Origin of the sequence: Pseudoalteromonas sp. C8 (assembly GCF_011378685.1) — a bacterium.
Classification (GTDB): domain Bacteria; phylum Pseudomonadota; class Gammaproteobacteria; order Enterobacterales; family Alteromonadaceae; genus Pseudoalteromonas; species Pseudoalteromonas arctica.
Window position 1 is genome coordinate 173015 of record NZ_WTKT01000005.1, and the last position, 57671, is coordinate 230685.

A 57671-nucleotide genomic window follows, 5' to 3' on the forward strand; every position below is an offset into this window, starting at 1 on the left:
GGATCGAATAAAGGCTGTTTTACATTTTCAAGCCAGCCACTTCGCTTAATTAATGCAGCAGCTAAGTGCTCTTTAATTGGCGCTTTACCTTGGCCTTGGCGGTAACCACGTTCTGACAAACGAGGACCTGAATAGTCAATATACATCGATACGCCGTAACGATTTAATCGTGCAACTACGCGCACGTTAGCATCTTGCTTATCAACGTTAGGACGTTGCTCGTATAAATCATTAAAATAGTCAACAATCGCATCTTTGATTACAAGACCCGAAAATTGCGTGTTTTTTAATGAGTCATTGGTACCGTTGAAGTCGACAGCGAATGTTTGCGTAGGTCCAAACCATTCTTGCCAAGGTTGCGAGCGCGCAAAATTATACAGGCTATTTTTGTCATCTACGCCTTCTTTTTCTTCAATAAGCATAAGCACACGCGTTGCAAAACGAGTTGATAAACAAACCTTTTGCGCAAGTAATGAGTCAGCCTCAAAACGAACAGAACCAACAGTTTGCTTAGACACGGTTGCGCCAAGTTCTGTTAGTTCATCAACCAATAAATTTTCGATTCCGATAGAAGTAAGTGCGATAAATTGCAAAGTAATAACCCTTAATAGCTAATTGCGCAGGATTATAACATAGGTTGGGCGACAAACACGCCATAAAGACACGCTTAAGACTTAAATTTGGTTAGGCGGTTTGACTTTGATATTGCTGATTTAGGATGGGGTGGACTCGATTATTCAAAATACGGATTACTTCAAATTGCGCTAAAGATAAGTTTTCGTCTAATTTAAAGGTTTCACTTAAATTCAAACAAATAGATGCATCAGGACAATGCTCTACAATTAAAAAATCACCTGACTGCGCTTTAGATGTTAATTTTACTATTGCCTCTACGCTTGGCTCTGTCCCGGTATATTCTTCAAAAAACCAACTTTTTGCTAAAACGGGTTTTAAGTGATACTTAACAGCAGTAGCATTTAATGATATTTGACAAATTTGAGCCGCAGACCACAATTCAAATCCATCCAGATAATTATAAACTTGTTCGTAAAATGCAGCATCTTCGAGACTAAAACGTGGATTTTTAAAAACAGAATCGGTGAGCTGTCTTAATTTATAAGGCGTGCATAATTGCATGTCGTCATTTAAATCAAGTAACAAACGATTTTTATCAGGACAAGTAATCCACTGCCATTGCTTTGATGCTTGTAACATTTACTCCTCCTTGGGTATGTTGAATAATTATTGCTCAGAGTATAACCGCTTTTGACCACTTTTAAAATGTTTGCTTAGAACATTTAGCTAACGATCAAAAGCTTAGATAACTGATCCTTATAAGCCGTTAACGATCGACTTTACCAATTGTGGACCTTTGTAGATGAACCCAGTATAAACCTGAACTAAATTTGCGCCTGCATCTAACTTTTCTTTTGCAGATGTAGCATCATCAATACCGCCGACTCCGATGATTGGTAGCTGACCTTGTGTTAAGCGTTTTAGTTCACTTACTACCTCTGTAGAGCGCATTCTAACAGGGTGACCTGATAAACCGCCCGCCTCTTGTGCATATTGCTGCCCCATGACTGCGGCTCGTTCAAGCGTTGTGTTTGTGGCAATTACACCATCAATTTTATTATTTAAAAGTGACTCACTTACTTGCTCTATTTGTATTTGATCGAGATCCGGTGCAATTTTTACAAGCATAGGAACTTGCTTATTATGCTTTGCAATTAAATCTAACTGTTCATTTTTAAGACTTTGCAATAAATCATCAAGTGCAGCACCATATTGTAAATCACGAAGCCCTGGGGTATTTGGTGATGAAATATTTACCGTAATATATGAGGCATGCTCAAATACTTTACGCATACAATGAATGTAGTCATCTTTACCTTGCTCGTTAGGTGTATCTTTATTTTTACCAATATTGATACCGAGTATGCCACTGTACTTTGCTGCTTTTACATTTTCGACTAAATTATCAACACCTTTATTATTAAAACCCATACGGTTAATAATTGCGTTTGACTCTGGAAGTCTAAAAATACGTGGCTTGTCATTACCAACTTGAGGACGCGGTGTAACCGTTCCAACTTCAATAAAACCAAATCCCATTTGACTAAATGCATCTATACATTCTGCATTTTTATCCAGGCCAGCGGCAAGCCCTACTGGATTTTTAAATTCAAGACCTAAAAAGTTTACGGGTTTATCTGAAACACTTTGTGACCAAGCTATATTTAGAGGCGTATTAGCAAAACGACGAAGATTATTAAGTGCAAACTCATGCGCCCACTCCGCATCACGGGTAAACATAAAACGGCGAGCTAAATCATAAAACATCAATATAATCCTCTTTTTAAATTTCAGACAAAAAAATACCTCAGACAAGGCTGAGGTATTGTATAACAATTTTAACAATCAGTTATTTATTTACTAAACAAATAACTGATTAAAGCTAAATTATTTTCCTGATGTATCACAGTTGTGACTTAATAACATAAGTTCACGAAGTGCAACTGAGAACTTAGCAAAGTCATGGCTTTGTGATGTTTTAAACTCAGCCAACATTTGTTTCCAACGCTGAAGTAATAAATCTTGGCTATCCATCCACTCATCTATTTGACTATCAACATCGCTCTCGTCACCTTCAAAGCTATTTAGCACCACTTCAGATAACGTACGTTGCTGCCAATCAAGCTCTTCACGGTAAGATGAACGAGCAAGTGCTTGCCAATGATTTGCTACTGGTTGCTTAGTTATTTGCTCTAAGAACCAATGCAGACCCATTCTCGCGCCTAGTTTAAAGTAAGTATTCGATACCATCGAAATACTCTTACCTGAATTATTAGCAACTTCAGCTAAATCCATCACAGAGAATAAGCTTGATAACGAAACAATACGCTTAGCTATATCTGCAGGAACGCCGGCATCAATTAACTTATTAGCTTCAATTACAATACGGTCATTTTCTTTTTCAATCATGTACGTATTTAAATTATCGCTTAAATCTTTAAATGTTGGCGCAAAGAATTCAATTCCTTGTTCAATCGTTTGTGACTTATTACGATGACGTAAGAACCAACGCGTAGTACGACGAACAGTACGACGAAGTTGGTAAAGCATTTCAGTTTGTACCGCTGCTGGTATTTTATTATCCAGTGCGCTGATAGACGACCATGTATCGCGCATTTCAAATATTTCGCTAGCAATTGAGTAACACATTGCAATTTCAGCTTCGTTGGCACCGGTTTCTTCATGCATACGTACCATGAAGTTTAAACCCATATCGTTAACAATGCTGTTAGCAAGTTTGGTTGCAATAATTTCTTTACGAAGTGGATGGTTGTTCATCGCATCGTTAAACTTCTCACGTAGAGGACGTGGGAATGACTTCACAAGCAATTGACGATAGTAAGGGTTTTCAGTAATTTCATCACTTACTAAAGACTCTTTTAATACCATTTTTGCGTAAGACACTAGCACTGAAAGCTCAGGGCGAGTTAAGTCTTTACCTGCGGCTGCACGTTCTGCCAATTCTTCATCACTTGGAATAAACTCAATAGCACGGTTTAACTTACCATCTTTTTCAAGTGCATGAATAAAGCGAATCTTTTCTTTAAGCGTTGAAGTACCTTTAGACTGCGTAATTGAAATAGTATGTGTTTGACGGTAACAGTCTTTTAATACTAATTCAGATACTTCATCTGTCATTGAGTAAAGTAGCTCATCACGTTGTTTACGTGTTAAGTCACCTTCAGCAACCAAGCCATTAAGTAAAATCTTAATGTTAACTTCGTTATCTGAACAGGCAACGCCTCCTACGTTATCAATGAAGTCAGTATTAACACGACCACCCTTAGCTGCAAATTCAACACGACCTAATTGAGTTGCACCTAAGTTACCGCCCTCACCAATTATTTTAGCGCCTAAATCTCTACCATTGATACGTAGTGCATCGTTTGCACGATCCCCTACATCTGCATCAGTTTCTTTAGAGTTTTTTATGTATGTACCAATGCCGCCATTCCACAGTAAATCGAACTCCATCATCAATGAAGCTTTCATTAACTCATTTGGGGTCATACTTGCTTTTTTAGTGCCCAACATTTTTTTCATTTCTGGGCTAAGCGTAATTGATTTAGCAGCGCGAGAGAAAACACCACCACCGGCAGAAATTAACTCTTTATTGTAGTCTTCCCACGATGAACGCGGCATATTAAATAAACGTTCGCGCTCTGGGTAAGAAGTAGCAGCATCTGGGTTCGGATCAACAAAAATGTGCATATGGTTAAAGGCAACTTGTAACCGAATATGCTTAGATAACAACATACCATTACCAAATACATCACCAGCCATATCGCCTATAGCTACCACTGTAAAGTCAGTCGTTTGACAATCGATATCCATTTCACGGAAATGTCGTTTAACTGACTCCCATGCGCCTTTAGCTGTAATACCCATTTTCTTATGATCGTAACCAACCGAGCCACCTGATGCGAATGCATCGCCTAGCCAGAAATTGTATTCATTAGCTATGCCGTTTGCGATATCAGAGAAAGTAGCGGTACCTTTATCGGCTGCAACTACTAAGTAAGCATCATCTTCATCGTGGCGAACAACATCACGAGCTGGCACTACTTCACCGCGCTCTATGTTATCTGTAATATCTAGAAGACCACGGATAAAGATTTTGTAACACTCTTGGCCTTCTTTTATAAACGCTTCGCGCTCACTAGGTAATTGTTTACATACAAAACCACCTTTAGAACCAACAGGTACAATTACTGTATTTTTAACTTGTTGCGCTTTAACTAAGCCAAGTACTTCAGTACGGAAGTCTTCACGACGGTCAGACCAACGCAGACCACCACGCGCTACTTTACCGTAACGTAAATGCACACCTTCAACGCGCGGAGAATAAACAAAAATCTCAAACGCAGGAAGTGGAAGTGGTACATCAGGAATTAAGCTAGGCTGTATTTTAAACGAGACATACGACTTAAACTGACCTGCATCATCTTTTTGGAAATAGTTAGTACGTAGCGTCGCAACAATCATATCTACGTATAAACGTATAATACGGTCATCATCAAGGTTTGCTACATTTTCAAGTTCTAAGTAAATTTGCGTACTTAACTTTTCAAGTGTTTTAGCACTTGCTGGGCTCTTAACTGAGAACTTTTTAGCAAATAAATTAACAATTTGCGCTGCAATGTTTGGATAATTTGCAAATGTACTTTCTATGTAACTTTGTGAGAACGTTACACCAATTTGACGCATGTACTTAGCGTAAGCACGTAAAATAGAGGCTTCGCGGCCAGTTAGGCCACCCATTAACACTAAACGGTTAAAACCATCATTTTCAAGGCGGTTGCCCCAAACATTTGTTAACGCAGCGCGAAAACGTGCTGAAATTTTATCAAAATCTGCCATCCCTTTGCTGTCAATAAGCATCGAGAAGTCCATGATCCAGTTAATACGACCATCGCTAGTTTTAACTGAATATGGTGTTTCACCAACAACGCGCAGACCAAAGTTTTCAAGCATTGGCATAACATCAGATAAGTGAATTGGCTCATCTTTATGGAATAAGCTTAATCGTACAATATTACTGTTTGCTTCTTCTTGAGGACGGTAAAACAGCATTTCTAGCTTGTTTTCATCGCTAAGTAGTTCTAACTTTTCAATATCAACAACCGCAGCACTTGGAAGCACTTCGTCTTTGTATGAGCGTGCAAACGCATTACAGTATTTACGATTTAAATCGTTACCACGTGCTTCACCCGCAGACTCTAAAAGTGCAGATTGAAGTTTATCTTCCCACGTACGTGCAGCTTCTACTAAATTGTTTTCGATGTCTTTCACGTTATATTCGATCTTGTTGTCGGTCACACGAACGGTGTAATGAGTACGCGCCAGTGTTGACTCAGAGAAATAAGTAGTAAATTCGACTTTATCGTCAGAATTAAATGCATTAGCTAATATATCTTGCGTTTCACGACGAAGAGCCGTGTTATAGCGTTCGCGAGGAACATAAACCATGCAAGATAAAAAGCGACCATACGCATCTTTACGTACAAACAAGCGACACATATCGCGCTCTTGTACTTGTAAAACACCCATAGCAACTTCAAGTAGCTCACTTTCGCGCGCTTGAACTAGCTCATCACGTGGGTAGGTTTCTAAAATATTTAAAACAGCTTTGTAAGCGTGTGTACCTTTAGCAAAATCACACATTTCCATAATGCGGTTAATTTTACTTTTTAAAACAGGCACATCAGTAGCACTATTATTGTAAAAGCTTGATGAGAACAAACCAATAAAGCGGTCTTCACCAATTACATTGCCTTCATCGTCAAAACGCTTAATACCTACGTAATCAATGTAGGCTGGACGGTGAACGCGAGAAACAGAGTTTGTTTTTGTCAAGATCAGTAGGTTGCTGCTGCGTGCTTCTTGGCGAGCAACTTCTGGTAATTCTGATAATAATCGTGTGTGTTCTTCAGTAGAGTTTTTCATCAAGCCAAGGCTTGATTCCATTTTACCTTTTAATTGGTAATCACCTTGAACTGGGCTTAGCTCATATTCACGGTAACCCATTAGGGTAAAGTTATCTTTCGCTAACCAATCTAAAAACTCAGTTGTTTCTGAAACTTCTTCTGTCGTTTTATTATGATGACGTTTAGGTAACTCTTTGGTTACTGCAATCAATTTTTTACGAATTGGCTGCCAATCATCAACAGCAACTGATACATCAACAAGAACCGACTCTAACTCTTTCTTGAAAGACTCAATCACAGAAGAATCTGTTTGACGGTCAATTTCAATAAAAAATACTGTTTTAGTAGATGAGGATTCTTGCTCTGCTTTTAAATTTGATAATCCAGAAATTTTAGCGTTTTCATCGCGCTTAATTTTTAATGGGCAGTGAAGTAATAAGTGAGAGGCGATATTTTCACGAGTCATGGCCATACGAACAGAATCAACTAAAAACGGCATGTCTTTAGTAATAATCTCTACGATTGTATGTGATGACTGCCAGCCATCTTTTGCCACTTCAGGGTTGAAAACGCGGATAACAGCGTCGTCGGTAGTATTTTTTTCTAGCGAGTTCCAAAGGCTTAATGCTGCGCCATATAGGTCACTATCGTTGCGGTTTGCCAAATCCTCTTTAGACATATTGCTGTACAAGGCTTTGGCGAATTTCTCAACGAGTAACACATTATCAGCGCGAACTTTTTTCTGGATCAGCTTACAGACATTATCTAGGATAACCGAGGCTTGGCCTTCATTTCGTGTCATTGTATGTTCCTTAATCTATTACTGCTCAGGAGCAGGAATTTGTACAGCTATTCATTAGCGTGGAGTCAATTAAATTCTAACCCTTTTACAGCTAATAAACAGCCTTTTCGATGAAAACATTTTAAGCATTTCAGCTATTTGGTCATCTATTCACAAATTGTAGATATAAATGGCCTTTACAGGCCATTTAGGAGCAAAATTATTCACATTATTTTTTCTGGTCAGTCCAGAGAAGGCTACCAATAGCGGGTAATAACAACACTGCACCTAACATATTTACTAAAAACATGAAGGTTAACAGTATACCCATATCAACTTGGAATTTAAGATCTGAGAATATCCACGTACTCACACCAATCGCAAGTGTAATACCGGTAAATAGAACCGCACTTCCACGTTCAACAAGCGCATTTCGATAAGCAACACTTAATGGTACATTTTGCTTAAGCTGCCCCATCATCGACGACAGTATATAAATACCGTAATCGACCCCAATACCTACTCCTAGAGCAATAACTGGCAAAGTAGAAACGGTTAAGCCTATTTCTAATTGCACCATAAGTGCTTGTGCAAGTGTTGATACGATATAAAGCGGCAATACCACAGCAATCGTTGCTTTTACGCTTCTAAAGCTCATTAAACATAAGATGATAACGGCACCATAAACATAAAGCATCATTGGTATTTGCGCTTCTGCAACTGACTCATTAGTCGCTGCCATTACGCCAACAGGTCCTGACGCTAGTTTAAATGCTAATTTATCAGTGCCCTCTTCTTGTGCAAATTGCTTAACACTTTTAATCACAGTATCGATAGTTTGTGCTTTATGATCATCTAAAAATATAATCACTGGCATAACTGAACAATCACCGTTAAGTAAACCTGTACTAGTTTCAACTCGAGACGTTGACTGAACTAAACTTGCTGAATTTCGTGGCAAGCTTTGCCATTTCAAATTGCCTTCGTTGTAGCCTGCGTTAACCGATTGAGCTACAGAGCTCAAACTTACAGCAGACTGCACACCTGCTACATTCTCTACTTTGTATTGAAAACGGCTTATACGCTCCATCACATCATGCTCAGTACATGCTGCAGGATATGCTTCTACAATTACCTTTAAGATATCAGACGAGATAGTATATTTATCAGATATTAAGAATGTATCCTGATTATAACGGGCATCTTGATGCAGTGATGGCGCGCCTGCATGTAAGTCACCTATACGCATTTTATCTGCTTGCCAGTAACCTAAAGCAAATAGAACAAGTGTAAAACCAATAATCATTTTAGCTACTTTAGGATCAGTCGCTTTAACAAGTAAGTCGCGGATTTTATCGAGCATGTTTGGTTTTGCTGCATCACCAGATTGAATATGTACACTGTTTTCAAAGTTCATGTACGAAGCCCAAACTGGCAATAAGATTAAATTAGTAAATATAATTACTGCTACACCTAAACTCGCTGTAATGGCAAGTTCACGGATAATACCAATATCGATGGTAAGTAATGTTAAGAAGCCTACGGTGTCTGAAAGCAGTGCAATACCGCCTGGCACTAATAAAGCCCTAAAACTTGACTGACAACAAATACGTGTTGTTTTACCTTCACCTACTTTTTTACCAATCGCATTTATCATCTGCACGCCATGGCTTACACCAATAGCAAATACTAAAAACGGTACCAAAATAGACATAGGGTCTAGGCCAAAACCTAAACTTGAAAGCAGGCCTAATTGCCAAATAACAGCAATAATGGAACATGCGATAGGCAAAATAGTCAGCTTTAAACTGCCACAAAATAGCCAGACCATAATAAAGGTAAAAGCGATAGCAATGGCAAAAAATACAACCACCCCTTTAGCGCCTTCAGCTATATCACCAGCCATTTTTGCAAAGCCAATAATATGAATACTTACTTTGTCCGTACTTAAAGGCTCTCTTAAATCACTTTCTAGCTTTTGTGCAAAAGCTAATGTGTCTAATTTTTGTTGTGTTTGAGGATCAGTTTCTAAAAGTTGAGCAGTTACCATTGCACACGAGTAATCGCTGGCAATCATACGTCCTACAACTTTTGCTTTTTCGATATTTTCTTTTACAACACCTAAGCCACGTTTGTCAGCTTTAAAGTTGGCAGGAATAATTGGACCGCCTGCAAAGCCATCCTCGACTACTTCAACAAAACGAGCACTGGGTGAAAATATAGAGTTAACTAATGGACGATTTACACCTGGAATAAAATAAAGCTGATCGTGGACCGCTTTTAACTGAGTAAAGAACTCTGGATTAAATATATCACCGCTGTCATCACACACTGAAATCAAAATACTGTTTGCACCACCAAACTGTTTTTCATGCTTAGTGTATACTTTCATATAGTCGTGGTTTAACGGAATATTTTTATTAAACGATGCATCTAATTGAATTTGAGTCGCTTTGAATACAAGTAAACAGGTTATAAGTGCAAAACTTATAAGCATAATTAAGCGATGTCTAAAAATCGCCTTTTCAATAAAATCGAGTAGTTTATGCATTAAGGGGTTAACTCCTTCACTTTAATGCCATCTTCTGTAGCCATGATCAGTCTGTTATCTAAAATTACACCATCAAGAATCGCTTTACCGTCAGCAAGCTGCTCATGGGTGAGTAACCCATCTTGAAGATGAAAAATAACGCCACTGTTGGCAAGCATAAGCCATTGTTTATTATTATAATTAATGATGTTGTTGATCGTCGCTGTTTTAACATTTTCGAAATGCTGCCACTGCTGTTCACCATTTTGCTTTGCAAAAACATTACCTCGAAGCCCTGCCACAATTTCTTGTGTGCTATCTGATGCAACTGCAAAGAATGAACCAGGATAAATTTCTTCTATCCTTTGCCAAGTTTGACCATCATCAATGCTTCTGGCCATCAAGCCCATCTCACCAACCAGCATTAAACCATTATCTGTTTTTTCGATTCGATTAAAGTGCGGTAAAATTGAAGCAGTTTCGGCTTCGTATCCTTCGGGGTCATTTTCTTTTAAATCGTTCAAGTAATCACGATCATCACTAAATAATAGCGAATCTAAAAAGCGTTTTTGCCAATGTTTACCACCATCGGTGGTTTGATAAAACATGCCATATGCGCCCACTGCAAAACCTTTTAAATCATCTTCAAATAGAATATCTAAACATGGTTTGTCTAATTTTGGTTGTGCTTGTTGTAGTTGCCAATTAACACCACCGTCAGTAGTATTTATTATTGTTGCATCGTGGCCACACGCCCATCCATTATTTTCATTACTAAAATCAACGGCAGTTAATAGCACTTGAGTTGGGACTAGCTCAGCTTGTTGCCATTTATCACCCGAGATACTTTTAATAACAGTACCGTGTTTACCTACTGCAATTAGACCATTGCCTGTGTTGGTTATGTCGGTGAGTAAGGTTTTAGCTGCATTTGTTGCACTGATTGCATTGTTAGGGGCTTCTTGTGCAACACTCGCACCGCTTATTATCAGGCTGGCATATACCAAATACTTCATAAATTTTAATCGCCTTGTACGAGAGAGTTGTTTGTCTTTTTACTGGGGAAAGCGTTGCGCGCTGTAAGACAAACGCGATGAGAAAGGAAAAGGCACTTAACAAATTGTTAAGTGCCTAGCTTAATACTATCTACCTGCGCGACGTAAAGCGCTTGAAGTAAATTCGTTATCGTTAAATGACTGTGAAAAATCGTACATTTTTTCTTGATTATCTAAACCAATTGCTAAATAACGACGAGAATTCAAATCATGATAAACCTCAAGCGTACTCCACTGTGTAGGTACTTCGTAGTAGTTAAGGCCATAAGCCATTGCTACACGGTAAAGTTGGTCGCGGTTATCATAAATATCAGTAACCTGTACTTGCCAGCTATCTTCATCGATGTAAAACACACGTTTTTTATAGATATGACGTGTATCATCTTTTAAGTTAGCTTCAACAACCCAAACACGGTGTTTTTCGTAACGTGTATGTTCTGGGTTAATATGGCCAGGCATTAAAATATCATCGTACTCTAGCTTATCACTATGAAGTTTATAGCTGTTGTAAGGTATATATAACTCTTGCTTGCCTTTTAGTGTCCAGTTGTAACGATTTGGCGAGCCATTAAACATATCAAAATCATCGGTAGTACGCAGGCTATCTGCAGCTGTGCCTGGTGCATCATATGCAACATTAGGTGCACGACGAACACGACGTTGTCCCGAGTTATAAGTCCATGCTTGGCGCGGCGTTAATATTTGATCCATTGTTTCATGAACTAATAATGCAGTACCCGCTAAACGAGCCGGTTCTGTAACGCTTTGTTTAAACTTAAACAAAATATTTGAGTCTTGCAGCTCTGCTGGTGTTGCACTAGGGTCTGAGTATTTAACTAATAACTGCTCATCAAAGCCAACATAGTTATAAGAACCAGATGCAGTCGGTGCAGCTTGACCACCAAAACGCTCAATAGACTGGCCACGGTAACGTAATAAATGATTCCAAATTGCCTCTAAACCCGTTTTAGGAATAGGGAAAGGAATACCAATCGCCGTATTTTTAATACCGTTACCGCCTTCAATTAATTCAGCAGTCGGTGCAAACTTTTTAGTCGCATCATACACAAACTGAGGGTAAGACGCAGAACGGCGAGTTTCATACACAGGCATTTTAAATGTGTCTGGGTATGCTTCAAATAAAGCAATTTGACCCGGACTTAAATTGGCTTTGTACTTTTCAATATTACTTTTATCAATAGTGAAAAGCACTTTATCAGCTGTAAATGGGTCAAGGTGATGCATACCAGCTTCATAACCTGCAGGGGCTGTTGTAATGCCATTATTCCATGCTGGAATAGAGCCATCAGCATTAGCTGCTTTTTCTGCGCCCATTGGCGTTAAGTTTTGACCTAATTGAGCAACTTCATCAGCGTTTAATTTAGCTAAAGCTGCGCTGCTTGCAAACAAGCTACAAAAAGCTGTAGCGATGAGGGTAGGTTTTTTAATCATAATAATGTTACCCCTAAATAGAATATTTTAAGTTAAAAGAAACGTAATCGCGATCTGAGAAAGTATTAATATCGCCGCCGCCCCAAAACGAGTTATAGCTCACATCAAGTGACCACGCATTTTGGTAGTTAAAGTTCATGGTTGCACCTAAAGATTTACGATCTTCGATAAATAAGAACATAGGATCTGGTGTATTACCATTTACGTCATGAGAAAATACAAAACGTGGAGAGAAGTTAATACCTTTGTAAAGGTTAAAATAATCACCTTTAGCAATTAGGCGGTAACCCCAAGAAGATGCTGTGGCGAATGATTTTTCTTCAGCGCCATTTGATAAACCAAGTTGCAATGTTGAATAATCAGTAGTACCTGGGCCTGTAATTGTGCCACTACGGCCAGTACCGGATACATTTAAACGTATTTCGTCATATTCTGGCATGTTATGAATTTTTACTGCACCCACTTCACCAACTACAGCCCAACTATCAGCACCTAATGAAGGTCCAAATAAGTGAGTAGCCGTGAATTGAATTTGTGATGTATCACGTTCAATATAGCCTTGAGCAACTTCACCCGCACCAACAGAACTAATATCATCGCCAAAACTCATTTGCGAAATACCTGCAAAATCAGGACGAAGACCTGCAAGAGCTAACTGCTCAGGCATAGCTGTATAAAGTAACTCTACGTCATCAATTTGCAGTGGTTCATCTTGACGAAACGCAAACTCACCCGCAAAGGCTGTTTCACCAATAGTTGTGTTAAAACTTAAACCATATAGTTTAATATCTTCTGGGTAGTCGTTTTCAGCTTTAGAAAAAGCGGTTAAATCAGCAACATTATCTGACGTAATTTCTGTTGTCATGATCATCGCTAAATCTTGAGCAATTGCTGCCTGCGAAAAGTTTGATACACGACCAGATATAAGCGGACGACGACTGTGGTAGTTCACGTGGTATAACGCAATTTCAGTATCATTAAATTCAGGTAAAAATATACCTAAACGTAAACCGTACTGGCCGCCATCTTCAGGTTCTGTTTTACCATTATCCCCTTTGCCTTTTAATGCAACCTTAGTTGGGTAAGCAAGATACATTTGGGCTAATAAAGCGCTTCCTTCAGCACTTGAAGGATCAATACCTTGAGCAGCTGCTGCTAATGCAAAATCAGATGTTAGGTTATTTAAACTATCCGTTAAAAAAGCAACATCAATATCAGGATTAGACGTAAAGCCTAATTGAACATTCTGCTGATAACCATTTTCTGCTGCAAAGTCATTAGTAGAAAAGTATGTACCTGCTGCTGGTAAACGTGTTTCTTGCCATTGATATTGGTAGAAACCTTCAAGCGTAATATTCTCAGTAATTCCGAGCGATGCCCAAAGCATACCGATTGGTATAAATGCTTCTTTTAGCTCAGCGCCAGGTGCTTTTAATCGATCTATATCAACTGGGTTTACGTTAATACCATGAGATATAAGCGTACTTTCACCCCAGTTAACTACTTGCTGGCCTAAACGGACAGATAAAGGGTTATTACCATCATTTAAATCAAAATCGGCCCATACAAACGCGTCTAATAAACGTATGTCGGCACAACTTTGTGCTTTGGTGTCTTTATCGTCACATGGATCAACACCCTGCCCTGATGTAGGATTTGAATATGCATGATTGCCATCCATCAACGCAAAGTCATAAAAATACATGAAGCGAGTGAACAAACCGTAGTTATCTTTATTTATTGAAAGGTCGTGTGTGCCCTTCAATAGTTTTGAGAAGGAGTCACCACTATCAAAATTTAAATTACCCGCATCACCATTGTTTGAGTAAGAGCCCGGTTGTGCCCATACATCTTGTGATGAGTAAATAGTATTACTTAGCGCTGGGTTGTATCCTGTCCAATCAAATGCTGGGTTATTACTTTTGCCAATTAGGTTAAAGTCTCTGTCTTCTACACGAACACTTTGCCCATATGAAAAGGTTGAATCGAAGGTAATATCAAAACCTCCAGCTTCAAATGTTACAGCTTGAGTACTTGCTGCAGATAAACCTAAACTAGCGGCTGCTAAACCTATAGCGATTCTATTTTTAACAAAAAGCGATCTTCTTATCATTTTGGTTCCCCCCTGTCGCGGGTCATTTTGTGTGATCAAGTTATTGTTTTTAGTGTAATCATAACGATAGAAGCGAATCAGTAAAATTACAAATACTCGCTCTAATCTGTCATATACTTCTTATTCTGGTTAACGCTTACGTATTGGTAAGACGTCGTACCAGATAATTTATACACGTAATTTAACAATAGGACAAATTGAAATTAACAAAAATACAATATTTTTATGTATATATAACATAAAAACCGAGCGTCAGGCCACTCGCTCTAGGCGGATGAACTTGTTTTCGGGGGTTAATAAGAGTCTAAAACGGCCACGTACACCCAAGCTCGAAATGAAGGGCCTCAAATGCGTAGCAGCAAAACGAATTGTTTTACCGCCATCCTCTACAACTTGTAAAGAGCTAAAACGGCCATGGTAGTAATCCATGCACTCGTTATAGCTCAATCTTAAGGTAAAATAATACTCAATCATTTATGCGAGCGCTTTTTCAACCTTTTCATACAAGTCAGCACTTAGGCCATCTAAATTGGCTAAGCGCTGTAATTGCAGTTTCATTGCTTGTGAGCGTACATCATCGTAACGCTTCCACGACATAAACGGTGTTAGCATACGCGATGCATTTTGTGGATTAATTGCATTAAGTTTTATTAATAAATCACCTAATAACGCATAGCCTTGAGCATCTGCTCGATGAAATTGTGCTGTATTAAAGTGGCTAAAACTTCCTACAAGTGCACGTACACGGTTAGGATTTGAAAAATCAAAACACGGGTGTTCGTAAAGTGCCTTAATATCATCTATAGCAGTACTGCCTGATTGCATAGCTTGCAGTGCAAACCACTTATCCATGACTAAAACATCATGACGCCACTGACTATCAAAATGACTCAAAAGCTCATCTCTAACAGGGTGTGAAGCTTTTACCACAGCGCTTAGGGCACCAAGTACATTAGTCATATTAGTCGAGCTTGCAGCTTCTTTAATAAAGGTTACAGCTTCTGGACTTTGTGTTTTAGCAAGGTAGTGCAGACATATTTGCTTTAAAGCACGATTCGCAACAGCGCTTGCACTTATACTGCCATCATCTTCAAGAGATTCGTAACAACTAAGCAGCTCATCAGCAAGTTCATCAGCAATTTGTTGCTCAAACTTTTCTGTTATTTCAATAATGTCATCTACAGGTATTACATCAAATTCAGCAGCTAACGTGTCAAAACTCGGCAATTTAAACAGCTCTGCAATTAAAGCTAAATCGCCCTCTTTGGTGTTTATAAGTACACGTAGCGCATTTATAATTTCGCTGCTTAATACGCTATTCGTTGCATCGGTGATTTGAGATTTAATCGCCTTAATGAATAGCTGCTGTTGTGCATCCCAACGTGAAAAATTACTGCGCGCAAAACGCATAATATGCAATAGTTCGGGCTCTGTTGTTTGCTGGTTTAAAATACAAGGTGCAGAAAAGTCTTCGAGTAAAACCGCAACAGGCTTTTCTAAAATATTATCAAAGCTAAATGTTTGAGTCGCATTAGTTACATCGAGTACATGATCTAGCTTTTTACCTTTATATTGCAGAGCAATACTTTGTCCATTGGCATCAAGTAGTTCAATAGCAAAAGGTATATGAAGCTTTTTATTCTCTGGCTGATTAGCTGGCGCTGTTTGCTCGATTGTCAAAGTGTATGTATTTGAGCTGCTATCAAATTTTTGAATTGCATTTAAACGCGGTGTACCTGATTGGCTATACCATTGTTTAAATTGCTCTAAATCAACACCTGATGCATCGCTCATCGCACTTACAAAGTCATCACATGTAACTGCTTGCCCATCGTGGCGCTCAAAGTAAAGCGTCATCCCTTTTTGAAAGTTAGTTTCACCCAGTAATGTGTGCATCATACGGATAACTTCAGCACCTTTATCGTATACAGTTACTGTATAAAAGTTATTCATTTCAATAACTTTCTCAGGGCGAATTGGGTGAGCCATAGGGCCTGCATCTTCGCTAAACTGATGCGTCCGCATAACTTTGACCGCATCAATTCGGTTAAGTGCACGAGAGCCTAAATCACTACTGAACTCTTGGTCTCTAAATACAGTCAACCCTTCTTTTAGCGATAACTGAAACCAATCTCTACAAGTAACTCGGTTACCTGTCCAGTTATGAAAGTACTCATGCCCTACAATGGATTCAATCGTATGGTAGTCTTTATCTGTGGCTGTTTCTTGATTAGCTAATACGCATTTACTATTAAAAACGTTTAGCCCTTTATTTTCCATCGCGCCCATGTTGAAAAAATCGACGGCTACAATCATATAAATATCAAGGTCATACTCTAAATTAAAGCGTTCTTCATCCCACTGCATTGCCTTTTTGAGTGAGGCAATAGCATGGGGGGTTTTAGATAAATTACCTTTATCAACAAACAATGCTAATTCTACATCTCTGCCGCTTTTAGTCGTGTACGTATCTTTTAAAACATCAAAATCGCCCGCTACAAGTGCAAATAAATAGCTCGGCTTTTTAAATGGGTCTTGCCATTTAACAAAATGACGACCATCTTGTGTTTCACCACTGTCTACTTGATTACCATTAGAAAGAAGTTGTAGATACTTTTTATCGGCAATAATAGTTACATCAAACGTGGCAAGTACATCAGGGCGATCCATGTAATAGGTGATCTTTCTAAAACCCTGCGCTTCACACTGTGTACAATACGCACCGCCAGATAAATACAAACCCTCTAAAGAAGTATTCGTCTCAGGCGATATCTCGGTCACAATACTTAATTGGCAACTATCCGGTAGGTTATTAATTATTAGCTGCTCGCCAATAATTTCATAATCAGTTATATCAACCGTATCAATAGATAAAGACAGTAAGCGTAAATCAATACCATCAAGCACTAAAGGTGCTTTTTTATCACCAACACGCGTAAGCGTTAGCAAAGAGCTTACTTTGGTTGATAATGGCTGTAAGTCAAAGGTTAGCTCTGTGTGGTCAATTAAAAAATCAGGAGCTTTATAGTCTTTAAGATATTGTGCTTGAGGTTTACTTGATTCAGTCATAGATACTCCAAAACAGCTCCTTTTAAGTTAAAAGGAGCTGTTTAAAATTAGGCGGATTGTTTTGGCTTAATACGTAAAATTTTAATGCCCAAGTAGGCATAAACCACCGCTAAAACAGGGTTAATTAAGTTAAAGAAAGCGTAGAGTGCATAATCAAAAGGATTTATTAGTAAAACGCTTTGCATATATGCGCCACACGTGTTCCATGGAATTAGTGGGCTGGTAATTGTACCGCCATCTTCCAATGTACGAGATAAGTTAACAGGCTTCAAACCACGTTTTTCATATTCATCTTTAAACATACGACCAGGTACAACAATTGCAATATATTGATCGGCCGCTATCACGTTAGTACCAATACACGTTGCTATTGTTGCCGCAATTAACGATCCCGTACTTTTAGCTATTTTAAGTATGCTTTTAACAAAAATATCCAAAAGGCCTGTTTTTTCCATAATGGCACCAAACATCAGTGCAGTCATAATAAGCCATGTGGTTGTAAGCATTCCGGACATACCGCCACCACTGAGTAGGGAGTCCATTTTGTCATCGCCTGTACTTATGCTAAAACCATCAAAAAACGTCGTCCAAACAAGCTTAAAATAGCCAACTAGCTGCCCTTGAGAAACATCAATTTGGCTAGCAATTAAATCAGATTGAAACAACATGGCCCAAACAGCGCCCACAACAGCACCGATAGAGATAGCAGGAAAGGCTGGCATTTTTTTAATCGCTAAAACTAAAAGTACAATTAGCGGGATTAGCATTTCAAAACCAATATTAAAGTTTTGCTGTAAAATAGCCGTTATTTCATCAATGCGCCCCGCTTCGCTTGAAGCAGTTGCGTTAAAGCCCATGAATATAAATATAATCAGTGCAATTACAAAACTTGGTACTGTCGTCCACAGCATATGTTGAATATGCTCAAATAAATCAGCGCCTACAACTGCTGGCGCTAGATTGGTTGTTTCTGACAGTGGGCTTAACTTATCACCAAAGTACGCGCCAGATATAACAGCGCCTGCTGTAACTGTTTGTTCAAGTCCAAGACCCGTTGCAACGCCTAATAAAGCAACACCTATCGTAGCGGCAGTAGTCCAAGAACTACCTATACTCATAGCTACAATGCCACAAATTAAACAACTCGCTGCATAAAACCAACTTGGGTTTATAACTTGCAAGCCATAATAAATTAAAGTTGGTACAGTTCCAGAAAGTAGCCAAGTGCCAATTAACGCACCTACCATAAGTAAAATTAGGATAGCGCCAAGTGAAAGCGTTATACCTTCAATCATGGCTTGTTCTAATTTTTTCCATGTATAACCGTTTTTAAGCCCAATTAAAGCCGCTGCAAAAGTAGCAAATAAAAGTGCAATTTGGTTAGGGCCTGATGAAGAGTTATCACCAAATAAGTAAACTGCAGCACCAAGTAAACAAATTAATACAGAGATAGGAATTAATGCATCAAAAAACGAGGCGGGCTTGATTGGTTTGTCATCCAATAGCTTCAAAGTAGAGACTCCTAGACACACTTACTGTGTGTTTAATTATTATTTTTAGCACGTAAAGCGCATTAATTGAGCATGATTGTTCTAGCTCAACTTTATGTAATCAAATATTATAACAATTTAGTAAATTTTAGGTAGTAAAAAAGGCGCTAATGCGCCTTTTTTATAGAGGTAAAACCAGTTGTTACTTCTTAGCTATACGACCATAATTAATATAATCTTGAGTAATTAATGCAGCTTCTTCCAAAAATGGGTCAAGCTCTTCAATTACTTCAGGTAAATCGTCTAAGTTTTCTACCGGATCTTTACCTAAACGCTTAAGACGTTCGTTAGTACGTACAAGTGCACGTGCTTCACCTTCATCTTTTTCTTTAATACGGTCTGCTTCAACTAAAGAGATAGTTTTACGGTCTTTCTCTTCGTTGTATAAGGTAATGTCATTAAATACATAACCAAATTCGGGTTCTGATTTAATTCGTACTTCGTGTTGTTTCTCAAGGTACGTAATAATAGGTGTTAAATTACCTGATTTTTTGTATTTCGCTTTAACAATGCTGTCCCAAGGAAGTGCATTATCTTGCTTACTTTCGCCCCACTCTGCAGGATCGATTGCTGATGGAAACGAAATATCAGGGATCACACCTTTATGTTGCGTACTACCACCGTTAATACGATAAAACTTAGCAATCGTATATTGTACGCTACCCAGCGCATTATCATATAAATCGTAAGCGCGGCCTAAGCCTTTGTGCTGTTGTACTGTACCTTTACCAAAAGTTTGTTCGCCAATAATAACTGCACGACCATAATCTTGCATAGCTGCTGCAAATATTTCAGAAGCAGAGGCACTGTAACGGTCAACTAAAACAGTTAAAGGACCATCGTAATAAGTTATACCATCACGATCTTTTTGCTCTTCAATACGGTTATTTAAGGTATGAATTTGAACAACTGGACCTTGGTCAAAAAACAAACCAGACAGTTGTGTTGCTTCATATAAAGAACCACCACCATTTTGGCGTAAGTCGATAATAATACCATCAACTTTTTCTTCTTTAAGCTTAGCCAACTCAACTTTTACATCTTTCGAAAGATTATTGTAAAAGCCTGGAATTTCAATCACGCCAACTTTACTTGTTAAATCAGAGTATTTAGCTTCAAATACTTCTGATTTAGCCGCTCTATCTTCAAGTCGAATTTTATCACGCGTGATTTCAACAACTTTAGGTGCGCCGTGAGCGTCAACACCTTTTAAATACTGTAGACGTACTTTAGTCCCTTTAGGACCTTTAATTAAATCAACTACGTCATCTAAACGCCAGCCAATTACGTCTACAAATTCTTCGCCATCTTGGGCAACACCAATAATACGGTCATCAGCTTTAATTTGATCTGTTTTATCTGCAGGGCCTCCCGGCACTAAGCTGCGAATAACAGTGTAGTCTTCATCAGGGCTTAGTACGGCACCAATGCCCTCAAGCTCTAAATCCATATCCATTTTGAATTGCTCTGCACGACGTGGCGATAAATAAGACGTATGCGCCTCAATACTACGTGCTAGCGAATTCATAACAATTTGAAAAGCATCTTCTGAATTAGATTGTACTAAACGTTTTTCTGCATTTTTATAGCGTTTGGTCAGCACTTCTTTAATGCCTTCCCAATCTTTACCCGTCATTTTTAAACGCAGTGCGTCGTACTTTACACGCTCACGCCAAATTTCATCAAGCTCAGCTTGTGACACAGGCCATGCTGAATCTTCACGGTCAAAAAAGTATTCATCTTCTTTATCAAACGTCATTTCTTTTTCAAGTAAAGTAAGTGAATACTCGTAACGTTCAAAACGGCGTTTAAGACTTAAGTTAAAAATATCAAACGTAAAGTCTAATTTACCGGTAGTAATAGCGTTATCAAAGTCATCACGATATTGCTCAAAAGAAGCAATATCGCTGGCTAAGAAAACGCTTTTATTAAAATCAAGGGATTCGATATAACGATCGTACACTTTACTAGAAAGCTCATCGTTAAATCGAACCGGTGTATAGTGTGAACGAGCAAATAAGCTAGCCACTCGTTTGCTAGCAGTACCATGTTGACTCTCTTGCTTAAGCTGGGGTAAATCGTCAATTGTAACGGCTTCTACAGCAGCAAATAATGAACCTGAAAACAGGGCAGCAACTAACGGAATGAGCGTAAACTTTTTACTCATACACAACTCCTTAATTTATTTACAACTTAAACGATGTATAAGCTGTCAGCTTTGGTTTTAACTTGCATACCTGTCACTAATTCAACATGAACGTCATCTTTGTTCACTTCAGTGATTACTGCATTTACAAGTGCTTGGCCAAGTTTAACCTTAACCTTATTATTAACCTTGACCTCAGTAGCTGGTAAAGGTTCAATTTTTCCTGAACGTTTAACTGGCGCTGCTTTAGCAGGTTTGTTAGCTGCAGGTGCGTTTTTATCGCCTGCTTTGCTAGCATGAGCTGGTTTTTTCTTGAAAGATTTAGAATCAGAATCTTGGCGAGGACGCTGTTGTTTTTTGCGTTTTGCCATTTTAGCGCGGCTTTCTTCCAATGCTTTTTGTGCATGGTCGATATGCTCTTGCTCAACTTTTTCACCTTGATTACCATCAAGATCAATACGAAACTCTGACTTTGTCACAGCTTCTAAATAACGCCAATTAGACGTGTATTTTCTAAGCGCTTGACGAACTTGAGTCTTACTTACTTTTTCAGACCCTTCAATACGCTCAGCAATATCTTTAAAAATACCTACTTTAAGCGGCTTGATGCCATCTTTTTGTTTAAAACATTGTGGGAATTCTTGATATAAAAATTCCAACACTTCATTAATATCTTTTAGCTTGTTTGTGGTTTCCATTTTAGAACCTATTTTTCACATCTTTTCATCAAGGGACGAATCGACGTAGTGTGTTACCCAGTCGACCAACTCTTCGAAATCGGCTTCTATTACAGCCATATCACCCCGAAGGTGTTCCCAAATACCATTAATTGTTTCATCAATAAATTCACATTCTGAATCATCTGGAAGACGATCCCATGCAATATGAATTAAATCATTGAGCGTTTCCGCTACATGCTCTTCTTCGCCTTCCCAGTCGCCAACATCTTGCACAGCAAATAGGTAGTCTTGAACATTTAGCAAATCTTTCATTACAGGCTCGCCTCTAAGCATTTCACTAATGCTTCAAGGCCAGCTTTATCATCAGCATCAAATCGGCCAATACTTGGACTATCAATGTCTAGTACTGCGAATACTTTACCATGTTTCATGATAGGTACAACCACTTCAGAGTTAGACGCTGCATCGCAGGCTATATGCCCGTCAAAAGCGTGAACATCTTCAATTAATTGTGTTTCAGCGGTTGCCGCAGCTGTTCCACATACCCCTTTCCCAACGGGAATACGGATGCATGCAGGATTACCTTGAAACGGGCCAAGTACTAATTCAGTAGGAGAATCCATAAAGTAAAAGCCCGCCCAATTTACATCTTCTAAAGAGGTAAATAACAGCGCGCTTATGTTTGCCAAATTGGCAATTACATTAGATTCACCAGCTATCAGCGATTCAGTTTGCTTAACTAATGACTGGTAAAAATCGTGCTTTTGCATACCAAACTACTTCTTATTAAACATACAGTAGCTAAAGGTACTCTTTGTCGTGAAAAATTGGAACCTTTTGGAGGTAAAAAAAAGGAAATCGCACCGTTTATCAGCGTGCTTGGTTAATAATGCTGCGATTATTTTTTTACCGATTTGCGAAGACCAAATAAAAACAGTCCGGCTGCAAATGCTGACATAACACTATTAATCAAAAATATCTCGCCAGTTGAGGCACTTAATAAGTAACTAAATATAGCGCCACCTAACAAACCAAGCGTTAATACACCTGAATAATTAACTTTAGAATACTTAAACATTAGTAAATACCCTGGCACAACAAAGGCCGCCATCGTTAAGCCTACAATATGTGCATTTAAGATAGCAGTTATAAAAAGTTGTAAGAATAAAGAAACAAAATCACCTTGTAATGTTAAAGCATAATAAATACCTAACAAGCTACCAATAATTACTGGGGACAATAATGAAAGCGCGACACTTTTTGCGAGTTGATGTTTCATCTAATAATCCTTAATACAGAGTATAAATTTTAATGTATTAAGCATGCACCAAGATCTAAAGCTTAGAAATAGAGACTATGGTCGTAATTTATGATTAAAAATAAACCTTATTGCAGTATGAGCCTATTAATAAATTAATAGGCTCATACGTTTGGGTTATACTTATCAAAGTGCTTATAACTGAGCTATTTTATTTGATAACTCAAAGTGGCGAGATGTTACTATTTCCTCTAGCACTGCCAATCTTTTGTTCAACATCGCTGTTTGTTCCTCTAATTTTGTTATCTTATTATTATTCAGTCCTTTAAATTTTGCTTGCGCTGCCATTATTGTAGTTTTATAAGCGAAATAACGTTTAGTAATAGTAAGAATCAAAAAGGGTGAGCTAAATATAGTTATTACAATAAATAGTTCTAGCATGGTCGTTTCCCAATCAATTTAAGTTAGCTTGTTGCGTATAAAGGCCACTTTTAGTGCATTGAAATAATTTTGATAATGTAACTTCGCGCTGCTTTCCTCGTCGAATTAGCATCTCAACATACACAATACTTAACACAATGGCTGTTGCTTTAAACAAGTTACCTTGTAGATCACCTACTGCGCCACCCGACATACCAAATATTCCGTAAGCTGCATTCATAAAAATATGCATCCACATAGGAAACCAAATACGATAACCACATTCACAATATAGCCACGCAAACCATGTACCTGCTATAGTAGTGATCGCAACCGCCATCAATGCAGAAATCGCATCATTACCTTGATAAATATGACCCAGGCCAAATATTACTGAACTAATTAATGCCGCAGGCACAAAGCCCCATCTACAATATTTAAATAAAACACCAAACAATGCAGCCCTAAAAATTAGCTCTTCAAAAAAACCCGCATAAACTGAGCCGGTGATTATTGCTGGTATTGATAGATTAAGTTCATCACTCAAAAATCCATAACCTATTGCCATAGGAGCACAACAAATAATTGCTGCGAGTGCATAGTTAATAAAACCAGAAGAATTAAGCCCTATAGATTCAAAAGGCTCACTTTGTTTAAACAAAATAATAGCCGCAATAACTAACGGTCCATATAAAAAAGTATATTTAGCGGGGGTAAATAAAATGCCAGTTAGATTATCAAGTTCAGACAACCAGCTAGACCAACCTTCTCCCCAAAACTGCCTCATTACATAGTGGCAAAATACAAATATAGAAATTATTACAAGTGCCTTGATAGCGTATTTCATATCTACTTTCCTCGTTAAGTTGTAAATTTCAACTTAATCTTGGCAATAGTAAAAATACAAAGCGACTTATTAGGTCTCAATTACAAGACGAGGTATAAAGCCCATGTTTTAGGGGGGATTAACATGTTTTTGGGATTAATGACAAAGCATCTTTTATTACTTTTACATAAGAACGAGACACCGGTATTTTAATATCAATTGTATGCAGCGATAATTGCAACCCTCCGGCATTACCACTGTAGTGCTGAATGTTTTGCAGGTTGACCGCATAAGAACGGTGGCATCGTAATATAATTGTATTTTCTGGAAGCTGCTTTAATAAACCGCTAAGAGATACACGTAATAGTTTACGTGAAGTTGAAGCTCCTTCCAGTATTGTTATTTCACAATAGTTGTCTGAAGATTTAATAAATAAAATATGGTGATGAGCCGTGTTAATTTCGTCGTTTTTATTATCGCCTTTAAGAGTAATTGTCTTTAATTCAACTTCTCTCAACTGCTCTTGAACGACGCTAACTGTACTTGGCTTAGTTAAATCTATTACATGCCTATTTACCACAAGTAAAAAAATAAGAGGAAATACACCAATACAAAAAATATACCCTACAAAAAGTAATTGATTCTGCCAATGCCAAGACCCAAGTACAGCAACCACAAAATACCCATGATTGAATAACGCAGTAATTAAAATATATGTGACAGGAATAATAATTAAACGGCTTAATTTACTTAGCTTAAACTTAAGTAACACTATTTCTATGAATCCTGACAATAGCAAAGCACAAAAGGTTACTAACCCATAGCCAAAAAGCCGCAGAAACTTGTAAGACTCGGTATCGCTTGAAGTGCCAAAAGGTTGAAATACAAAAAGTACAAAAAGCGCTATAAACGAAAACATGACGGCACGATATACAACTAACTTTCTCGAATCTAGATCATCTTTGAGCCACAACATCCTATTTTGCATACCTTTAATCCACCAATGTTTAAAAATAGCACACATTAATATGTGCATTCCAACTCATTTAAAATTTTTTGTGATGGTAGTTTTATTAAAAACAAAAAAAGGAAGAGAACATCAACGTTATTTAACAGCAGAAGGTGGTGTGTGAGCAATTCTATCTGCTTTTAAGATTTTACTAATGAGAGATAAAACATGTAATACCAATTCGCTTAATTAAGTGGTCTATTTTGAGGGCGGAAAAACGTGTTGATAGCTAGGCAAAAAATCCGCTATTAGTTGTTCTAAATGAGAATTTTTCAATGCAGGGAGCGACACGTTTAGCCCCGCAAAATGATTAAGTATTATTACGGATTGATATAAGTGCACTGATTTTGTTCCAAACACAAAAAAGCCCGCTAAATTAGCGGGCTATTTTGTTATATGGTGGAGAGATAGGGATTTGAACCCTAGATGGGCTATAAACCCATGCCGGTTTTCAAGACCGGTGCATTCGACCACTCTGCCATCTCTCCGATACTGCTAAGTTAAAAGTAAGAGTGTACTAATAACTATTTAAATGAATGATACTTTAATTACCACACACTTATTAAATAAGTGGTGGAGAGATAGGGATTTGAACCCTAGATGGGCTATAAACCCATGCCGGTTTTCAAGACCGGTGCATTCGACCACTCTGCCATCTCTCCGCACGGCCTGCATAATAGGGAAACCCATCCCTTTTGTGAAGCTTTTTTTTTAATTAATTGTTTAAGTGCTTAAAAAACAATTAATTTGTCTAAAGTTAGAACAAAGTGTTTTTAATTTAGCCGTCAATACTCTTTTATTTAAATATTTAACTCTATTGATCTACAAAGGTTTGCCCAAACATATAAGAGTTGGTAATCTAATTTTAGTTAAATTATCGAAACACACACGTTTCACTTAAAGGAGCTCTACAATGGCGTTTAATCAATCGTACAATACCGCGAAACCGGTAATGTCTACCATTGAAACAAACAAGGTACTTAAAAACACCTACTTTTTACTAGCTATGACACTTGCATTCAGTGCTGTTACAGCCGGTATTTCAATGGCACTACAATTACCTTACTTTATGGGAATTGTGTTTACACTTGTTTCGTTCGGTTTATTATTTGTTGTAAATAAAAAAGCAGATACAGCATCTGGTGTATTTTGGGTGTTTGCTTTCACAGGTTTAATGGGGGCAGGCTTAGGTCCATTGCTTAACCATTATGCTGCAATGCCTAATGGCCCAATGCTTATTATGCAAGCGTTAGGTTCTACGGCGCTTATCTTTTTTGGTTTATCTGCTTATGCACTGAACACTAAAAAAGACTTCTCATTTATGGGTGGCTTTTTAACGGTTGGCTTAATCGTTGTGATTGTAGCTAGCATTGTTAATATTTTTGTTGGCAGTTCACTTATGTTTATGGTGCTTAATGCGGCTGTTGTATTGATCATGTCTGGTTTGATTTTATTCGATACAAGCCGAATCATTAATGGCGGCGAAACCAACTACATTCGCGCAACAGTGTCTTTATACCTAAGCGTATATAACTTATTTACGTCTTTACTTGCTCTACTTGGCGCAAGTGATGACTAATTAAATAGTTCTGTTAAAATAGCCCCTTAATTGGGGCTTTTTTATTGGAATTGTTTTGTCACGTTTTGTTCTTTCATTACATACACCACCATCCGATCACGATACAACGCAAAGGTTAGTTAAGTTTGCGAATGCATGTTTAGCCCAAGGGCACACCATTGATGCTGTTTTTTTATACCAGCAAGGTATTTATCATGCATCTACCCACTTTGATTTATCCTCAGACGAACTTCAAATTTCAGCACTTTGGCAGCAACTCGCCGATCGAAAACTAAATTTAATGCTGTGTGTTACCGCCGCTGAAAAACGCGGGTTAGATATTAAAAACACAGGTGTATTTGCAGTCGCAGGGCTAGCTGAATTTGCAATGCTTGCAAGCGACGCTGATAAATGGGTGCAATTTAAATGATAAACGTATTAGTAATGAGTCAGTGCAGTCCATTTGACGATTTAAATATTCGTGATGCACTTGATATGACATTGATATTTGCTGCCGTTGACCAAAATGTGAGTTGGTTGTTTAGCGGCCCCGCCGTTTTGGCTTTAAAAAAACATCAACAACCAAACAATATTGGCTTAAAAGATTTTTTTAAAAACATTAAAGCACTCGAAATCTATGATGTTGAAAACATCTACGTGTGTGAAAAGTCATTGCTTGATTATGGTTTAAATAAACATGATTTACTCATAGAGGCAAAAGCACTCAACTTTAGCCAACAACAAACATTAATTAAAGCGCAGCAACATGTGGTGAATTTATGAGTACATTACATATTTTTTCTAAGCCGCTTAACTATTATTCGGCAAATCAGCTAGAGAACTTAATTTTATCAGACGATAACGTGCTACTTGTTGGTGATGCCTGCTTTGCAAAAAAACAATTTAGGCAATTTGCAGATACACTGTTAATACTTGAACAAGACGCGCAAGTACGTGCAATAAAATTAACAGATAACGATAAAGCCATTAGCTATGAAGACTTTGTAGCACTCACTTTATCAACTAATCAATCAATTACGTGGTAACTCATGCTTGAATTTAACAACCAACAGATTGAAACCGACAAACAAGGCTACTTGCTTGACCATACTTTGTGGTCAAAGGAGCTTGCACCTGTAATTGCTATCCAAGAAAACATTACCCTTAGCGCTCAACACTGGGAAGTCATTAACTTTGTTCGTGATTTTTATATTGAATATAACACCAGCCCAGCAATTCGGATGCTTGTAAAAGCAATGGCTAAAGCACTCGGTGAAGACAAAGGAAACAGCCTTTATTTATATAAATTATTCCCTAAAGGCCCTGCTAAGCAAGCAACAAAAATTGCCGGATTACCAAAACCAGCTAGGTGCATATAATGAGATCTAAATCAGGCAATAATCAAGTAACTGAATCCAAGCCAAAAAGAAGTACAGGCCGTACTTATTCACGCAGTGCACTTAACAAAACGCCATCTGGTAAAAGAGAAATAAAGCCGCAAATAGCATCTAAAGACAGAAAAATTGTGTTATTCAACAAGCCGTTTGACGTGCTATGCCAATTTACGGATGACGCAGACAGAAAAACTCTCGCTGAATTTATACCTATTAAAGAAGTTTACGCAGCAGGAAGATTAGACAGAGACAGTGAAGGTTTATTACTTTTAACAAACTGTGGAAAATTGCAAAACACCCTAACGGCACCTGATAAAAAGACGAATAAAACCTACTGGGCACAAGTTGAGGGTGAACCAACGAGTGAATCAATTAATGATTTATGCAATGGCGTAGAACTTAAAGACGGGCTTACACTCCCCGCTAACGTTAAAATAATTGATGAACCTACAATTTGGACGCGTAATCCGCCTGTACGCGAGCGAAAAGCAATCCCTACCACTTGGCTAAGTATTACAATTAATGAAGGTAAAAACAGACAGGTTCGTCGAATGACCGCGCATATTGGCCACCCTACACTTCGCCTTATTCGCTACAGTATTGGCAACTATACGTTAGATGATATTAATTGTGGTGAATACAAAGTAATTAAGGGTGTAGTTGATGCATAAACCGCATGTAACAGTTGCGGCAATAGTAAAAAAGCAAAATGAGTTTTTACTTGTAAAAGAGCGCGATAAATTTACACAGCAGGTTTGTTACAATCAACCTGCTGGTCATTTAGAACAAAACGAAACTCTTGCACAAGCCGCAAGCAGAGAGCTACTTGAAGAAACAGGCTTAGCGCTTGAGCCAGTCGGCTTTTTAGGTGTGTATAATTTGCATGCTGCTAATGGCGTACATTACTTACGGTTTTGCTTTATCTTTGAAGTTGATGATAAAACACCAATACCACACCCCATCGATACTGATATTATTTCTGCTGATTGGCATACTCTTGAGCAAATTAAAGCACTGCCTCTTAGGAGTCATTTAGTATTAAAGTGCATAACGGACAGTATAAACAAGCAACCAACGAGTTTGGATATCATTTTCGATGATGACGAATAACACGGTTGAACTGTATAAATAAAAGTACAAAAATATACCGCTTAATTTCTCTAAGTTCTCTTTGCTATTTGTTATACAAATAAAATAGTGACAAATTATGTCCTTTGCTGCCCTACGCTCTTTAAGCACAAACAAAATACATGCTATAATCGCGGCCTTTCCAAGTTAACAGCAATCTGTATAAGCGAAATTATTCATGAGCGAAAATAGTCACATTAAAGTCATTGTTGGCATGTCCGGCGGTGTTGATTCTTCTGTATCTGCATATTTATTACAACAACAGGGCTATCAAGTAGAAGGCCTGTTTATGAAGAACTGGGAAGAAGACGACAATGATGAATACTGTGCTGCCGCTGATGATTTAAAAGATGCGCAAGCAGTGTGCGACAAATTAGGCATTGAGCTTCACACAGTTAACTTTGCAGCAGAATATTGGGACAATGTATTTGAGTACTTTTTAGCAGAGTACAAAGCAGGTCGTACACCTAACCCAGATATAATGTGTAACAAAGAAATTAAATTTAAAGCCTTTTTAGAATTTGCTGCGCAAGCACTCGGTGCTGACTTTATTGCAACGGGTCACTATGTTCGCCGTGAGCTTCGCGATGACAAATACGTAATGTGTCGCGGACTTGATAACAATAAAGATCAAAGCTATTTCTTGTATACTCTAAGCCATGAACATATTGGCCAAACGTTATTCCCTGTAGGCGATATCGAAAAACCAGAAGTACGCCGCATAGCAGAAGAACAAGACCTAATCACTCACGATAAAAAAGACAGCACAGGTATCTGCTTTATTGGTGAGCGTAAATTTAAAGACTTTTTACAAAAGTTCTTACCAGCACAACCTGGCGTTATCGAAGACACAGACGGTAACAACGTAGGCGAGCACGAAGGCTTAATGTACCACACACTTGGACAACGCAAAGGCTTGTTAATTGGTGGTATGAAGGAAGGTTCTGGTGAGCCTTGGTACGTAGTAGATAAAGACCTTGAGCGAAATGTACTTATTGTGGGGCAAGGTAAAGATCACCCTCGCCTATACAGCAACGGTCTTAACGCAAACCAACTTCACTGGGTAGACCGTATTGGCCCTAAAGGCACCACTCGCTGCACAGTAAAAACGCGTTACCGCCAAGAAGACTTAAGCTGCACCCTACTTGTAGGTGAAGACGGCATGGCCCGCGTATTGTTCGACGAGCCACAAAAAGCAGTTACACCTGGTCAATCTGCCGTATTTTACGCAGAAGATGTGTGTTTAGGTGGTGGTATTATTGACTCGGTGATTAAGTAATGAATGAACACCAAGTCATGGCGCTTGCCGCCATGTGCCAGGCTGCTAAACAAGTTCAAAAAATTGCCCAGTACGGCAACAATAACGAACATGATTTAGAAATCTTACTTTCAAGCATTATTCAAACATCTCCGGCATCGCCAGAAGATGTTTACCAAGGTACTGACAACTTACGTGATGGTTACAAAACCTTAATGGCGCAGCTAACCGCAGGCGCTCAAAAAGATGTTGAAATTGTAAAGTACGTAGGTGGTTTAATGCAGCTTGAGCGAGCACTAAGTGCAAACGACAAAAGCTTAAACGAATTAGGTAAACGAATTGATGATATTCATCGTCGTTTAGACCACTTTGCTATTACCGATGAGAGCGTTGTTGCCGGTTTAGCAGATATATACTCGTCGGTGCTGAGCCCCCTTGGGCACCGAATACAGGTTTATGGCAAACCCGAGTTATTAAAACAGCAGCTCACTCAAAATAAAATCCGTGCGTTATTATTAGCCGGCATTAGAAGTGCAGTATTATGGCGACAAATGGGCGGTAAACGCCGTCACTTTTTCTTTGCAAAAAGAAAAATACTCGCCATTGCTAAAACAAAAATTTAACTATCGTTCAAACTAAAATTTAGGAGTTATTATGGAGCTTTCAGCGTTAACGGCTATCTCTCCAGTGGATGGTCGCTACGGCAGCAAAACCACTGAACTACGCAGTATTTTCAGCGAATTTGGCTTAATCAAATACCGCGTAATTGTTGAAGTGCGTTGGTTGCAAGCGTTAGCTGCAGCAAGCGATATTAAAGAAGTACCTGCATTTAGCGAAGAAGCTAATGCACTTCTAAACGCCATTGTAGATAACTTCAGTGAAGCTGATGCACAACGCGTGAAAGATATAGAACGCACTACAAATCACGATGTTAAAGCGGTTGAATACCTACTAAAAGAAAAAGTCGCCGATAACAGTGAGCTTCATGCAATAAACGAATTTATTCACTTTGCTTGTACTTCAGAAGATATTAACAATCTATCTCATGGTTTAATGCTAAGCGAAGCGCGTAAAAATGTTTTACTTCCTTATTGCGATGAACTTTTAAGCGCAATTAAAGCTAAAGCAATTGAATACAAAACAATCCCAATGATGACTCGTACGCACGGACAACCAGCTACACCATCAACTATGGGTAAAGAGTTTGCTAACGTATATATGCGTTTAAAGCGTCAACGCGGGCAAATTGCACAAGTAGAGATGCTAGGTAAAGTTAACGGTGCTGTAGGTAACTACAACGCACACCTTAGCGCATACCCAGATTACGACTGGCATACACATGCAGATAAATTTGTATCAAGTTTAGGCTTAACACTAAACCCATTTACTACACAAATTGAACCGCATGACTATATTGCAGAATTGTTTGACGCAATTGCACGTTTTAACACTATATTGTTAGATTTTGACCGTGACATGTGGGGTTACATTGCCCTTAATCACTTTAAGCAAAAAACAATTGCTGGCGAAATTGGCTCATCAACAATGCCACATAAAGTTAACCCAATTGATTTTGAAAACTCAGAAGGTAACTTAGGCTTAGCAAATGCTATTTTTGCTCATCTTGCACAAAAATTACCAGTTTCTCGCTGGCAGCGTGATCTTACTGATTCAACCGTATTACGTAACCTAGGTGTAGGTATGGGTTATGCAATTATTGCATACCAATCAACACTTAAAGGTGTAAGTAAGCTTGAAGTAAACGAGCAACGTTTAGCTGACGAGCTTGATCAAAACTGGGAATTGCTAGCCGAGCCGATTCAAACAGTTATGCGTAAATATGGTATTGAAAAGCCATACGAAAAACTTAAAGATTTAACACGCGGCAAACGTGTAAACAAAGAAATAATGGCTGACTTCATCGATGGTTTAGACCTTCCTGAGCACGCTAAAGTAGAAATGAAAAAACTAACACCTGCTAATTACATTGGTCGTGCTGTTGAGTTTATTGATGATTTAGTTTAAAAACTAAATTACTCTTTAAAAAAGCGAAAGGATCATCCTTTCGCTTTTTTTGTTTTAACCCCATTGCACTAACTAGTAGGCATAATGTATGTATCAATTAAAAATAAATAATTTGTCTGAGCAAGAGTTTTTAAGCCATTTTTGGCAAAAAAAGCCGCTTTTAATCAAACAAGGTTTTGCTAATTTTCAAGACCCGCTTGATGCTAATGAACTTGCCGGCCTAGCAATGGAAGAAAGCATAGAGTCACGTATTATCACCAATCATAAAAATGATTGGCAAACGCACCAAGGTCCATTTGAAGACTTTGAGCAGTTAACAGACGATCACTCTACTTTACTCGTGCAAGCAGTTGATCACTGGCATAGCGATGCTGCACAACTGCTAGAACCATTTAGGTTTATTCCCAACTGGCGCATAGATGATTTAATGATCAGCTATTCAACGCCTAATGGTGGTGTTGGTCCACATTTAGACCAATACGACGTATTTATTATTCAAGGCGAAGGTAAACGTCATTGGCGTGTAGGCTTACCCGACCCAACACTTAAGCAGTTTGCTCAAAACAAAAAATTACTACAAGTTGAACCTTTTGAAGCCGTAATAGATTGCATATTAGAACCTGGCGATATTTTGTATATTCCACCAGGGTGCCCTCACGAAGGTTACGCTGTAGAAAACGCACTAAATTATTCAGTTGGTTTTAGAGCGCCAAATCAACAAGATTTATTGTCGAGCTTTGCCGATCATATTATTGATACCGAAAGCGGACAAAAACGTTATACCGATCACAACATCACACTAAGAAAGTCAAAAGGTGAACTTACAAACCTTGAAGTTGATAAAGTTAAAACACTGATGGCGGCACTTTTAGAAAATGACGATTTATTTAAACAATGGTTAGGCTCAACGCTTAGTCAGCCCAAACATGAAATGGATTTAGCACCAGTAGAACCTCCATTTACACCTGAGCAAATAAGCGATGATTTAAGTGATGAAGAAACTGTGTTTGAGCGTTTAGGTGGCACGCGTGCTATTTATCAGCAACTCGATACCGAAGTGTTATTAAGTGTAAACGGTGAAAATTACGCTATGCCATTAACTGACTTAGCGGCGGTAAAACTACTTACCGATAGTACTGAATTTGAAAGTTCAGCATTAAATTTAACAAACCCAAGTTTAGTTTTTACTCAAACTTTTACTACACTTGTTAATGAGGGGCTTTGGTTTAATATAGACCAAGAGCAATAATACCAATTTTATTAATAATGGTGAGCATTTTGCAGCGTAAAATATTATGTATACAGGTTAGTTAAAAATTTTAATTTTCACCTGATATTGGCTTAAATAATTTTGCTGTGATTGCTTACTCATTTTAATTGGCTATCAATAGGAGTTTGCAATGGGCTATCTGGTTGATAAGGTTGAATGGGATATAAAAAAAGATATGCTACAAAAAATTCGAGAGCGAGTTTTTGTTTACGAGTTACATATCCCCAAACACATCGAGTTTGATAGCCTAGATAAAATTGCATTACATGTACTTGTAACAGACGATGCAAACTGCCCAATAGCAACGGGTAGATTATGTAAAGATGGCTTAATCGGCAGAATAGCGGTATTACCCGAGCACCGTAATCGCAAAGTATATAAATCGCTTCTCAACTTTATTGTTGAATTAGCTTCCAACCAAGGTATAGAAGAAGTAAGCATTAATTGTATTTTAAATGAGGTAGAGCGTTTTAAGCGAAATGGCTTTATTCAGCAAGGAAATGTTTTTATGGAGGCGGGAATTCCTAGGCAACGTATGCAATGCTCTGTTTCGGCGTTTAATACAACTCCCTTCACACTTGTCCATTAGATAAAGAAAAGGGCAATAAATAAGCTATCACCCTCTACTTTTTTACTTAACCCAAACTGTAGTTACTTTGGTTCATTTGCCCATAGTGGTTCATTATCATACATTTCGTACAAGCCATGTGCTCTATTTATAAGTAAGTTAGCAAAATCTACCTGCGTTTTATCACGCGCGCCTGTACTCATAATTTGATCCGCTTTTAATTGCCACTGCAATGAAAAATAACGCATTGCATCGCGAGCATCTGTAGCTGCACTTACTTCAGCATGATCTGTAGGTAAGCGCCCTGTTACTACCCAATATGTTTTACCGTTTTGGGCTTTAAATTTCCACATTGCACAAAGTGGTGCTAAAAATCGGCTGTCTTTATCAACTACTGATTTTGGCATAATGCCCTTTTCGGCTAAATGTTTTTGCGCTGCTTGAAAACATTCGCGTTGCCACTGCATTCTTTGCTCATCAGCTATAACTTGCTCTTTTGCTGTTAACGGCTTTTTTTCTTGTTGTTGCATTTTTAATAACCTTTTACTTCTTTTTTAACACTCTAAGGGCTTAGTAAATAAGGTGCAAGTATAAAAAGGTCGTTTGCACCTTAAAGCGCTCTGTTTGCTGTGTTTTTAGCCAAACTATTATTTTATATTGTGATCAAACGAACCCACATCACCCGGAAAAACTACTGGAGACTCAACACCGTCTTTACTAACAGAGGCTACACCAAAGTAATAATTATCAATCACTACGTTTTTAAGTGTGTACTGTGAAACCTTACCAACGTATTTACTAAACTGCCATTGCGGCTCGCTCGTGTAACGCCAATAAATTTTATAGCCAGCAATATTTTCATCACTGCTTTCTTGCCATGAAAACGACGTATCAGCTGTAACAGCGCCCTTTATTTTAACTTCTTTTGGCGGTGCGGGTGCCCACGCCATAGACGCCATCGTTACCGCATTAAGTGAAGTTAACTTAGCCGTATAATCAAAATCAACACCTTCAATGGTATCGCCATACTCAACACCATTTTCAGTGCGTAAATCTTGATGCTGACGATCGTAGTGCTCGTTAGTTTCCATAATACGCACTGCTGCAAAACCTGCATCATTAAATGGACGATGATGCCCACCACGGCCAAATCTATCTAATCGATATACAAGCATTGTATCTAAATTAGGAATATATCTGTCAGCAATAGTATCTATGTAGCGAGCTAAATTACGACTCGCAGAATCGACTTCACCACCTGTAAAGCGCCGAGTATTAGCTTGCTCTTTTGTTTCTACAACACGGGTACCTTCTGAAAATATACGTGCAGTCGTGTTATTAGTTACACCATTAATACCGGTAATATTGCCAATCATATCGTTGTTTAAAACGCCATGAACTTGCCAGTTATGCTTTTGTGCATAAGCCGTTAATATTTTACCGCCAAACAAACCTTGCTCTTCGCCCGAAAGCGCCGCGTAAACTACCGAACCATTAAATTTGTATTTACTTAAAACGCGAGCTGCTTCAATTACTCCTGCCACGCCCGATGCATTATCGTTAGCACCCGGTGAATCACTCGTAAAGTCCATAACATCACTTACACGTGAATCTATATCACCCGACATCATCACCATGCGATTCGGCTCGCTCGACCCACGTTGAATAGCCACTATGTTAACCACTTCAACAGGATTAGGAATGCGTTTTTCGCCCGATATAGTGTCCTTTACTTCAATAATTTCCAGACAACCACCACACTGCACAGATATTTTTTCAAATTCTTTTTTTATCCAACGCCTAGCCGCACCAATACCTCGAGTATCCGATTTAGTCTCTGAAAGCGTATGGCGAGTACCAAAATCCACCAGCGTTTGAATGTCACTACCGATACGGGTAGCCGACACTTCACTTGCTATATCGTGTAACTTTTGTTGGTCGGTATATTGTAATTGCGTTTCACCATGTGCTGATAATGCAAGTGTGCAAGCGCCTGCAACTGCAGTAAATTTGAGTAACGTTGTTGTGATTTTCAAAGGTGTTTTAAGCATCTATTAGCTCCTAATTATTATAGTGTAACCATTACTTAACTAAGATTTTATGGCAATACATTTGAGGTAGATGTAGAAAGGAGCACGCTAAAGCGCAGTTATAGTAATACTTAGAGAGTTAATTGAGTCGTACAATCAACATAATACCGGTCATAGGAATTAACCCAAACATCCACAGCTTTATTCCTAAAATATATTTTTTAAAGCTCCCTTTATTTATACAAGATCTAACTCTACTTCTATAACCGTTAAAATCACCCAAAATTAAAAACACAATTCCAATTACGATTGCGTAAAATAGAGCACCAATAAGTAAAGGGTTTTGCTTAAAAGTACTGATTATTTTATCTAAGTAGTGAATGTCAAACGTCATAGCTAAAAGAAAACTATATACAGTAGATATCATGGCTAACAATGCTGCAGCATTGATGGCCGTATTTTTATTTCTTGAGTCTAATTTTTTCATCCACTGAGCACACACAAAATGAACAGCGCAAATAAATGTTCTCATTTTCAATCCTTGAATAACGTCTAAGTAATTAATTGCTAATACAATATTATATTTAGAGGTTAAATTACAAACCTTGTTACACAATAATCTATAAAAAAATGTGTTTTTCGTGGCACACTGTCATTGTGTATATATTAATAGTTTAAGTTATGCGTCAGCTAAAAGAAGATACAATTAAAAGTAACCTTATTGAGTCGCAGCAAAGTGCATACGGCCCCGTATGCGTGTATCAAAATAAAGAATACCGTTGGTTAACGCTTGCACAAAAAGCCAATGAAGACATTACAATTCAGGGCGTTATGAACCTTATACACCCTGAGCAAGTAATAGTACCTGTAAACCAGTGTATGATGTTATTTTTACTTAAACCGGTAGATACACTAAATATATTAAATTTAGGCTTGGGCACTGCAGGGTTTGAGCGAATTATGTATCACTTACAAAGTAATACGCCTTACATAAACACCATCAATACATTTAACACGGTAGAAATAAACCCAAGCATTGCCTTAATTGCTGCCCAGCACTTTAAGTTACCAATTAAGCACAGCACCTATTTACAATGCGCCGAGCAATATATTACCCAATGCACTGATCACTTTAACGTAATCACTATCGATATTTTTAGTGGTGAATATCATCAGCCTTTTTTAACCAGCGATAGCTTTTGGCAAAACATAAACCGCTGTAGTGAGCCAAGTACTCAAGTAATCATTAATTTAAACCCGCAAACTGGCAAAGAGCTGCAAATGCTTTTAGTACTTTTAAGGCAACATTTTAAGTGCTTAGCGATAATAGAGTTTAACGAGTACAAAAATATAGTAATCATACTAAGCCAGCAAACATTAATGCACATAAACGTTGATGAAATACAAAACTCACCTGTGTTTATAAATTTTGCGCCAAACCTTTATAAAAGTATTAACAGCATTTACCACATTGAATAAAACGCGTTACCGCCCAGGTTCATGTTTTTCATAGCACGGTAAGCTTGTTTCTAGCTGCTCCCAGTTAGCTTTAGACGTAACAAAGTTATGCGATAAAACCTGCTCAGTAATATCGGTATCGAATATTCCTAAACGAATTCGTATTCTGCTTTTGTCATCATTGTTGCTACTGTAAACCGGCGAGCCGCAACATTTACAAAAGTAACGAGTGCGCCCTGGTTTAAAACTAAATTCACTCAGCTGCTCTTGTCCTTTAGTTATTATAAAGTCCTCAGTATTTACAAAGCCATTTGTTGCAAATGCAGTCCCGCTGTTTTTTCTGCACAATGAGCAATGACAATGAATAATGCTGGTTATACTACCCGACACTTCAACATTTACCTCACCACACAAACACGAACCCGTATACATAAAACGTCCTAATAATTTAAACTCAGCTAAAGCTTGCCGAGCTGATTGAATGCAAAGGTTATATTACATTTTCAAGCTCTATCAAACCATACCTATTGCTTTAATGATTGACATAAAAACATTAAATTGGTTACATAACTCTCAATAAAAACTATAGCCAAAATTTAAATTGGTTAACCAAATATCAATAATATTACGAGATCCAATTATGCATTTTAAACACACGTTACTTTTATGTTTGTTAAGCACGCTAGCGTCGTGTTCAACCATTTCTAAAAACACGTCGAGCGATTGGCTGCTTATTGATGATTTTGAAAATTCACTTAACAATTGGCAAAGTGTCGATACGCAAAATGAAACTAAACCACAGGTTAAAAATCCACAAATAACAGTTATACAACCAGAACAAGCATCTGCATCAACAAATCATTATTTACTAAAAAAGCCTGCACGCGATGGTATTGTCGGCAATCGCAAAGCGCTTTCTTATACAAAACTTCCACAAGCGGTTGAAGTTGGTGACACCTACACATTTTATATGCGTATAAACGTGGCTGCTTTTCCTAATAACCATGCTTTTGGATTAAGCAACCTCACGCCAGAGCTAATTAATAAACATGCGTACGATGCGTTTGAGCCTACACTTCGCGTAACCGATAAAACAGAATCAAACGGGCTTGTAAATGATGGCGCATTAATGGTTAAAACCGGCAATGGGTATAGCAACATTCAAAACTACACAACCAAACAATCGGCCAAGCCACTGCTAACAAATACATGGTACGACGTGTGGTACGTTGTTAATAACGCAGCAGCCTCAAAGCAAGGTCAGCAATACGATGTTTACGTAAAAGGCGGTGAATTTAAGGAGCAAACACTGGTGTATAAAAATGCACAATTTAGAATGAAGCGCGAACAACCTCTTATATACTTTTTAGCAAACTGTAATACAGGCCCGATTAAAAAGCCTTACGGAAATGGTGGCCTCAGATATGACGATTTATACATGAGCAAAGGCACAAACCTAAATAACCCAATGCTATAAAAGTAAGTAAAGTGCTTTTTTGATGCTCTTTTGGACATAGGTTTATATAAATAATGCTCTAGTATATTCACAATTAATACCTTACAAACCTGCATTTAAAAATACTTAAATGGTATGATACGCACCATTATTTGCCATTTAAGTTTTTAAAATGTATCGATTATTTGAAAAAATGACAAAAGCATTTCCTGAGGACCAACCCACTCAGCCGCCTTCTACTTTATTTGCTTTTTGCCGTCACTACACCAAAGGAATGGAATTGTCGTTGGTGCTAATGTCAATCAGCGCCGCCATGCTCGCTATTTTAGAGGTCTCTTTATTTAGCTACATGGGCCAACTTGTTGATTGGTTAACCGCCTACACTCCCGAAACCTTGTTTGTAGAGCAAAAGTCAGAACTTATCAAAATGGCTGTTATGCTATTAGTTGTGCTGCCCATCGTCGTATTTTTTCACTCCGCTATTTTACATCAAGCCTTATTGGGTAATTATCCCATGTCGATTCGCTGGTTAGCGCATCGTTATTTACTGCGTCAAAGTGTTAGCTTTTATCAAAATGAATTTGCAGGAAGAATAGCCACTAAAGTATTACAAACCTCTTTAGCTGTTCGCGAAACCGTTACAAAGCTACTCGATGTATTAATGTACATAGTGGTTTACTTTGGCTCTATGGTGTTTTTAGTGGCCGAAGCTGATTTGCGGTTAATGATTCCGCTACTGGTTTGGTTAGTTTTATACATTTTCGTGCAGCTTTATTTTGTACCGCGACTTAAAAAAATTGCCAGCTCTCAAGCAGACGCTCGCTCAGAAATGACCGGTCGAATTGTTGATAGCTACACAAACATTTCTACTATTAAGCTGTTTTCGTATACCCAACGTGAAGAACAATACGCAAAACAAAGCATGGATGTGTTCTTACAGCCTGTGTACAAACAAATGCGCTTGGTCACCAGCTTAAACTTTGTTATTCAAAGCTTAAATTACTTATTAGTATTTTCGGTGGCCGCGGTATCGCTTTACCTATGGTCACTTAGCGCAATTAGCGCAGGTGCTATTGCAGTTGCTGTTAGTTTAGCGCTTAGATTAAACGGTATGGCGCAGTGGATCATGTGGGAAATAAGCAGCTTGTTCGAAAACATTGGCACCGTAGCCGATGGCATGAAAACACTTTCAAACCCTATTGAAGTTGCCGATAAACCAAATGCCGGTACGCTTAACGTAAGCCAAGGTGCCATTGAGTTTAGCAACGTACACTTTAACTACGGAAAAGCTGCAAACGAGACTAATCGCAGCCCAGTAATGAACGGTTTAAACTTAAATATTAAACCTGGCGAAAAAATAGGTTTAGTCGGTCGCTCTGGTGCAGGTAAGTCAACACTTGTTAACTTACTACTGCGTTTTTACGATACCGACTCTGGAACAATAAAAATTGATGGTCAAAACATCACAGATGTAAGCCAAGAAAGCCTACGCCGTTATATAGCGATGGTTACGCAAGATACGTCCCTGCTACATCGCTCAGTAAAAGACAACATTTTGTACGGTCGCCCTGATGCAACGCAAGCTGAGATGATAACCGCTACTAAACAAGCTAAAGCACTTGAGTTTATAAATGACTTAGTAGATAGCAAAGGTAACAAAGGCTTTGACGCACAAGTAGGCGAACGCGGCGTTACTCTTTCGGGCGGTCAGCGCCAGCGTATTGCTATTGCACGTGTGCTACTTAAAAATGCACCCATACTTATACTCGACGAAGCCACCAGCGCACTCGACTCAGAAGTAGAGGCAGCAATTCAGGCAAGCCTTGATGATTTAATGACAGGCAAAACAGTCATCGCGATAGCGCATAGGCTCTCAACCATTGCACAAATGGATAGATTAATTGTACTTGATGATGGCGGCGTAGTTGAGCAAGGCACTCATGAAGAACTAATCGCTAAAGGTGGAATTTACGCAGCTCTATGGACACATCAAACAGGTGGGTTTATAGGCGTCGATTAGCCATTAATATTGCCTTACTGTAGACGTGGTTTATATTCTGCTGCTACCTAAACAAAAAAGCGAAGATGCCTTAAAGGCTCTTCGCTTTTTTGTTTAAAGTTATAAATAGAGTTTATAACTTTTTTAATAAATTAAGAGATTAGTCTTAACCCTATCATTATCAGCATAACCACATTAGCAAGCACCCCTATTAAAAAGAAGTAACTACGTGGGCTTGGGTTTTTCTCCGTTGCTATAGCGTAGTACAGCGCCATGTGAATTAAACGCGCAATTAGGTACACCCAAATACACATTGCAAAAATAGGGCTCTGTAAATTAATTACAAACGCAAATAACACGGTGCCTATAAATAATGCGCTGTTTTCAAGCGTATTATGAAACGTACGGTGCGCTCTAAATATAAAGCTATCATGCGATAAACCCTCATCAATTTTACCTGGTACAGCATTGGGCTCTTTAGCTTTGCTAAACGTAGCCACAGCCCACTGTACAAGCAACATAATTAAATAGAGGTAAAATGCCAAATAGGCCGAAAGTGCAACTTCAGTCATTATTAAATCCCATGTTTTGTTTTTAACTCAGTATTGACTGCATTTTTAAAGCCAAGGTTAATACTTTGATATTTAAAGAATTAATTTATTAAGCCTAATCACATATGTAAGTAACTCACAGCGTTGTATAAAATTTACTTGTTGTGATTTTAAAAATCACATCAAAACTGAGCCATATACAGTTGGGTTTACTCCGATCTAAAAAGCTTAAATTCTTCAAACGAAGCATCCCATAATACAACTTGGTTACGACCCAAAGACTTAGCCTCATAGAGAGCTAAATCAGCTTGCTCAATTAACTCAGAAGGAGTTCTGGCTTTAAATTTAATAGACGTAACCCCAAAACTACACGTAACAGGAATATCATCAAATATCGCTTCTTCTACTTTAATTCGAATTGCCTCAGCAATCCGAATTGCTTGCTCTTGAGTTGTATTGGGTAAAATAATACAAAACTCTTCGCCACCAAAACGAGCAACACGATCACTTTTACGTATATTGGCTTGTAACATCTCAGCCACGCCACAAAGTACAGTGTCGCCAATGCTATGCCCATAAGTATCATTAACACTTTTAAAATGATCGATATCGACCATTAAAATACAATATTCTTCAATCTGAGGTAAATTCAAAAAGTCACGATTCATAACCTCAAATAAAATGCGACGGTTATAACAATTGGTCAAAGGATCTCTTGCAGCCAAATAGTCCAACTCTTCATTACGTTTTTTAGAAGCAATAAAACTTCTATAAACCAGTAAAACAATAGCTAAACAAGCAGCTAATAAAAATGCGAGCGCAATACTCGCATATTTGTTTTTTGCAAGCTCTAGCTCTGATATAACCCTAGCTTGGTCAGATATTTCAATTTCATTGTTTTTCTTTTCAAGCTCAAGTTGATGGAGTTTTTCTTTTTCTCTTAAGGTCTCCAGCTCTGTTTCCATCTTGTGAGAATGCAAATGTGCTTTTTCAAGAGCAAGCTTATTTTCGTCTCTTTCGTTTTGAAGAATTTCGGTCAGGGCTATTTCTTCTTCCGCGTAACGAAGTGACTCGTCTATGCGCCCACGCAGCTTTTCGGCTATTCGAATTTCACGATAAGCGTATAGCATATAGCATATGTAACTTATCATCTAACTGCGTTGATAAAGCGAGTGATCTTTTAAGTAAGATAATCGCCTCATTTGTATCAATTCCAATTAAAATCGCGGCTAGCGCTGTTAGCGACTTTATTTCATAAAGTTTATTACCCGTTACTCTCGCGACCGATAATGACTCTTTATAATACTCAATAGCCTTATTTTTATCCCCATGAGCGCGATAAATATTAGCAATAATCCGCGACGTTATGGAAATGTAAGACTTAAGGTTTTCAGCTTTATAAGTTACGTAAGCTTTTTGTGCAAATTTCATCGCCGAATCTAAGTCGCCAGATTCATAGTTAATAACAGCCATCTCTCTCAAAGCCGTTGCCAGCGTTTTTTCCTCAACCATACCTTCTGGTAAATCAATGGTTATTTGATAAAAAAGCTCGGCCTGATCAAATTGCTTTAATCGCGTATATAGCAGTCCCATTTGATTCGATGTTTTAGCAATCCCAAGCACGTTATTTACTTTTTTATAATATAAATATGCCTTATTTACATGCTCGAGTGATTTTTCGTAAAGGTTAATATGACGATAAATAATACCCGCACCTAATAATGCTTTAGCCAAGCCAACAGGATCGTCAATTTTTTTATGTATTTCTAATGCGCGAGTGGAGTAATCAAGGGCTAAAACTAAATTATCTAAATAGCGCTGCGCTTCTGCTAGTGTATTTAATGTGCGCGCCATCAACTTTAAATCACCTAAATTGGTGTATATCCCTAAAGCTTTGGTATAAAAATAAGCCGTTTGCTCTCTATTTTTAAGCCGTTTGTACGACTGAGCTAATTTTTTATATGTTTCACCTAACTTTTTTTGTACAGATTCATCCTCATCAACGAGATACTTTAAAGCAGATGAGTATTGTGCGTTTGCATCAATATATTTTTTTTGGTCATAAAACGAATCCCCTTTAGTAAGAAGTACTTGCGCTATAAAAAACTCATCTCCATACACAAGTGTTGTAGGTAACAAAGTTTCAATGCTTGAAGCAAGCTCGTCATATCGTTTTTCATCTAATAATATTTTTATATAATTAATAGAGGCTTTTATTTGGTTATTAGCATCATTTAGCTTGCTGTAATAAACAGAGGATTGTGAATAGTGATGAAGCGATTCATTAATATTGTTATTTTTTTTATTCGCTTTACCTAACAAGTTATGCAACTTTGCACTGAGTAATGTGTCATCGGCACTCTGCGCTTGTGACAACAATTCCTTACTAAGTTCGATACTTGTTATGACGTCAGTATCCATAAGTAATTCGGCTCTTTTTAGTAGCCCTTCGCTGGATTCGTTGATTAAACTGTATGAGGTAGTTTCTTGCGCGTAAGCGCTGCTTAAGCTAATAAACAAAGCACAAAGCAAAGCTTTTACTAAAAATTTAGAATTATGAATTCGATTTACGAATAAACAGTGTACTTGCGAAATTAAGTCCATCTTTCGCGTGTGATACGAGTGAGTGTAAAATTCCATATTTACCATTTTAGTGATTTGTTATTAATTTAATGCAAAAATTCTGGCGATAAAACATACACATAAAGGCTGCAGGTCAAGTTTCGCTGCAATATGGGTAATTGCTAATTTATGATTTTAGCATAATTATGCATATCGCAACTTAATTCTTTTTTAGCTTAATCGTGCGCTGTAACTTATTAGATGAGAAAACCTAGCTTCTCAGTTTAAGGGTAACCAATACAACACCGTGGTCGGTAGTTAAATCATCACGTTCGTACTCAGGGTTTATTAAGTGCCTATCGTAAGTGTTATAATTACTGACTTCAAAAAAGCTGTCATCGTAACTAGCGTCAAACTCACACGACAATAAAATGTAATCAAGCACAGAGCTGCTTGCGCCGTAGTAATGTGTTGGCGGCCTTAACAGTGCTGGCTTTGCTATGTTTATATTTTTTACTTGGCTTTTATCCGCTGAATCAGCAATCTCGCTTTTACTACTATCACAATCGCTTTGTACATCGTTTGTTATTGCTTCATCAATAGAAACCTCATCAATACTTAGCTGCGACTTAACAAACAGATCCCATGAATCATTTAAACAATATTTAGCAAGGTAGGTTTTAGCGTCAAACGCAGGAGCAAAGCGTAATGTATTTGTGAGTAAATGGCTTAATACGCCATCCGCAAGTTCATTATTAAAGTCCCCCATTAATAGCATGGGTTGCTGCGTAGCTTCACGGCGAGTAATCATTTGTATCATTAGTAATGTAGCTTCACTGCCACGCTGAATAGTTGAGCCCCACCCGCCCGCTACATTCGCTTTTAAAATTTCGATTATGTTTTGCTCAGGTGCAAGCTCTTTATTGTGTTCATCAACTTCAATCATTGAGCGCTTAGATTTAAAGTGCACCACATAACAATCAGTATTGCCTATGTGCGGTAAAGTAACGGTCGCTCTTAATACCTTACGACTAAAAGTAAACTCACTATTAAGGCCAAGCGTACTTGCAAGCTCTCTATCGTGTTCAACCGCTGCTACTTCAACTATGGGATATTTAGAGGCAATCGCTACGACGGGGCGTCTATAAATAAAATCATCAATTACCTCTGGCGTATCAACTACTGCAAAGTAGTTATAGCCTTGCTCAGCAACTAGCTCTTTTAACGAATCAATACTAAACACTTCCTGAAAACCAATCACATCAGGCGCATGTTCTGTTAAGTAATCAGTAATCCAACGCTGCTTTTTAGCCCACTGCTGCGCGGTATAAATTTTCTCAAACTCATAATATGCATTGGGTGGCTCAAGATAGTTAAACAGGTTAAATGTTGCTATTTTTAGTTGGGTGTTAATAATTACAGATTCATCACGGTTTAAATCTGTATCTAACTGTTTAAGATCTTGATTACTGATGGGTATCGCCTAAGTAAAGTTGAAAGTGTTGCTTGCTTATAAACTATCATTTTATTACATGTTTACGTAATAAATCAGCCTGCTTAATTGTAATTTTATACACTCTTTTATTTTATACCAATCCGCAATAATACTTAATCATTTTGCGGGGCTAAACGTGTCGCTACCTGTGTTAAAAAATTCTCATTTAGAACAACTAAATAGCGAATTTTTTGCCTAGCTATCAACACGTTTTTCCATCCTCAAAATAGATCACTTAATTAAGCGAATTGGTATTAGTCTTTATTATATCTCTCAATAAATAGCATTAACGTGCTTAACCAGATAAAATTCGCGGCAATTAAATATGAGCGAAGTGAAGTTGTCATGAGTAGAAAGATTGAACTATTAGCCCCAGGCGGTGATGTAAACGCAGTAAAAGCCGCCATTATAGCCGGTGCTAATGCGGTTTATTGTGGGTTAGATACCTTTAATGCACGTAACCGAGCGTCTAATCTTTCGTTTGATGAGCTTAACGGCGCACTTCGCCTAGCCCATGAATACGGCTGTGAGATTTTTTTAACGCTAAATGTAGTTATATTAGAGCACGAAATGGGTGCGCTATTTAAGCTATTAAATCAGCTAGTAAATACCACGCTCGACGGTATTATTGTGCAAGATTTAGGGTTATTCAATATAGTTAAAAAGCACTTTCCTACTTTGCATATTCACGCATCAACTCAGTTAACTACGCATAACGAATCACAAGTTGAGTTTTTAGCGCGCATTGGCGCTACACGCGTAAATTTATCGCGCGAGCTTAACTTAACTGAAATTAAAATACTGACCGACGTAGCGCATAAGTGCGACGTATTAACCGAAGTATTTGTGCACGGCGCCTTATGTATTGCGTTTTCAGGGCAATGTTATTCAAGCTCAGTAAGTGTGGGTAACTCGGGTAATCGTGGTCGCTGCTCGCAAGCGTGTCGTGATGAATACGAGCCAACGGCTATGGGTAACAAACACCCATTAAACTTAAAAGATAATTCAGCTTATTTCGACCTGCCAGAGCTTGTAGCCGCAGGTGTTGATTCGTTAAAGGTAGAAGGCCGTATTAAAGGCGCTAACTACGTACATACGGTTATTGATAGCTGGCGCAAACAAATAGACACGTTTGTGCAAACCGGTAACCTAATTGAAGATGATTCAAGCTTATACAAAGTATTTAACCGTAACTTTACTAATAAGTTTTTAACCGGCGACATGACCAAAAACATGTTTACCGATAACCCGCGCGACCATAGCTTTGATCACGCAAATGAAAAAAACAATGCAATTTCGGTCGTGCAAATTTACGATGCACAGCAAGAGCTTTCCACTCAAAAAAGTGAAATTGATTCGTTAGTTAAAAAGAAAATTGAATTTTTAGATATTTCAAAGCGCGAGCTTACATTAGAATTTACAGGGCAACTAAATCAGCCATTCACTGTAAACATAATTATTGAAGATAAAAACGATATTACGCTTTCGAATAAAAACGAAAAAGAGCCTCTACGCTTTGAAGTTCAATCGCAAATGCCTATGCAAACCGCCGATAAATCGGTTGTTGATATTGCTGCCATTGATAAGCGCTTTAAAACGTTTAGTAATGCCAATTTTGAAATTAAAAATATGGATTACACAAACCTCGGCGACAACTTAAGCATTCCGTTTAAAGAGCTTGCCCGTATTAAAAAGCAAGTCGCGTTTTTATTAAACGAAGGGAAAGACGTTATAGCGCCAGTTGAATTACCTAAACTAGTGAATCACGAAAAAGTCGAAAATATAACTACACTTTCTATTTTAATATCGGACATAAAAGACGTTCACCTATGTAATTTAACAGATGGTGACGTTTACTTTAAATTACCTGAGAGCTTTAGAACCGATAACGATAAATACATAAATGTATTTTTAGAACATCCGCAGTTAATTCCGTGGTTTCCAGCTGTACTAATTGGTAAAGATTTTGAAGAAGCTGTACGTTTACTCGAGGTTGTAAAACCTAAACTAATTATTAGTAATAACACAGGCGTAGCATACAAAGCAGTGCAAATGGGTATTGACTGGATTGCAGGCCCGTTATTAAACACCACAAACTCTTATGCATTATTAACGCTACAAGAGGATTTAAATGCTAAAGGCGCGTTTATTTCAAACGAGATTAACAAACAGCAAATGCGTAGTATTAAACGCCCTAACAAATTTAAAATGATGTACAGCATTTATCATCCAATACTAATGATGACCAGCCGTCAGTGTTTTTTCCAGCAAACAGTAGGCTGTAAAAAACCACGTATTGACGCAAGCTGTATGCTGAGCTGTAAAAAAGAAACAACCGTTACCAATGTTAAAGGCATTAGCTTTGCAATTGATAAACAAAAAGGCGGCTACCCGAGCATTTATAATCATGAACAATTTTTAAATATGGATATTGTGACCGATTACGCCGATAAGTTTGACGAGTTCATGATTGATTTAACTGACATTGGCTCAGGCGATAAAGAAAAGCTAGATAAAGCCGTGTTACTCGCCCACTTCCAAGATTTAATTAGCGGGCAAACACAAGCAGCTGATCAATTAAATCACATGGTAAAAGTAAAAACACGTCAGCAATATGTTGAAGGCTTAAACAGTTAAGGTAAGTAATAACATGACATTGCCATTATTATATTCATTACAACACTGCCCATACGCAATGCGCGCACGAATGGGTATTTTAATGGCAGAGCAACACGTGCTTCTACGCGCTATAAAAACTAAAAATAAGCCACCGCATCTTTTGAAAATATCGCCAAAAGGTACGGTGCCTGTTTTATTGCTGCCGAATAATCAAGTTATAGATGAAAGCCTAGATATTATGCTGTGGGCTTTAAAGCAAAACGATCCGCATAATTTACTGCATACTCAAGACCCATTAGCACTTGAGCGCATGCTAGAGTTAATTAAGCTAAACGACACGCAATTTAAACCGGTGCTTGAAAAGTACAAATTTTATGCTCGTACAAAAGACATGGCACAAATTTATTATCAAAAAGCCTGCGAAGAGTTTATTAAGCAATTTGAAGCAAAGCTAACTACCCATAAATACCTAATGGGCAATGAAAAAAGCCTAGCCGACTATGCTCTGCTGCCGTTTATTAGGCAGTTTGCCCGCGTAGATAAACACTGGTACTTACAAAGTGAATACACGCATGTACGCGCATGGTTAAACGAGTTTTTACACGCCCCCATGTTCACCAAAGTTATGACCAAATTTGATTTGTATATGGACTGCGGCGAAGAGTTTTTATACGGCGTTAAAAAACCTTAACTTAGCCTTTTTTATAAGAAATTACATTACTATAGCTAGCTACAAAGCTAAGCATTGAATTATTCTCATCATCGAATTTAAGCCCTTTATTTACGCTATACTGCCCTCCCCATTACTAACAAACGCTATGCATTATGAACTACTCAAACTTTGGCACTAAATTCACACAACCCAACGGCATTACTCAGTTAATGGAAGATTTAGGTGGTGCTAAAAACAGCAACAATCCTAATATTGTTATGCTGGGTGGCGGTAATCCCGCACTAGTACCACAAGTAAATGAGGTTTTTTTAAGTGAATTACAAAAACTCGTTGCCAGTAACAAGGTATCGCAGGTATTTGGCCTTTACGACGGCCCAACCGGTAACGACGAGTTTAGAGCGGCATTAGCAGGCCAGCTAAGTAAAGAGTATGCATGGGATATTAGCGCCGATAACATAGCACTTGGTAATGGCAGCCAAGCTAACTTTTTTGTGCTGTTTAATGTGTTGGCAGGCGAAATGCCGGATGGCAGCCATAAAAAGATTTTATTCCCCCTTGCGCCAGAGTACATAGGTTATGCCGATCAAGGTTTATCGGCTGATATGTTTGTTGCCATAAAGCCTGATATCGAAATTTTAAATACAGGTAGTGCATCAAAACAGTTTAAATACGTCATTGATTTTAAAGCAGTTGAAAAAGTACTAGCAAATGACAGCAGCATAAGCGCACTGTGCGTATCACGCCCTACCAATCCAACGGGTAATGTAATTACCGACGATGAAGTAAAACACCTTGATTTTCTTGCTAAGCAATATGGCATTCCACTCATTATTGATAACGCGTACGGCGACCCGTTCCCAGGTTGTATTTACACCGATGCAAACCTAACATGGAACTCAAATATTATATTATGTATGTCGCTTTCAAAACTGGGCCTACCGGGTTTACGAAGCGGTATTGTGGTTGCCAATAATGAGATTATTAAAGCAATTGGCCGCGTAAATGGCAGCATGGTTTTATCGCCAAACAGTATTGGCCCAAGCTTAGTGACACGCTTAATTAACGACAACGAACTACTCCCACTGTGCCGTAATGTTGTCCTGCCTTTTTATCGTAATAAGGCACACATAGCGATTGACTTGTTTGATGAAGTATTTGCCGAGCTGCCTGTTTATTTGCACAAAGTTGAAGGTGCATTTTTTATGTGGCTGTGGTTTAAAGACGCAAAAATGACAAGCGAGGTGTTATATCAAAAGCTTAAAGAGCAAGACGTGTATGTGATCCCTGGTCACAACTTTTTTATCGGCATTGACGACAGCTGGGCACACAAACACGAGTGTATTCGTATTAACTATGCTACCGATGCAGATACCCTAAAAAAAGGCTTAGAAGCGATTAAAAACTTAATAAAGTAAATATACTGATGCCGATATTAATATCGGTATCAGTCATTTAACTCGCTTATATATTCGTTTAAAATTCATGCAAACGCACTGTATCCCCTTTAAATTTATATACAAGTTGGTATCCTACGCAACCTTTTTTAATAGCAATTCGCTTAATTAAGTGATCTATCAGAGGTGAGAAAATCGTGTCGATAACCAGGCAAAAATTTCGTTATTTAGTTGTTATCATTAATTGCTCCTGCATTGCTCTACCTCCTGCATCCATGCAGTCGTATAGCAGAAATTTTTAACGCAGTTAGCGTCAAATTTAATCCCTCAAATTGATTAAGTATTATTTCGGATTGGTATAACATATGCTTATTAAAAAAGAACCAGTCAAGGGGCGACTATCGCTGCAGGGCACTTAGTTTAAGTGGCAGCAATAACACAATCGGCATCGCGTATAAATATCGGTTTTAAACGTTAGATGTAACTTTAAATAGCAACATGCAATAGCACTATTAAGGCCAATTATGCGATTAGGACCAGGACTACTCGTCACCGCTGCCTTCATTGGACCAGGGACCATTACTACCGCCAGCGTGGCAGGTGCAAACTTTGGTTTTGCACTTATATGGACATTACTGTTTTCAGTAGTTGCCACTATATTATTACAATCTATGGCGGCGCGCCTTGGCGTTACTACCGGGCAAGATTTAGCACAAGCTCTTAGAGCTAATATTCAAACGCCTTTATTTAAATCCTTGGCGATATTTTTAGTTATTAGCGCCATTGGCGTAGGCAGTGCAGCTTATGAAGCGGGTAACTTAAGTGGCGCTAGCATGGGGTTAATTGAAATATTCCCTCAAATTAACTCCCAACTATGGACACCACTTATTGCTTTGTTAAGTGCTGCTTTACTTTATAGCGGCAAACATAAAGTGGTTGAAAACGCGCTAATTTTACTCGTTATTTTAATGAGCTTAGTGTTTATCTCAACACTTGTAATGGCCGCGCCTTCACTGGGTGATGTATTTGCTGGTTTTATTCCTAGTATGCCTGAGGGTTCGATTACAACCATACTCGCTTTAGTTGGCACTACCATTGTGCCGTACAACTTATTTTTACACTCCGGCGTGCTCGCTGCTAGACACGACAGTAATAGCGATATGGAAAAAGTGATCAAACAAACAAATGTTGATACAGGCCTATCAATCACCTTAGGCGGTGTGATCACTTTAGCTATTTTATCTACAGCTTCAGTCGCATTTTATGGCACCGATGCGGGGCAAATTAGTGCGGCTAACATGGCCGTGCAGCTAGAGCCATTGCTTGGTGACGCCGCTCATTACTTTTTTGCTATTGGCTTATTTGCTGCAGGTTTAACAAGTGCTATTACAGCGCCGCTTGCCGGTGCTTATGCTGTGTGTGGCATGTTAGGGTGGTCAAACGATATGAGTAACACGCGCTTTAAAGGCGTTGCTATTGTTATTTTATTGTTTGGTGCTGCTGTGGCGTCACTCGGTTTAGACCCTGTCGCGGTAATTATATTCGCGCAAGCGGCTAACGGGTTATTACTCCCTATTGTTAGCACCTACCTTGTATGGCTGGTTAATCAAAAAGGGGTTATGGGAAACTACACTAACTCTTTGGTATTAAACCTGGTTACCCTACCCGTTTTAATCCTAATTTTTGGGCTAAGTAGCTATAAAATAATTAGTTTAATTTTTTAATTAAACTCTAAAAATCATATTTAAAGGCCGCTGTTTACAATAAACAGCGGCCTTTATTTGTTAATTACTAAATAACGTATAAGCCGTATTTATGTTCACACATCTAACACGATTTTTGGTTTTTAGTTGCCTTAAATAATTGCGAAAACGCAAAACCACCTACCGCGCCAGCGAGCAGTTGAGCATAAAAACCCCAGCCTCTTGCGCCCGCTATAATATGAATATTCATAATTGATTCAATGGCAATTAACACAATAGCAAATGCCACAATGCCAGCAATAACAAATAGCTGAGTACTGTATTTTTGAACCTTTTTATTAAGCTTTGTTGTAGCAAAAAAAGCGATGGCAAGTGCTACGGCAATAATAGCGCCGTAGGTAGGTAATAGGCCTAACCAATCATCAAGCGTTAAACTAACCCGATCACTAAAGCCCACCACTACACCTACATTAACTAATTCATTGACAACGTATTGGCTATGAAACAAGCTAGCAAGTGTGAATGTAAGTAACCAAGAAACTAAAAATGAAGGCAATATACGTGTTAAAAACGACATGGTTATCTCAACTTAAAATAAAGCTTTTCTCTTATACTAGTTATGCTAGCAAAGGCTTGCTCCGTAAACAATGTATCTCTTTTTTTACTTTGCTTTCGCTTTTTTCGTTTTCTGTTAATGCAGATGTTGCGTTACCAAAGGAGCAATACAGTACACAAACACTGGCTACGCAATTACAGTCTCCGTGGAGCATGGTTAAACTACCAAACGGCACATGGTTAATTACAGAGCGTGATGGTCACGTAGTTATAGTTAAAAACAATGCGCAATCAAGAGTAAAATTAAATCTGAACGGTTTGTACGTTGCAGGCCAAGGTGGTTTACTCGACATTGTATTATCACCAGATTATAACGACTCCAAAGAAGTTATTTTTACTTATGCCCAAGGTGATGCAAGCGAAAATAGGCTTGTTGTTGCCAAAGCCACGTTTAATGGCACTGACTTTTCAAAGCCACACGTTATTTCTAAAGTAGCGACTGATAAAAACACACCACAACATTACGCTGGTCGCGCCCTTATCCTACCCGACAATACGTTATTAGTTTCAACGGGCGATGGTTTTGACTTTAGAGAGCAAGCACAAGTTATCACCAGCCAACTTGGTAAAATATTACGTATAAACCTAGATGGCACCATACCAACAGATAACCCATTTATTAATCACAAAAACCTAAATGCACATGCTGTTTACTCACTTGGTCATCGTAACCCTCAAGGCTTAGTTTATGATTACGATACGCAGCAAATTGTTAGCCACGAGCACGGCCCTGCAGGCGGTGACGAGCTAAACTACTTAACCGCTGGGACTAATTACGGCTGGCCGGTAATCACCTATGGCAAAGATTACTCGCAAGCGCGTATTTCACCATTTACCGAATATAAAGGCATGCAAAAACCAAGTGTTAATTGGACGCCATCAATAGCGCCATCAGGCATGGCGTATTACGGCTCTAAACATGCAGCTTTTCCTTCATTACAACAACATGTGCTTATCACTACTCTTGTCGATAAAAAGCTCTACAGCGTTAATCTGGTAAGTGGTGAATTTACGCAGTCTCACGTATTTCCCAAGGCTGCAGGCAGGTTAAGAGATGTGTTTATAACTGATAAAGGTAACGTCGCAGTATTAACAGACGGTAAAGAGGCAAAGCTAATGTTGATGACAGCAAACTAATTCATAAAGCAAATAAAAGCCGCTGCGCTTTAAAAGTAAGTAGCGGCTTTAAATAAGCCACTTTGGTTAATTAAGTAATTTGATTAGTAAGATCAGGGTTTAACCCCTTTAGTTTTAAGGTTAAGGTGAGCGTCTTTATTATGTTCTTAATAACGTTCTTGTCTCCAATTGCCTTGCATATACTTACTGTGCTTGTTATTTACCCGATTCTAATTGCTGTCTCAATAATTCAATAAGTTGAGTGTTAAGCCCGGTAATTTCTGCTTCTAGCACCTTCACTTTAGCCTGCGACTCTTACTCTTCATCATCTTTACTGCGTAATAATGCAGTTTCATGTAGTAGTTTTTCTATCTTTTCTTGTATTTCAGCAATCTGTTCATCAATAGAGTCACCTTCAGATTGTGATGCCTGACTTGCATCTTCATTGCCTGATAATTTACGTAACGCTTCACGATTTTGATCTCCCAGACTTTTTTCTTTTCCTTCTTCGGATATATCCACTTGGTCACTTTGAACCGCTGCTTTGTGCACAGTCGCTTTTTCGGTTACTTCATCGGCTACCAACTTTAAAATTTGTTTTTGCGGGTAAGTTTCTAAAGGTTTAGAGGTTATGTGAACTGACATTTTATCCATTTTAATATTCCTTGTTCCGTCAATTATTAGCGACCAGTGGTTAGCTATAAATATAATGCTTTACCAAAAGCCAATTGTAATAGCCCTTGTTTGATTCTTTATTAGATTACACTTTACTCACAAGCTTGCCCATTGCTGTTTTAAACCAACAAGGTGAACAATACCAAAAGATAAACAAATAATAGAACTCCAAATCCAAAACTCAGGCGAACGCCCCATAGGGTTATTTATTAGAAAGAATCCAGTAATCCCACGAGCTAAATAAATAAAAGTTATTAATACAAGAGCTAGGCGGATGAATGGAAGTTTAAAAATAACACCTGCGGCTGAAAATGCATACAATGACCAAGTTGATAGAATCAGAACAATTACACTAGTAATAAGAGTTGGTTGAATACTTCCTTGCTCAGAAAGCAATGCCATTTGCTCTCCTGCACCGAAGAACCGATACCAAGAACCTCCAAAAAAGATACAACCCAAATGCAAAGTTGCTACAACAGCACTTAATGTACCTGCAATTATTAGAAAAACATTCATAGAGCGATAAAACCTCCGTGAGATATAACGAATCTGTAAATTAGCTGGTTTATTTATCTTGATAAACAAACCATAGACGGGTTTCTATCTGGGTACAATCGATTGTTGAATGTTTACGCGTGATATCAAAGCTCGCATTAAACTAGACAGCCACTCCAATTGTAAATTAATCTGGCTAATGGTGAGTTTACGCAGTCTCACATATTCCCAGAGACCGCAGGACGATTAAGAGATGTGTTTGTAACTGATAACGGTAACGTCGCGGTATTAACAGACGGTAAAGAGGCAAAGCTTATGTTGGTTATAGCAAATTAATCTGCATGAAATAATCAATAAGATAACATTAAACTAGACAGCCACTCCAATTGTAAATTAATCTGGCTAATGGTGAGTTTACGCAGTCTCACATATTCCCAGAGACCGCAGGACGATTAAGAGATGTGTTTGTAACTGATAACGGTAACGTCGCGGTATTAACAGACGGTAAAGAGGCAAAGCTTATGTTGGTTATAGCAAATTAATCTGCATGAAATAATCAATAAGATAACATTAAACTAGACAGCCACTCCAATTGTAAATTAATCTGGCTAATGGTGAGTTTACGCAGTCTCACATATTCCCAGAGACCGCAGGACGATTAAGAGATGTGTTTGTAACTGATAACGGTAACGTCGCGGTATTAACAGACGGTAAAGAGGCAAAGCTTATGTTGGTTATAGCAAATTAATCTGCATGAAATAATCAATAATAAAGCTAATGGCAAAAAGAAAGACCTGACCCCATTATTTTTACTTTATTTATGATAATGCACTCTTCATGCTGTTTTTTTGGCTTTTTTCGTAATAATTAGGATGGGTGTCATCCTAATTTTTCTCTTAACTTATTTATAATTGAACTCCGAAAAATAATTTCTACTTCAGTGTAGAGGTTGGGAGTCCAATTATCTTGTTAGCTTTACTTTTGCTGTAATGTAGACAACTCAGTCGTAAATTTATGTTGTTCTAAAAGCTTAGGAAACTGAGCTTTTAAGTCGCTTTGAATTTGTTCAGATTCATTAACTATCCGAGATTCTCCTGACATACTAAACATACCAAGATCTAATTGAGAATATATGTCACCAATATAAGTAACTTCATTGGGCTTGATAGTAAATCCACCATTTAAGTCCATATAGTAATTACCAAAAAGAATACGAAACCACTTATATTCACCGGCGGGCAATGCTACAACTTTTAAATCATCGGCTTTACTAAGCACAAACTTTGAATCTTTTTTCTTCCCATCAGTTTGGGTGAATATGAACTCTAAATCGGCTAAAAGAGGGTTGTTATAACCATCCCAGTTAGAATGAATTTTGGTTACAACAATTCCTTGGTTAGTATCTAAACTTTGATCCGTTTTGATATTTTTGGTGGTACTCGCACAAGCCGTTAAAAAAAGAAACGAAATACATAATACTACTTTCTGATTGAACTTCATTGTTGATTACAACTCCTGTAAAGCTAACGAGCCTGTAGATTAACTCGTTTTTAAATTTTTTTTATTGATAAACAAACCATAGCTGAGTTCCTATTTTGGTTCAATTGATTACTGTATTTTTACGCAGAATATAGAAGTGTTTGATATTGTTTTAATTGGCGTTTTGGAAGGGATTAAGGGTGGTTGAGTGGCTTTTATTTAGGGTAAAAGGGCTTACCCTTCTTAATGCATCGTGTTTTGCAGCTTTTCTATATTATGAACAAGGCAATACAGTTGCCATTGCAAAACATTAAACTGGACAGCCACTCCAATTGTAAACTAATCTGGCCGCCACTAAATTTACTTTTTTGGGCTAAGAGTTCACCTCTTTTTATATCTTTACCCGCGCGTTACACATTAAATAAGCAATTATCACTGTTAAACCTAAATTACACGCATGAAAATGACTGCATAATGCAGTTGTGATTTATTACTGAATAGTTTTACTGAGTAGTTTAAGTTTTATGCCAGTAGCTTTTCGCAGTTACTGATATTCGCTCGCCGCTTTCGCTTTAAGTTTTCACAATAACCTTCTTGTGAGGCTGGCCTGCCGACTGCACCATGAAATACACGCGTAAATTGTGTGGTGAGTTTTAACCAGTTTTCTGGAGAGATATTAACTCTTTCGAGTAAGGGTAAGTGTGTACTTTCAATATAACCACTTTTGTATTCTCGTATACAGCGCCCTGTTAGCTCAA

Annotated in this window: 52 protein-coding genes, 2 tRNA genes and 3 pseudogenes (2 of these 57 running past the window's edge); 23 read left to right on the top strand and 34 right to left on the bottom strand. The window is 38.1% G+C overall.

Annotation, left to right across the window (positions count from 1 at the left end; genetic code table 11):
- From rlmKL to GQR39_RS07145, 21 genes are all read right to left on the bottom strand, one after another.
- Positions 1 to 593: the 5' end (the start) of a bifunctional 23S rRNA (guanine(2069)-N(7))-methyltransferase RlmK/23S rRNA (guanine(2445)-N(2))-methyltransferase RlmL gene (rlmKL, locus tag GQR39_RS07045; RefSeq protein WP_165735208.1), read on the bottom strand. 1525 nt of this gene lie to the left of the window's left edge; the window shows 593 of its 2118 coding nt (coding positions 1–593); the start codon lies at positions 591 to 593; its stop codon lies beyond the left edge, outside the window.
- Positions 594 to 684: 91 nt separating this feature from the next.
- A complete protein-coding gene (locus tag GQR39_RS07050; protein WP_007586900.1) occupies positions 685 to 1215 on the bottom strand; it encodes a cell division protein ZapC in 531 nt (176 codons plus the stop codon).
- A gap of 117 nt (positions 1216 to 1332) precedes the next feature.
- The gene (gene pyrD, locus GQR39_RS07055) at positions 1333 to 2343 is read right to left on the bottom strand and encodes a quinone-dependent dihydroorotate dehydrogenase (protein WP_165735209.1); all 1011 of its coding nucleotides are present in this window, start codon (positions 2341 to 2343) and stop codon (positions 1333 to 1335) included.
- A gap of 120 nt (positions 2344 to 2463) precedes the next feature.
- The gene (locus tag GQR39_RS07060) at positions 2464 to 7305 is read right to left on the bottom strand and encodes an NAD-glutamate dehydrogenase (RefSeq protein WP_033027177.1); all 4842 of its coding nucleotides are present in this window, start codon (positions 7303 to 7305) and stop codon (positions 2464 to 2466) included.
- Positions 7306 to 7513: 208 nt separating this feature from the next.
- A complete protein-coding gene (locus GQR39_RS07065; RefSeq protein WP_007586903.1) occupies positions 7514 to 9835 on the bottom strand; it encodes an MMPL family transporter in 2322 nt (773 codons plus the stop codon).
- Positions 9835 to 10830: a YCF48-related protein gene (locus tag GQR39_RS07070; RefSeq protein ID WP_007586906.1), complete on the bottom strand. Its 996-nt coding sequence runs from the start codon at positions 10828 to 10830 to the stop codon at positions 9835 to 9837. The genes GQR39_RS07065 and GQR39_RS07070 overlap by 1 nt, the downstream gene beginning before the upstream one ends.
- A 126-nt stretch (positions 10831 to 10956) precedes the next feature.
- On the bottom strand, positions 10957 to 12321 hold the full coding sequence (locus tag GQR39_RS07075) for a DUF1329 domain-containing protein (RefSeq protein WP_165721954.1): 1365 nt from the start codon (positions 12319 to 12321) through the stop codon (positions 10957 to 10959).
- A gap of 13 nt (positions 12322 to 12334) precedes the next feature.
- Positions 12335 to 14434 carry a DUF1302 domain-containing protein gene (locus tag GQR39_RS07080; protein WP_165735210.1) on the bottom strand — a complete coding sequence of 700 codons (2100 nt, stop codon included), beginning with the start codon at positions 14432 to 14434 and terminating at the stop codon, positions 12335 to 12337.
- Between the two features lie 252 nt (positions 14435 to 14686).
- Positions 14687 to 14908, bottom strand: a complete 222-nt coding sequence (locus tag GQR39_RS07085; RefSeq protein ID WP_010552655.1) for a DUF2835 family protein — start codon at positions 14906 to 14908, stop codon at positions 14687 to 14689.
- On the bottom strand, positions 14909 to 17503 hold the full coding sequence (pepN, locus tag GQR39_RS07090; protein WP_165735211.1) for an aminopeptidase N: 2595 nt from the start codon (positions 17501 to 17503) through the stop codon (positions 14909 to 14911). It abuts the gene before it with no gap.
- A 47-nt stretch (positions 17504 to 17550) separates the two neighbouring features.
- Positions 17551 to 19014: a Na+/H+ antiporter NhaC gene (gene nhaC / locus GQR39_RS07095; protein ID WP_007586912.1), complete on the bottom strand. Its 1464-nt coding sequence runs from the start codon at positions 19012 to 19014 to the stop codon at positions 17551 to 17553.
- A 181-nt stretch (positions 19015 to 19195) separates the two neighbouring features.
- The gene (prc, locus tag GQR39_RS07100; protein ID WP_165735212.1) at positions 19196 to 21220 is read right to left on the bottom strand and encodes a carboxy terminal-processing peptidase; all 2025 of its coding nucleotides are present in this window, start codon (positions 21218 to 21220) and stop codon (positions 19196 to 19198) included.
- Between the two features lie 26 nt (positions 21221 to 21246).
- The gene (proQ, locus tag GQR39_RS07105) at positions 21247 to 21897 is read right to left on the bottom strand and encodes an RNA chaperone ProQ (protein WP_007586916.1); all 651 of its coding nucleotides are present in this window, start codon (positions 21895 to 21897) and stop codon (positions 21247 to 21249) included.
- Positions 21898 to 21912: 15 nt separating this feature from the next.
- Positions 21913 to 22191, bottom strand: coding sequence for a hypothetical protein (locus tag GQR39_RS07110; protein WP_002961910.1), 279 nt, complete (start codon positions 22189 to 22191; stop codon positions 21913 to 21915).
- On the bottom strand, positions 22191 to 22649 hold the full coding sequence (locus GQR39_RS07115; protein ID WP_007586917.1) for a GAF domain-containing protein: 459 nt from the start codon (positions 22647 to 22649) through the stop codon (positions 22191 to 22193). Before GQR39_RS07115 ends, GQR39_RS07110 begins: the two co-directional genes overlap by 1 nt.
- Before the next feature lie 128 nt (positions 22650 to 22777).
- The gene (locus GQR39_RS07120) at positions 22778 to 23158 is read right to left on the bottom strand and encodes a hypothetical protein (protein ID WP_165735213.1); all 381 of its coding nucleotides are present in this window, start codon (positions 23156 to 23158) and stop codon (positions 22778 to 22780) included.
- Between the two features lie 174 nt (positions 23159 to 23332).
- Positions 23333 to 23578, bottom strand: coding sequence for a hypothetical protein (locus GQR39_RS07125; protein WP_165735214.1), 246 nt, complete (start codon positions 23576 to 23578; stop codon positions 23333 to 23335).
- A gap of 13 nt (positions 23579 to 23591) precedes the next feature.
- On the bottom strand, positions 23592 to 24404 hold the full coding sequence (locus GQR39_RS07130; protein ID WP_165735215.1) for a CPBP family intramembrane glutamic endopeptidase: 813 nt from the start codon (positions 24402 to 24404) through the stop codon (positions 23592 to 23594).
- A 118-nt stretch (positions 24405 to 24522) separates the two neighbouring features.
- Complete coding sequence (locus tag GQR39_RS07135) at positions 24523 to 25419, bottom strand: LytTR family DNA-binding domain-containing protein (protein WP_232783783.1); 897 nt, start codon at positions 25417 to 25419, stop codon at positions 24523 to 24525.
- Between the two features lie 370 nt (positions 25420 to 25789).
- A tRNA-Ser gene (locus tag GQR39_RS07140) sits at positions 25790 to 25880 on the bottom strand.
- 83 nt (positions 25881 to 25963) lie between these two features.
- A tRNA-Ser gene (locus GQR39_RS07145) sits at positions 25964 to 26054 on the bottom strand.
- A gap of 251 nt (positions 26055 to 26305) precedes the next feature.
- On the opposite strand from GQR39_RS07145, the gene GQR39_RS07150 reads away from it, so the two are divergent.
- From GQR39_RS07150 to GQR39_RS07205, 12 genes are all read left to right on the top strand, one after another.
- Positions 26306 to 26971 carry a Bax inhibitor-1/YccA family protein gene (locus GQR39_RS07150; protein ID WP_007580214.1) on the top strand — a complete coding sequence of 222 codons (666 nt, stop codon included), beginning with the start codon at positions 26306 to 26308 and terminating at the stop codon, positions 26969 to 26971.
- Between the two features lie 55 nt (positions 26972 to 27026).
- Positions 27027 to 27380: a sulfurtransferase complex subunit TusD gene (gene tusD, locus GQR39_RS07155; protein WP_165735216.1), complete on the top strand. Its 354-nt coding sequence runs from the start codon at positions 27027 to 27029 to the stop codon at positions 27378 to 27380.
- Positions 27377 to 27733 carry a sulfurtransferase complex subunit TusC gene (tusC, locus tag GQR39_RS07160; RefSeq protein ID WP_165735217.1) on the top strand — a complete coding sequence of 119 codons (357 nt, stop codon included), beginning with the start codon at positions 27377 to 27379 and terminating at the stop codon, positions 27731 to 27733. Before tusD ends, tusC begins: the two co-directional genes overlap by 4 nt.
- Entirely contained in the window at positions 27730 to 27996 is a 267-nt protein-coding gene (locus GQR39_RS07165; RefSeq protein WP_007580209.1) for a DsrH/TusB family sulfur metabolism protein, read from the top strand. The genes tusC and GQR39_RS07165 overlap by 4 nt, the downstream gene beginning before the upstream one ends.
- A gap of 3 nt (positions 27997 to 27999) precedes the next feature.
- The gene (locus GQR39_RS07170; RefSeq protein ID WP_165735218.1) at positions 28000 to 28329 is read left to right on the top strand and encodes a TusE/DsrC/DsvC family sulfur relay protein; all 330 of its coding nucleotides are present in this window, start codon (positions 28000 to 28002) and stop codon (positions 28327 to 28329) included.
- Positions 28329 to 29015, top strand: a complete 687-nt coding sequence (locus GQR39_RS07175; RefSeq protein ID WP_007580204.1) for a pseudouridine synthase — start codon at positions 28329 to 28331, stop codon at positions 29013 to 29015. Before GQR39_RS07170 ends, GQR39_RS07175 begins: the two co-directional genes overlap by 1 nt.
- The gene (locus tag GQR39_RS07180; RefSeq protein ID WP_165735219.1) at positions 29008 to 29454 is read left to right on the top strand and encodes an NUDIX domain-containing protein; all 447 of its coding nucleotides are present in this window, start codon (positions 29008 to 29010) and stop codon (positions 29452 to 29454) included. The genes GQR39_RS07175 and GQR39_RS07180 overlap by 8 nt, the downstream gene beginning before the upstream one ends.
- 196 nt (positions 29455 to 29650) lie before the next feature.
- Entirely contained in the window at positions 29651 to 30751 is a 1101-nt protein-coding gene (gene mnmA / locus GQR39_RS07185; RefSeq protein ID WP_007375708.1) for a tRNA 2-thiouridine(34) synthase MnmA, read from the top strand.
- Positions 30751 to 31353: a high frequency lysogenization protein HflD gene (hflD, locus tag GQR39_RS07190; protein WP_024589171.1), complete on the top strand. Its 603-nt coding sequence runs from the start codon at positions 30751 to 30753 to the stop codon at positions 31351 to 31353. The genes mnmA and hflD overlap by 1 nt, the downstream gene beginning before the upstream one ends.
- A 31-nt stretch (positions 31354 to 31384) precedes the next feature.
- Positions 31385 to 32755: an adenylosuccinate lyase gene (gene purB / locus GQR39_RS07195; protein ID WP_024589170.1), complete on the top strand. Its 1371-nt coding sequence runs from the start codon at positions 31385 to 31387 to the stop codon at positions 32753 to 32755.
- A gap of 88 nt (positions 32756 to 32843) precedes the next feature.
- A complete protein-coding gene (locus GQR39_RS07200) occupies positions 32844 to 34004 on the top strand; it encodes a cupin domain-containing protein (RefSeq protein WP_165735220.1) in 1161 nt (386 codons plus the stop codon).
- A 151-nt stretch (positions 34005 to 34155) separates the two neighbouring features.
- Positions 34156 to 34614 (top strand): GNAT family N-acetyltransferase, encoded by a 459-nt coding sequence (locus GQR39_RS07205; RefSeq protein ID WP_101216240.1) that lies wholly within the window; start codon positions 34156 to 34158, stop codon positions 34612 to 34614.
- Between the two features lie 62 nt (positions 34615 to 34676).
- On the opposite strand, the gene GQR39_RS07210 is transcribed toward GQR39_RS07205, so the two are convergent.
- The 3 genes from GQR39_RS07210 to GQR39_RS07220 form a co-directional block, all read right to left on the bottom strand.
- Positions 34677 to 35123, bottom strand: coding sequence for a DUF4826 family protein (locus tag GQR39_RS07210; protein ID WP_165735221.1), 447 nt, complete (start codon positions 35121 to 35123; stop codon positions 34677 to 34679).
- Positions 35124 to 35240: 117 nt separating this feature from the next.
- Positions 35241 to 36644, bottom strand: a complete 1404-nt coding sequence (locus GQR39_RS07215) for a M28 family metallopeptidase (protein ID WP_165735222.1) — start codon at positions 36642 to 36644, stop codon at positions 35241 to 35243.
- Between the two features lie 118 nt (positions 36645 to 36762).
- Positions 36763 to 37155, bottom strand: coding sequence for a hypothetical protein (locus tag GQR39_RS07220; RefSeq protein WP_024589167.1), 393 nt, complete (start codon positions 37153 to 37155; stop codon positions 36763 to 36765).
- Positions 37156 to 37304: 149 nt separating this feature from the next.
- Between GQR39_RS07220 and GQR39_RS07225 the strand changes: the two genes are divergently transcribed.
- Positions 37305 to 38102, top strand: a complete 798-nt coding sequence (locus GQR39_RS07225; RefSeq protein WP_165735223.1) for a hypothetical protein — start codon at positions 37305 to 37307, stop codon at positions 38100 to 38102.
- Positions 38103 to 38108: 6 nt separating this feature from the next.
- Here the strand turns inward: GQR39_RS07225 and GQR39_RS07230 are convergent, their stop codons facing one another.
- Positions 38109 to 38513: a GFA family protein gene (locus GQR39_RS07230; RefSeq protein ID WP_165735224.1), complete on the bottom strand. Its 405-nt coding sequence runs from the start codon at positions 38511 to 38513 to the stop codon at positions 38109 to 38111.
- Positions 38514 to 38721: 208 nt separating this feature from the next.
- Here GQR39_RS07230 and GQR39_RS07235 point away from each other — a divergent pair, with 208 nt between their 5' ends.
- Together GQR39_RS07235 and GQR39_RS07240 are read left to right on the top strand one after the other, a co-directional pair.
- A complete protein-coding gene (locus tag GQR39_RS07235; RefSeq protein WP_165735225.1) occupies positions 38722 to 39558 on the top strand; it encodes a hypothetical protein in 837 nt (278 codons plus the stop codon).
- A 151-nt stretch (positions 39559 to 39709) separates the two neighbouring features.
- Complete coding sequence (locus tag GQR39_RS07240) at positions 39710 to 41557, top strand: ABC transporter ATP-binding protein (RefSeq protein ID WP_165735226.1); 1848 nt, start codon at positions 39710 to 39712, stop codon at positions 41555 to 41557.
- Between the two features lie 131 nt (positions 41558 to 41688).
- Here GQR39_RS07240 and GQR39_RS07245 read toward each other — a convergent pair whose 3' ends face one another.
- From GQR39_RS07245 to GQR39_RS07255, 4 genes are all read right to left on the bottom strand, one after another.
- Positions 41689 to 42108, bottom strand: a complete 420-nt coding sequence (locus GQR39_RS07245; protein ID WP_165735227.1) for an MAPEG family protein — start codon at positions 42106 to 42108, stop codon at positions 41689 to 41691.
- Positions 42109 to 42296: 188 nt separating this feature from the next.
- Entirely contained in the window at positions 42297 to 43217 is a 921-nt protein-coding gene (locus GQR39_RS20230) for a GGDEF domain-containing protein (RefSeq protein WP_240918181.1), read from the bottom strand.
- Entirely contained in the window at positions 43198 to 44508 is a 1311-nt protein-coding gene (locus GQR39_RS20235; protein ID WP_240918182.1) for a tetratricopeptide repeat protein, read from the bottom strand. The genes GQR39_RS20230 and GQR39_RS20235 overlap by 20 nt, the downstream gene beginning before the upstream one ends.
- A 412-nt stretch (positions 44509 to 44920) precedes the next feature.
- Entirely contained in the window at positions 44921 to 46030 is a 1110-nt protein-coding gene (locus GQR39_RS07255; RefSeq protein ID WP_165735241.1) for an endonuclease/exonuclease/phosphatase family protein, read from the bottom strand.
- A gap of 459 nt (positions 46031 to 46489) precedes the next feature.
- On the opposite strand from GQR39_RS07255, the gene GQR39_RS07260 reads away from it, so the two are divergent.
- From GQR39_RS07260 to GQR39_RS07275, 4 genes are all read left to right on the top strand, one after another.
- Positions 46490 to 48781, top strand: coding sequence for a peptidase U32 family protein (locus tag GQR39_RS07260; protein WP_165735228.1), 2292 nt, complete (start codon positions 46490 to 46492; stop codon positions 48779 to 48781).
- A gap of 13 nt (positions 48782 to 48794) precedes the next feature.
- The gene (locus GQR39_RS07265; protein WP_165735229.1) at positions 48795 to 49454 is read left to right on the top strand and encodes a glutathione S-transferase; all 660 of its coding nucleotides are present in this window, start codon (positions 48795 to 48797) and stop codon (positions 49452 to 49454) included.
- A 134-nt stretch (positions 49455 to 49588) separates the two neighbouring features.
- A complete protein-coding gene (locus tag GQR39_RS07270) occupies positions 49589 to 50851 on the top strand; it encodes a valine--pyruvate transaminase (protein WP_165735230.1) in 1263 nt (420 codons plus the stop codon).
- A 503-nt stretch (positions 50852 to 51354) separates the two neighbouring features.
- Positions 51355 to 52554 (top strand): Nramp family divalent metal transporter, encoded by a 1200-nt coding sequence (locus tag GQR39_RS07275; RefSeq protein WP_165735231.1) that lies wholly within the window; start codon positions 51355 to 51357, stop codon positions 52552 to 52554.
- A 103-nt stretch (positions 52555 to 52657) separates the two neighbouring features.
- Here GQR39_RS07275 and GQR39_RS07280 read toward each other — a convergent pair whose 3' ends face one another.
- The gene (locus tag GQR39_RS07280; RefSeq protein ID WP_165735232.1) at positions 52658 to 53110 is read right to left on the bottom strand and encodes a hypothetical protein; all 453 of its coding nucleotides are present in this window, start codon (positions 53108 to 53110) and stop codon (positions 52658 to 52660) included.
- Here GQR39_RS07280 and GQR39_RS07285 point away from each other — a divergent pair.
- Complete coding sequence (locus GQR39_RS07285) at positions 53095 to 54285, top strand: PQQ-dependent sugar dehydrogenase (RefSeq protein ID WP_165735233.1); 1191 nt, start codon at positions 53095 to 53097, stop codon at positions 54283 to 54285. The two genes, GQR39_RS07280 and GQR39_RS07285, sit on opposite strands and share 16 nt — an antisense overlap.
- Positions 54286 to 54579: 294 nt before the next feature.
- Here GQR39_RS07285 and GQR39_RS07290 read toward each other — a convergent pair whose 3' ends face one another.
- Together GQR39_RS07290 and GQR39_RS07295 are read right to left on the bottom strand one after the other, a co-directional pair.
- Positions 54580 to 54918, bottom strand: a complete 339-nt coding sequence (locus GQR39_RS07290) for a hypothetical protein (RefSeq protein ID WP_240918183.1) — start codon at positions 54916 to 54918, stop codon at positions 54580 to 54582.
- A gap of 117 nt (positions 54919 to 55035) precedes the next feature.
- Positions 55036 to 55455 (bottom strand): hypothetical protein, encoded by a 420-nt coding sequence (locus GQR39_RS07295; RefSeq protein WP_165735234.1) that lies wholly within the window; start codon positions 55453 to 55455, stop codon positions 55036 to 55038.
- A 165-nt stretch (positions 55456 to 55620) separates the two neighbouring features.
- Here GQR39_RS07295 and GQR39_RS20240 point away from each other — a divergent pair.
- From GQR39_RS20240 to GQR39_RS20250, 3 pseudogenes are all read left to right on the top strand, one after another.
- Positions 55621 to 55770: pseudogene (locus GQR39_RS20240) on the top strand (PQQ-dependent sugar dehydrogenase); the annotation flags it as partial.
- A gap of 47 nt (positions 55771 to 55817) precedes the next feature.
- Positions 55818 to 55976: pseudogene (locus GQR39_RS20245) on the top strand (PQQ-dependent sugar dehydrogenase); the annotation flags it as partial.
- Between the two features lie 47 nt (positions 55977 to 56023).
- Positions 56024 to 56182: pseudogene (locus tag GQR39_RS20250) on the top strand (PQQ-dependent sugar dehydrogenase); the annotation flags it as partial.
- A 227-nt stretch (positions 56183 to 56409) separates the two neighbouring features.
- On the opposite strand, the gene GQR39_RS07315 reads toward GQR39_RS20250, so the two are convergent.
- Together GQR39_RS07315 and GQR39_RS07320 are read right to left on the bottom strand one after the other, a co-directional pair.
- On the bottom strand, positions 56410 to 56934 hold the full coding sequence (locus GQR39_RS07315) for a hypothetical protein (protein ID WP_165735235.1): 525 nt from the start codon (positions 56932 to 56934) through the stop codon (positions 56410 to 56412).
- A gap of 501 nt (positions 56935 to 57435) precedes the next feature.
- Positions 57436 to 57671, bottom strand: the end of a protein-coding gene (locus tag GQR39_RS07320; protein ID WP_165735236.1) for a transposase. Its footprint extends 739 nt past the window's final position; only the last 236 of its 975 coding nucleotides appear in the window; the start codon falls outside the window, past its right edge — the gene reads right to left on this strand; it ends in the stop codon at positions 57436 to 57438.

Coding starts and splice junctions, on each gene's coding strand:
- pyrD (WP_165735209.1), bottom strand. CDS start 2,343: ATGTTTTATGATTTAGCTCGCCGTTTTATGTTTACCCGTGATGCGGAG.
- GQR39_RS07290 (WP_240918183.1), bottom strand. CDS start 54,918: ATGGATAAAATGTCAGTTCACATAACCTCTAAACCTTTAGAAACTTAC.
- GQR39_RS07240 (WP_165735226.1), top strand. CDS start 39,710: ATGTATCGATTATTTGAAAAAATGACAAAAGCATTTCCTGAGGACCAA.
- GQR39_RS07115 (WP_007586917.1), bottom strand. CDS start 22,649: ATGCAAAAGCACGATTTTTACCAGTCATTAGTTAAGCAAACTGAATCG.
- prc (WP_165735212.1), bottom strand. CDS start 21,220: ATGAGTAAAAAGTTTACGCTCATTCCGTTAGTTGCTGCCCTGTTTTCA.
- GQR39_RS20230 (WP_240918181.1), bottom strand. CDS start 43,217: ATGCTATACGCTTATCGTGAAATTCGAATAGCCGAAAAGCTGCGTGGG.
- GQR39_RS07150 (WP_007580214.1), top strand. CDS start 26,306: ATGGCGTTTAATCAATCGTACAATACCGCGAAACCGGTAATGTCTACC.
- proQ (WP_007586916.1), bottom strand. CDS start 21,897: ATGGAAACCACAAACAAGCTAAAAGATATTAATGAAGTGTTGGAATTT.
- GQR39_RS07215 (WP_165735222.1), bottom strand. CDS start 36,644: ATGCTTAAAACACCTTTGAAAATCACAACAACGTTACTCAAATTTACT.
- pepN (WP_165735211.1), bottom strand. CDS start 17,503: ATGACTGAATCAAGTAAACCTCAAGCACAATATCTTAAAGACTATAAA.
- hflD (WP_024589171.1), top strand. CDS start 30,751: ATGAATGAACACCAAGTCATGGCGCTTGCCGCCATGTGCCAGGCTGCT.
- GQR39_RS07225 (WP_165735223.1), top strand. CDS start 37,305: ATGCGTCAGCTAAAAGAAGATACAATTAAAAGTAACCTTATTGAGTCG.
- GQR39_RS07130 (WP_165735215.1), bottom strand. CDS start 24,404: ATGAAATACGCTATCAAGGCACTTGTAATAATTTCTATATTTGTATTT.
- mnmA (WP_007375708.1), top strand. CDS start 29,651: ATGAGCGAAAATAGTCACATTAAAGTCATTGTTGGCATGTCCGGCGGT.
- GQR39_RS07075 (WP_165721954.1), bottom strand. CDS start 12,321: ATGATTAAAAAACCTACCCTCATCGCTACAGCTTTTTGTAGCTTGTTT.
- GQR39_RS07165 (WP_007580209.1), top strand. CDS start 27,730: ATGAGTACATTACATATTTTTTCTAAGCCGCTTAACTATTATTCGGCA.
- GQR39_RS07315 (WP_165735235.1), bottom strand. CDS start 56,934: ATGAAGTTCAATCAGAAAGTAGTATTATGTATTTCGTTTCTTTTTTTA.
- purB (WP_024589170.1), top strand. CDS start 31,385: ATGGAGCTTTCAGCGTTAACGGCTATCTCTCCAGTGGATGGTCGCTAC.
- GQR39_RS07210 (WP_165735221.1), bottom strand. CDS start 35,123: ATGCAACAACAAGAAAAAAAGCCGTTAACAGCAAAAGAGCAAGTTATA.
- GQR39_RS07080 (WP_165735210.1), bottom strand. CDS start 14,434: ATGATAAGAAGATCGCTTTTTGTTAAAAATAGAATCGCTATAGGTTTA.
- GQR39_RS07060 (WP_033027177.1), bottom strand. CDS start 7,305: ATGACACGAAATGAAGGCCAAGCCTCGGTTATCCTAGATAATGTCTGT.
- GQR39_RS07245 (WP_165735227.1), bottom strand. CDS start 42,108: ATGACTGAAGTTGCACTTTCGGCCTATTTGGCATTTTACCTCTATTTA.
- GQR39_RS07170 (WP_165735218.1), top strand. CDS start 28,000: ATGCTTGAATTTAACAACCAACAGATTGAAACCGACAAACAAGGCTAC.
- GQR39_RS07085 (WP_010552655.1), bottom strand. CDS start 14,908: ATGATTGAGTATTATTTTACCTTAAGATTGAGCTATAACGAGTGCATG.
- GQR39_RS07265 (WP_165735229.1), top strand. CDS start 48,795: ATGACATTGCCATTATTATATTCATTACAACACTGCCCATACGCAATG.
- GQR39_RS07270 (WP_165735230.1), top strand. CDS start 49,589: ATGAACTACTCAAACTTTGGCACTAAATTCACACAACCCAACGGCATT.
- GQR39_RS07260 (WP_165735228.1), top strand. CDS start 46,490: ATGAGTAGAAAGATTGAACTATTAGCCCCAGGCGGTGATGTAAACGCA.
- GQR39_RS07050 (WP_007586900.1), bottom strand. CDS start 1,215: ATGTTACAAGCATCAAAGCAATGGCAGTGGATTACTTGTCCTGATAAA.
- GQR39_RS07275 (WP_165735231.1), top strand. CDS start 51,355: ATGCGATTAGGACCAGGACTACTCGTCACCGCTGCCTTCATTGGACCA.
- GQR39_RS07220 (WP_024589167.1), bottom strand. CDS start 37,155: ATGAGAACATTTATTTGCGCTGTTCATTTTGTGTGTGCTCAGTGGATG.
- GQR39_RS07135 (WP_232783783.1), bottom strand. CDS start 25,419: ATGCACATATTAATGTGTGCTATTTTTAAACATTGGTGGATTAAAGGT.
- GQR39_RS07280 (WP_165735232.1), bottom strand. CDS start 53,110: ATGTCGTTTTTAACACGTATATTGCCTTCATTTTTAGTTTCTTGGTTA.
- GQR39_RS07200 (WP_165735220.1), top strand. CDS start 32,844: ATGTATCAATTAAAAATAAATAATTTGTCTGAGCAAGAGTTTTTAAGC.
- GQR39_RS07125 (WP_165735214.1), bottom strand. CDS start 23,578: ATGCTAGAACTATTTATTGTAATAACTATATTTAGCTCACCCTTTTTG.
- tusC (WP_165735217.1), top strand. CDS start 27,377: ATGATAAACGTATTAGTAATGAGTCAGTGCAGTCCATTTGACGATTTA.
- GQR39_RS07175 (WP_007580204.1), top strand. CDS start 28,329: ATGAGATCTAAATCAGGCAATAATCAAGTAACTGAATCCAAGCCAAAA.
- GQR39_RS07120 (WP_165735213.1), bottom strand. CDS start 23,158: ATGAAACATCAACTCGCAAAAAGTGTCGCGCTTTCATTATTGTCCCCA.
- GQR39_RS07295 (WP_165735234.1), bottom strand. CDS start 55,455: ATGAATGTTTTTCTAATAATTGCAGGTACATTAAGTGCTGTTGTAGCA.
- GQR39_RS07070 (WP_007586906.1), bottom strand. CDS start 10,830: ATGAAGTATTTGGTATATGCCAGCCTGATAATAAGCGGTGCGAGTGTT.
- GQR39_RS20235 (WP_240918182.1), bottom strand. CDS start 44,508: ATGGATACTGACGTCATAACAAGTATCGAACTTAGTAAGGAATTGTTG.
- GQR39_RS07230 (WP_165735224.1), bottom strand. CDS start 38,513: ATGTATACGGGTTCGTGTTTGTGTGGTGAGGTAAATGTTGAAGTGTCG.
- GQR39_RS07065 (WP_007586903.1), bottom strand. CDS start 9,835: ATGCATAAACTACTCGATTTTATTGAAAAGGCGATTTTTAGACATCGC.
- GQR39_RS07180 (WP_165735219.1), top strand. CDS start 29,008: ATGCATAAACCGCATGTAACAGTTGCGGCAATAGTAAAAAAGCAAAAT.
- GQR39_RS07235 (WP_165735225.1), top strand. CDS start 38,722: ATGCATTTTAAACACACGTTACTTTTATGTTTGTTAAGCACGCTAGCG.
- GQR39_RS07110 (WP_002961910.1), bottom strand. CDS start 22,191: ATGAAAGATTTGCTAAATGTTCAAGACTACCTATTTGCTGTGCAAGAT.
- GQR39_RS07205 (WP_101216240.1), top strand. CDS start 34,156: ATGGGCTATCTGGTTGATAAGGTTGAATGGGATATAAAAAAAGATATG.